Annotated in this window: 48 protein-coding genes, 2 tRNA genes and 2 pseudogenes; 29 read left to right on the forward strand and 23 right to left on the reverse strand. The window is 51.2% G+C overall.

Translation table 11 applies throughout. The features are described 5' to 3' along the window. Positions 1-46 precede the first annotated feature (46 nt). Complete coding sequence (locus DB847_RS13615; RefSeq protein WP_108651189.1) at positions 47-961, reverse strand: LysR substrate-binding domain-containing protein; 915 nt, start codon at positions 959-961, stop codon at positions 47-49. 183 nt (positions 962-1144) lie between these two features. On the opposite strand from DB847_RS13615, the gene DB847_RS13620 reads away from it, so the two are divergent. From DB847_RS13620 to DB847_RS13635, 4 genes are all read left to right on the forward strand, one after another. Beyond that, positions 1145-1714 (forward strand): isochorismatase family cysteine hydrolase, encoded by a 570-nt coding sequence (locus DB847_RS13620; protein WP_108651190.1) that lies wholly within the window; start codon positions 1145-1147, stop codon positions 1712-1714. Between the two features lie 253 nt (positions 1715-1967). Then, a complete protein-coding gene (locus tag DB847_RS13625; protein WP_159084623.1) occupies positions 1968-3005 on the forward strand; it encodes an FUSC family protein in 1038 nt (345 codons plus the stop codon). A gap of 82 nt (positions 3006-3087) precedes the next feature. After that, complete coding sequence (locus DB847_RS13630) at positions 3088-3531, forward strand: substrate-binding periplasmic protein (RefSeq protein WP_108651192.1); 444 nt, start codon at positions 3088-3090, stop codon at positions 3529-3531. A gap of 68 nt (positions 3532-3599) precedes the next feature. Then, entirely contained in the window at positions 3600-3836 is a 237-nt protein-coding gene (locus DB847_RS13635; protein ID WP_108651193.1) for a type 2 periplasmic-binding domain-containing protein, read from the forward strand. A 362-nt stretch (positions 3837-4198) separates the two neighbouring features. Here the strand turns inward: DB847_RS13635 and DB847_RS13640 are convergent, their stop codons facing one another. After that, positions 4199-4540 (reverse strand): hypothetical protein, encoded by a 342-nt coding sequence (locus DB847_RS13640; RefSeq protein ID WP_108651194.1) that lies wholly within the window; start codon positions 4538-4540, stop codon positions 4199-4201. A 447-nt stretch (positions 4541-4987) separates the two neighbouring features. On the opposite strand from DB847_RS13640, the gene DB847_RS13650 reads away from it, so the two are divergent. The 3 genes and pseudogenes from DB847_RS13650 to DB847_RS13665 all read left to right on the forward strand — a co-directional run bounded on the left by DB847_RS13650 (position 4988) and on the right by DB847_RS13665 (position 7343). After that, positions 4988-5479 (forward strand): GNAT family N-acetyltransferase, encoded by a 492-nt coding sequence (locus DB847_RS13650; RefSeq protein ID WP_108651196.1) that lies wholly within the window; start codon positions 4988-4990, stop codon positions 5477-5479. 91 nt (positions 5480-5570) lie between these two features. Beyond that, complete coding sequence (locus DB847_RS13655) at positions 5571-6815, forward strand: MFS transporter (protein WP_108651197.1); 1245 nt, start codon at positions 5571-5573, stop codon at positions 6813-6815. Between the two features lie 46 nt (positions 6816-6861). Continuing rightward, positions 6862-7343, forward strand: a pseudogene (locus DB847_RS13665) (DUF2937 family protein). A 268-nt stretch (positions 7344-7611) separates the two neighbouring features. On the opposite strand, the gene DB847_RS13670 reads toward DB847_RS13665, so the two are convergent. Both DB847_RS13670 and DB847_RS13675 read right to left on the reverse strand, forming a co-directional pair. After that, a complete protein-coding gene (locus DB847_RS13670; protein WP_159084624.1) occupies positions 7612-8232 on the reverse strand; it encodes a hypothetical protein in 621 nt (206 codons plus the stop codon). A gap of 231 nt (positions 8233-8463) precedes the next feature. Beyond that, positions 8464-9291, reverse strand: a complete 828-nt coding sequence (locus DB847_RS13675) for an SDR family oxidoreductase (protein WP_108651201.1) — start codon at positions 9289-9291, stop codon at positions 8464-8466. A 313-nt stretch (positions 9292-9604) separates the two neighbouring features. Between DB847_RS13675 and DB847_RS13680 the strand changes: the two genes are divergently transcribed. The 4 genes from DB847_RS13680 to DB847_RS13695 all read left to right on the forward strand — a co-directional run bounded on the left by DB847_RS13680 (position 9605) and on the right by DB847_RS13695 (position 16488). Further along, on the forward strand, positions 9605-11758 hold the full coding sequence (locus DB847_RS13680; protein WP_108651202.1) for a type I secretion system permease/ATPase: 2154 nt from the start codon (positions 9605-9607) through the stop codon (positions 11756-11758). After that, entirely contained in the window at positions 11755-13149 is a 1395-nt protein-coding gene (locus DB847_RS13685) for an HlyD family type I secretion periplasmic adaptor subunit (RefSeq protein ID WP_199911572.1), read from the forward strand. The genes DB847_RS13680 and DB847_RS13685 overlap by 4 nt, the downstream gene beginning before the upstream one ends. A gap of 75 nt (positions 13150-13224) precedes the next feature. After that, positions 13225-15162: a bifunctional diguanylate cyclase/phosphodiesterase gene (locus DB847_RS13690; protein WP_159084625.1), complete on the forward strand. Its 1938-nt coding sequence runs from the start codon at positions 13225-13227 to the stop codon at positions 15160-15162. A gap of 441 nt (positions 15163-15603) precedes the next feature. Then, the gene (locus DB847_RS13695) at positions 15604-16488 is read left to right on the forward strand and encodes an IS982 family transposase (protein ID WP_108649761.1); all 885 of its coding nucleotides are present in this window, start codon (positions 15604-15606) and stop codon (positions 16486-16488) included. 318 nt (positions 16489-16806) lie between these two features. On the opposite strand, the gene DB847_RS13700 is transcribed toward DB847_RS13695, so the two are convergent. After that, positions 16807-24984 (reverse strand): Calx-beta domain-containing protein, encoded by an 8178-nt coding sequence (locus tag DB847_RS13700; protein ID WP_108651204.1) that lies wholly within the window; start codon positions 24982-24984, stop codon positions 16807-16809. Beyond that, positions 24981-28085 carry a retention module-containing protein gene (locus tag DB847_RS13705; RefSeq protein WP_159084626.1) on the reverse strand — a complete coding sequence of 1035 codons (3105 nt, stop codon included), beginning with the start codon at positions 28083-28085 and terminating at the stop codon, positions 24981-24983. Before DB847_RS13705 ends, DB847_RS13700 begins: the two co-directional genes overlap by 4 nt. A 356-nt stretch (positions 28086-28441) precedes the next feature. Here DB847_RS13705 and DB847_RS13710 point away from each other — a divergent pair, with 356 nt between their 5' ends. Then, entirely contained in the window at positions 28442-29392 is a 951-nt protein-coding gene (locus DB847_RS13710; protein WP_108651206.1) for a 5'-nucleotidase, read from the forward strand. On the opposite strand, the gene modC is transcribed toward DB847_RS13710, so the two are convergent. The 3 genes from modC to modA are packed head-to-tail and all read right to left on the reverse strand — an operon-like array spanning position 29376 to position 31853. Then, complete coding sequence (gene modC / locus DB847_RS13715; protein ID WP_108651207.1) at positions 29376-30437, reverse strand: molybdenum ABC transporter ATP-binding protein; 1062 nt, start codon at positions 30435-30437, stop codon at positions 29376-29378. The two genes, DB847_RS13710 and modC, sit on opposite strands and share 17 nt — an antisense overlap. Continuing rightward, positions 30434-31114 carry a molybdate ABC transporter permease subunit gene (modB, locus tag DB847_RS13720; RefSeq protein WP_108651208.1) on the reverse strand — a complete coding sequence of 227 codons (681 nt, stop codon included), beginning with the start codon at positions 31112-31114 and terminating at the stop codon, positions 30434-30436. Before modB ends, modC begins: the two co-directional genes overlap by 4 nt. Further along, entirely contained in the window at positions 31107-31853 is a 747-nt protein-coding gene (modA, locus tag DB847_RS13725; RefSeq protein WP_108651209.1) for a molybdate ABC transporter substrate-binding protein, read from the reverse strand. Before modA ends, modB begins: the two co-directional genes overlap by 8 nt. Before the next feature lie 278 nt (positions 31854-32131). Between modA and DB847_RS13730 the strand changes: the two genes are divergently transcribed. The 3 genes from DB847_RS13730 to DB847_RS13740 all read left to right on the forward strand — a co-directional run bounded on the left by DB847_RS13730 (position 32132) and on the right by DB847_RS13740 (position 33799). Beyond that, complete coding sequence (locus DB847_RS13730) at positions 32132-32767, forward strand: response regulator (RefSeq protein ID WP_108651210.1); 636 nt, start codon at positions 32132-32134, stop codon at positions 32765-32767. A 45-nt stretch (positions 32768-32812) separates the two neighbouring features. Continuing rightward, positions 32813-32992, forward strand: coding sequence for a hypothetical protein (locus DB847_RS13735; RefSeq protein WP_108651211.1), 180 nt, complete (start codon positions 32813-32815; stop codon positions 32990-32992). Positions 32993-33196: 204 nt separating this feature from the next. Further along, the gene (locus tag DB847_RS13740) at positions 33197-33799 is read left to right on the forward strand and encodes an LON peptidase substrate-binding domain-containing protein (RefSeq protein ID WP_108651212.1); all 603 of its coding nucleotides are present in this window, start codon (positions 33197-33199) and stop codon (positions 33797-33799) included. A 39-nt stretch (positions 33800-33838) separates the two neighbouring features. On the opposite strand, the pseudogene DB847_RS13745 reads toward DB847_RS13740, so the two are convergent. From DB847_RS13745 to DB847_RS13755, 3 genes and pseudogenes are all read right to left on the reverse strand, one after another. Beyond that, positions 33839-34599 (reverse strand): annotated as a pseudogene (locus DB847_RS13745) (Nif3-like dinuclear metal center hexameric protein). 102 nt (positions 34600-34701) lie between these two features. After that, positions 34702-34775, reverse strand: a tRNA-Cys gene (locus DB847_RS13750). Positions 34776-34784: 9 nt separating this feature from the next. Next, positions 34785-34860 (reverse strand) — tRNA-Gly (locus DB847_RS13755). Between the two features lie 218 nt (positions 34861-35078). On the opposite strand from DB847_RS13755, the gene DB847_RS13760 reads away from it, so the two are divergent. From DB847_RS13760 to DB847_RS13780, 4 genes are all read left to right on the forward strand, one after another. Next, complete coding sequence (locus tag DB847_RS13760) at positions 35079-35321, forward strand: DUF2164 domain-containing protein (protein WP_108651213.1); 243 nt, start codon at positions 35079-35081, stop codon at positions 35319-35321. Between the two features lie 430 nt (positions 35322-35751). Further along, a complete protein-coding gene (locus DB847_RS13765) occupies positions 35752-37083 on the forward strand; it encodes an NCS2 family permease (RefSeq protein ID WP_108651214.1) in 1332 nt (443 codons plus the stop codon). Positions 37084-37625: 542 nt separating this feature from the next. Beyond that, positions 37626-38408, forward strand: a complete 783-nt coding sequence (locus DB847_RS13775) for a DNA/RNA non-specific endonuclease (RefSeq protein WP_108651216.1) — start codon at positions 37626-37628, stop codon at positions 38406-38408. A gap of 226 nt (positions 38409-38634) precedes the next feature. Continuing rightward, entirely contained in the window at positions 38635-39435 is an 801-nt protein-coding gene (locus tag DB847_RS13780; protein ID WP_108651217.1) for a substrate-binding periplasmic protein, read from the forward strand. Here DB847_RS13780 and DB847_RS13785 read toward each other — a convergent pair. After that, positions 39430-40196 (reverse strand): IS5 family transposase gene (locus DB847_RS13785; RefSeq protein WP_108651218.1). Its coding sequence is split into 2 segments (ribosomal slippage): positions 39430-39821 and positions 39821-40196, totalling 768 coding nucleotides; the frame shifts between segments, so codons are not numbered across the junction. The genes DB847_RS13780 and DB847_RS13785 overlap by 6 nt on opposite strands. A gap of 362 nt (positions 40197-40558) precedes the next feature. Between DB847_RS13785 and DB847_RS13790 the strand changes: the two genes are divergently transcribed. Further along, positions 40559-40870, forward strand: coding sequence for a hypothetical protein (locus DB847_RS13790; RefSeq protein WP_108651219.1), 312 nt, complete (start codon positions 40559-40561; stop codon positions 40868-40870). Between the two features lie 306 nt (positions 40871-41176). Here the strand turns inward: DB847_RS13790 and DB847_RS13795 are convergent, their stop codons facing one another. The 4 genes from DB847_RS13795 to DB847_RS13810 form a co-directional block, all read right to left on the reverse strand. Continuing rightward, positions 41177-41386 carry a hypothetical protein gene (locus DB847_RS13795; RefSeq protein WP_108651220.1) on the reverse strand — a complete coding sequence of 70 codons (210 nt, stop codon included), beginning with the start codon at positions 41384-41386 and terminating at the stop codon, positions 41177-41179. A 68-nt stretch (positions 41387-41454) separates the two neighbouring features. Beyond that, on the reverse strand, positions 41455-41793 hold the full coding sequence (locus DB847_RS13800; RefSeq protein ID WP_108651221.1) for a hypothetical protein: 339 nt from the start codon (positions 41791-41793) through the stop codon (positions 41455-41457). Positions 41794-41867: 74 nt separating this feature from the next. Further along, positions 41868-42149, reverse strand: coding sequence for a hypothetical protein (locus tag DB847_RS13805; RefSeq protein ID WP_108651222.1), 282 nt, complete (start codon positions 42147-42149; stop codon positions 41868-41870). A gap of 85 nt (positions 42150-42234) precedes the next feature. After that, complete coding sequence (locus tag DB847_RS13810) at positions 42235-42669, reverse strand: HigA family addiction module antitoxin (protein ID WP_108651223.1); 435 nt, start codon at positions 42667-42669, stop codon at positions 42235-42237. Here DB847_RS13810 and DB847_RS24425 point away from each other — a divergent pair. Together DB847_RS24425 and DB847_RS25670 are read left to right on the forward strand one after the other, a co-directional pair. Further along, entirely contained in the window at positions 42643-43074 is a 432-nt protein-coding gene (locus tag DB847_RS24425) for a hypothetical protein (protein WP_159084627.1), read from the forward strand. The genes DB847_RS13810 and DB847_RS24425 overlap by 27 nt on opposite strands. Before the next feature lie 41 nt (positions 43075-43115). Then, on the forward strand, positions 43116-43316 hold the full coding sequence (locus DB847_RS25670) for a hypothetical protein (RefSeq protein ID WP_234418405.1): 201 nt from the start codon (positions 43116-43118) through the stop codon (positions 43314-43316). Between the two features lie 207 nt (positions 43317-43523). On the opposite strand, the gene DB847_RS13820 is transcribed toward DB847_RS25670, so the two are convergent. From DB847_RS13820 to DB847_RS13845, 5 genes are all read right to left on the reverse strand, one after another. Then, positions 43524-43742 (reverse strand): hypothetical protein, encoded by a 219-nt coding sequence (locus DB847_RS13820; protein WP_108651225.1) that lies wholly within the window; start codon positions 43740-43742, stop codon positions 43524-43526. Between the two features lie 894 nt (positions 43743-44636). Then, the gene (locus tag DB847_RS13830; RefSeq protein WP_108651227.1) at positions 44637-44912 is read right to left on the reverse strand and encodes a hypothetical protein; all 276 of its coding nucleotides are present in this window, start codon (positions 44910-44912) and stop codon (positions 44637-44639) included. A 21-nt stretch (positions 44913-44933) separates the two neighbouring features. Further along, positions 44934-45449 (reverse strand): RES family NAD+ phosphorylase, encoded by a 516-nt coding sequence (locus tag DB847_RS13835; RefSeq protein WP_108651228.1) that lies wholly within the window; start codon positions 45447-45449, stop codon positions 44934-44936. Beyond that, the gene (locus tag DB847_RS13840) at positions 45446-45883 is read right to left on the reverse strand and encodes an MbcA/ParS/Xre antitoxin family protein (protein ID WP_108651229.1); all 438 of its coding nucleotides are present in this window, start codon (positions 45881-45883) and stop codon (positions 45446-45448) included. The genes DB847_RS13835 and DB847_RS13840 overlap by 4 nt, the downstream gene beginning before the upstream one ends. Before the next feature lie 96 nt (positions 45884-45979). After that, positions 45980-46579 (reverse strand): hypothetical protein, encoded by a 600-nt coding sequence (locus tag DB847_RS13845; protein WP_108651230.1) that lies wholly within the window; start codon positions 46577-46579, stop codon positions 45980-45982. A gap of 1042 nt (positions 46580-47621) precedes the next feature. Here DB847_RS13845 and DB847_RS13855 point away from each other — a divergent pair. From DB847_RS13855 to DB847_RS13875, 5 genes are all read left to right on the forward strand, one after another. Then, positions 47622-48017 (forward strand): Rha family transcriptional regulator, encoded by a 396-nt coding sequence (locus DB847_RS13855; protein WP_108651232.1) that lies wholly within the window; start codon positions 47622-47624, stop codon positions 48015-48017. A 201-nt stretch (positions 48018-48218) separates the two neighbouring features. Next, on the forward strand, positions 48219-49766 hold the full coding sequence (gene istA, locus DB847_RS13860) for an IS21 family transposase (RefSeq protein WP_108649425.1): 1548 nt from the start codon (positions 48219-48221) through the stop codon (positions 49764-49766). Between the two features lie 9 nt (positions 49767-49775). Next, positions 49776-50531, forward strand: coding sequence for an IS21-like element helper ATPase IstB (gene istB, locus DB847_RS13865; RefSeq protein ID WP_108649424.1), 756 nt, complete (start codon positions 49776-49778; stop codon positions 50529-50531). A gap of 103 nt (positions 50532-50634) precedes the next feature. Continuing rightward, positions 50635-51027: a hypothetical protein gene (locus DB847_RS13870; RefSeq protein WP_108651233.1), complete on the forward strand. Its 393-nt coding sequence runs from the start codon at positions 50635-50637 to the stop codon at positions 51025-51027. 124 nt (positions 51028-51151) lie between these two features. Then, positions 51152-54013 carry a hypothetical protein gene (locus DB847_RS13875; protein ID WP_108651234.1) on the forward strand — a complete coding sequence of 954 codons (2862 nt, stop codon included), beginning with the start codon at positions 51152-51154 and terminating at the stop codon, positions 54011-54013. Between the two features lie 875 nt (positions 54014-54888). On the opposite strand, the gene DB847_RS13880 is transcribed toward DB847_RS13875, so the two are convergent. Beyond that, positions 54889-55476 carry a Rha family transcriptional regulator gene (locus tag DB847_RS13880; RefSeq protein ID WP_108651235.1) on the reverse strand — a complete coding sequence of 196 codons (588 nt, stop codon included), beginning with the start codon at positions 55474-55476 and terminating at the stop codon, positions 54889-54891. A gap of 480 nt (positions 55477-55956) precedes the next feature. On the opposite strand from DB847_RS13880, the gene DB847_RS13885 reads away from it, so the two are divergent. Both DB847_RS13885 and DB847_RS13890 read left to right on the forward strand, forming a co-directional pair. Beyond that, a complete protein-coding gene (locus DB847_RS13885) occupies positions 55957-56586 on the forward strand; it encodes a recombinase family protein (RefSeq protein ID WP_108651236.1) in 630 nt (209 codons plus the stop codon). After that, positions 56583-56873 carry a hypothetical protein gene (locus DB847_RS13890; RefSeq protein ID WP_108651237.1) on the forward strand — a complete coding sequence of 97 codons (291 nt, stop codon included), beginning with the start codon at positions 56583-56585 and terminating at the stop codon, positions 56871-56873. The genes DB847_RS13885 and DB847_RS13890 overlap by 4 nt, the downstream gene beginning before the upstream one ends. Positions 56874-57671: the final 798 nt, after the last annotated feature.

The raw sequence follows: 57671 nt of genomic DNA on the forward strand, positions 1-57671 counted from the left end.
ATCAGCTATTCACCATAACACATGCAGGCAAGGTGTCAGCCCCTGATTAAGCGGCCGGTGGATCCGGCTCATTAATCCCGCTGGCTGTCTGCTGCAAAAGCCACTCAATCACCTGACGCACCCCGGGGTGACGAACCCGCTCTTTGCGGCATAACAGGTAATAACTTGAGCTACTCAAAAGAGTCTCTGGACAGAGTTCGACCAGCAGGCCAGCCTTCAGTTCATCCAGGACAAAAATGCGGTGGGTCACCAGCACTCCAATCCCGGCAATAGCGGCCTGGATCGCCTGGACCGAATTTTGAAAATAGTTTCGCACCTTGGTTTCAGGTAAAGCGACCCCCATGCTTTGACACCATAGCTCCCAATCTTTGGCGCGGAACGGATCTTTCACCCAGATGGTATTTTGTTGGGCTAAAGCCCCCCTCAGATCCAAGGTATCCCGGTACTTAGCCGGTTGACCCACCAGCACCAGATGATCCTCACTCCAGGGATACACCACATAGTCTGGCCAGTTATCGCGCTCCCCATAACTGATCGCAAGATCAAGGTTATCCCTTTGTAGATCGACCCCAAGGGTCGAGTGGGTCGAAAGTCGCAGATCGATATCCGGGTATAGGGCCGTCAACTCAGGAAGGCGTGGGATCAGCCATTTGAGAGCCAGAGTTGGCATCGCATTGAGAGCAACCTGCCGCTGTGATCTCAGCTCGCGTTCGGTCGCCTGCTCTATCAGCCGCATCCCCTCCTCAATGGCCTGACGATACCGCTCTCCCTCTGCCGTCAGATGCATCTGCCGGGTGGTACGCTGCAACAGGCATTTTCCGAGGTAACTCTCAAGATTTTGGATATTCTGACTCACCGCAGAGTGGGTAATACAGAGCTCCCGGGCAGCCTTAGTGAAGTTGAGGTGACGACAAACACTTAAAAAAACGGGTAGCGTCTTGAGAGGAGGCAGGTACTTCATCGGCTGATTTGTTAGTTATTCTTACATAATCGTTAATATATATTGTTTCCCCTCAGACAGCCAGATTTCTATAATAGCCCTATCTTCTTATCTTCCCTGCCCGCTAAACGCATTGAGTGTTCCTGTACTCAGGTTGCAGAGCTCAAAAGCCCGCAGGTTCTCTTCGAAAATTGAGGTTTTATCATGAAAAAAGCACTCCTGGTCATCGATTTTATCAATGATATCGTCCATCCCGATGGCAAGATCTCATCTTGTGCCGCCCACACCCGGGAGCAAAATGCCATTGCTCATGCGAACCAGGCCCTGGCTTACGCCCGTGAACAGGGCTGGCTGACGATTCTGGTCAAGGTTGGATTTGAGAGTAACTACCACGCTCAGCCCAAAGACTCGCCAATTTTTGGTAAGGCAAACCAGTTTCGCGCCGTTGAGCTGGGGAGTTTTGGCACCGATTTTTACGAAACTCTGGATGTTCAAGCCACGGACTTCATCATTGAGAAGCCCAGGGTCAACCCCTTCTACGGAACGCCTTTGGAGCCGGTGCTGCGCGCCAATAAGATTGAGCACCTCTACCTGAGCGGCGTCAGCACCACCTGGGCTATTGAGGCGACCACGCGTGATGCCCATGATCGCGATTACAAAGTCACCATCATTGAAGACGCGTGCGCGGCAGGTGATCACAAGGAGCACCAGCAGTCTATTGAGACCATGTCGCGAATTGCCGAAATCATCAAGGCCGATCAGCTGACCGACTGATCGTCTGCTTCCCGCAGCTTCGGCTGCGGGAATACCCTTCATGGTGTTGCTCATCACCATTGTGAGCTTTACTCAGGACCTGAGATAGCCGTTTCTTCCCGCGCTTGCGCCACAGAACTAAGCCGCTCCCGTTGCAACACACCAGCATCAGGCTGAGCTCAACATGGTGCCGTCAAGGTACTTTAGCTTTAGAACCGGCCGCGGATGGATAAAGCAAAACTCTACAACTGATATTAAACAGGAGCCAATGCCTATGAATCTATTCTCTGACCTTCGAAAAGAGCTCGCCGGCTGGTTTAATCTGTCTGAGCTGTTGCTGATGCTGATCACCACCCTACCCTGCCTGGCAATGTTCTGGATAAGTGGGGATCATATCTGGTTAAAGTTAGGTCTTGTCAGTATCCCGCTCTATATTGTTCAGGCAAAACTTCGCTGGGGAATATTCCCCTTGCTGGGCCACTGGCTGCTGATCCTGACGGGCTTCACCCTGCTGTATTTTACTCAGGATACCAGCTGGCGGTTTGCCCTGCTGTGCGCTTGCCTTGGGGCCTGTAGCATAGGACTTGGGGTGTTTGGCCAAAAATTACGATCCCTTGGAAGCTGGATCCTGATCCCCTCCCTCTATCTTGCATGCGATCTCTATGATGCAGCACACCCCCAGCTGATGCTAAAAAACTATATGGCGATGCTTCCAAAGCTCCCAGTCACCCTGATAGGCCCAGTGCTGGTGCTGATTTATGAGTACCTGAAATCTATGGGTCAAAAAACAGATTGCTATCCTCTGCTCTGGATGAATAAGGGAGCGTTTGGCAGCGCCGAACACAGCTTAGGCTGGACGGTTGCAGGCATCTTTATTGCCATTTTTGTCACCGCCCTGAGCGTTAAGCTCCTTGGTATAAATCATGGACAGTGGGTGATCTGGTCCTCTGTCAGTGTCAGCACAGGGGAGCTAGAAAGCATGCACCGCAAACTTCGCCATCGTAGTTTGGGTGCCATCATAGGGCTTGCCCTCGGAATCGGCTGGATGTTCTTGATCCCACAACACAGCCAAATCAACGGCCTGGCCGCGATGCTGATCCCCCTGACTCTGGTGATCCGAAGCTATCCTGTTTCCTTTACCAGCCGCTGCATGCTGATCGCCATTGCCGCCGGCACTCTCAGTCAAAGCGAAACTATTGCCACGTTGCGAATGCTAAACGTGATGGCCGGAGGGATCATCGGCGTGCTGTGCGCCTACCTGATGATGCAGCTCTCTCACTATTATCAGGCGTACCGCCCCAATGCCGGATAAACAAGCTCAAGGCATCGTCAGGCTGTGCCCACTGAACTACACTGGATCAATAACAAGGATAGATGGCTCCATAGGCCCCTAAATGCGGCTCTTTGCGTTACTGATCAGCATACTGTTTAGCCAGCTCTTGTCGGCAAAGCCATGTGAATTGATGGTCCGGGTCAGCCAGGAATCAAAGCCTTTTTACTGGCAGGTGGACGGAAAATGGCAGGGGATCTCGGTCGATCAAATCACAGCAATACTCCATGAAATCGGTTGTCAGCCCAAGTTCAGAGTCATCCCCTGGAAAAGAGCCCTCATGGAGATGGAGATGGGTCATGTCCACCTGATGACGAACCTCTCACTGACAGATGAGCGCAAGCAATATATGTACTTCATAGGCCCCCACTTGCCAGAGATTATGGCGCTGATCGTACGAAAAGATAGCGACTACCGAATCCACTCCATGCAGGATCTGAAAAAGCTCCCCGCAAAAGTTGAAATCATCCGAGGGGCTTCTATGGTCGGGAGTTTAATGAATTATTAGAAGATGACCCTCTCTTTCAGGATAAATTCCTGCAAGTGCCCTATCTCCGGCTACATATTGAACGCCTCATGAAAAAGAGGATCTCTGGCTATATTGAGGAGCTTATCTCATTTAACTTCGAGCGCAGAAGCGATCTACGCTTAAAAGAGTTTAAGGCTCACCCATTTTACATCAATCAGGACTCTGTCTATTTCGGCGCTTCAAAAAAAGCAGTTGATGACGCGCTACTTAAAAAGTTACAGGCCGCATTTACTCTCCTGAAACAGCGGGGAGAACTCCAGAGGATTGCAAAAAAATATCAATAGTAGAAATATACAGATCTAAGTTTTCATTGCAATCTTAGCGGAGCATTAAATAATCAAACTCACTATGAAAACATATTCACTGCTTGATGACTAATGTCAGCCTGTTTTATCTATATATATCACTAAAAATAACTTATATTTTAGGAAATGATCTGGTTATTAAAATAACTCCACGCGGTTATGTCTCAGATCCGTTGCTCATACAAAGGTGTACTGATTTCAAGGTCACCAACCTGCTGTCGCAGGAATGCGGCAGCAGAGGTTCCATGGACGAATACACACAGTGTTGGTGAAAAGTGAAATCAGACATCAACAACAGCTGTGAAACACGAGTCTGTATGCCACAGGTGGCTTAAGATTCATCAGGCAACCGACAGATATTCACTCAGATCGCCATTCGCCAAGCCATCAGCTATGCGGTGAGCCCGACCCGGGCATGTGGTTGACAGTGGGCTGCACATCACCATCCAGGATGCTTTTTTCCAGTGCCTGAGTTCAAGCTCTTCGAGCAGTTCCTGATGCTTGAGGATCCATGGCTTGCCCATGGCATCAACCAGATTAAGAAAAGCAACCTTGCGGGGAGAGTCAAGCTGCTCCGCTATTGCATAGATGGTATCGTTATCTGATTTAGTAATTTGATGGTGTAATTCAGGATTGAGGTGATGTTCAAAATTAAGTGCCTGGGATAAAGTGATCTGTTGCATGAATTGACCTCACAGCTTTAATTCAAAAATTGCACTCCCTACAGTTTCGCAAAGCACTCCCTGTCTATTGAAGATAATTAACAGTGAAAACGAAAAACTCTCTTTCAAATCATTTGTTCGCTTATGTGGTTATTTTACCTTTTTATCGGCCATGAGATAGTCATCCTTCAGATCAGATCCAAGGGAGTTTGTTAACCCAAGGTTAAATAGAGATCTTGCCGAAAGGCCCGGCTGCTCATCCGGAATAATGAATCCGCATGGATATCTTCTGACGGCTCCGAATACCTTCAGCTCATATCTCTGTTTTCCCATGTTTAAGCTGTCATACACAACTAGCCGGGATAACAAAGCGGTTTAGCGCCTGCTCCCGAAATGATATTGTCCTAAAAGACAGATCATCAGGGAAAATCGGGAGTTGCTCCCGGTTCTGAACATAGGGAGGCCAATATGTCCGTCACAATACGCCACATCGAAAAGGGTGATTATAAGCAGATCCATGCCATGTTTACCGAGCCGGCGATTTATGAAGGAACGCTGCAACTCCCCTACCCCTCACTGCAAAAATGGCAGCAACGCCTGGATGAACAAAGCCCAAACCAACACACCCTGGTTGCAATCCTGGATGATAGCATAGTCGGAATGTTGGGCTTGCAAACCGAGCAAAACCCACGCCGCCGCCATGTGGCAACCTTTGGTATCACTGTGAGTACTAAATTTCAGGGGCGCGGAATCGGCAGCAAACTGTTGGCCGCAGCCACAGAGCTGGCCGACAACTGGCTAAATACCAAACGGATTGAACTGACCGTCTATACCGATAATAGCGCAGCCATTGCACTCTATAAGAAACATGGCTTTGAAATTGAAGGCACTAGCTGTGCCTTTGCCTTCAGAAATGGCAGCTATGTCGATGCCTTTCATATGGCAAGAGTCCGCAACTGAGGTTAGAATGAGTCAGGACCCGCTCCCGGGCCCTGACGCTGCTCCTATGAGCGCTCTGCAACCCTGATATCGGCTCCGGATCACCCTTTCCATGAAAACCGCTTTTTCTGCCCGTTACTTCACAATCTTTGTTATCACCTCCTGTTTCGTGTTGCTGCAATTTGCCCTGCAAACCTTTCCCAGTATTGCGGTCGAGCCCTGGCGGCACACCTTTGAGATCTCACTGACCAACGTCACCTTCTTATCGGATTCTTTTTTTCTGTTCTACCTGATATGCCAGATCCCGGCGGGTGCCCTGGTGGATCGTTATGGAGCCAAAAGAGTCAGTATACTGACCCTGCTACTGGCCGCCCTGCTCTGTTTTGCGTTTGCCTCTCAGAGCTCGGTATGGCTGGCTTATGGGATCCGGATCCTGCAGGGTGGGGTCTGTGCCGGTGCGATCGTCTGCTCTTTCAGTGTCGCAAAACGCTATCTTCCCGCCCATTTTTTTCCAATCGCGGTTGGGATCACCGAATCGATCGGTATGTTGGGGGGATTTTTGTGCCAGAGCACCCTCTCCCGGGTGGTCGAAAACCACAGCTGGCAGTTGGCGATGCTCCTGATTGGGGGGCTCTTCCTGATCAGTAGCCTGTCACTCGCTCTGCTCTACCCCGGATCATCAAAGATAACAGCCCCTGCCACTCCCCGAGTTGTGTGCAGCCAAACCAGCCTCAGGGCCCTGTTACTCAACCCTACAATCTGGCTCTATGGCTGTATCGGCGGCATGTTTTTCTCGATCGTTTTATGCTTTGCATCCCTTTGGTGCCTGCCGTTTCTCCAGCAGGGACTGAACCTCAGCTACACTCAGGCCAGCCTGTGCAGCTCAATGCTGTTTTTAGGCATTATTCTCGGGAACCCGCTGCTGGGACATTGGGTCAGCAAGCGAGGCTGTTATCACCAAGCCTTCTATGGCTGTGCCCTGCTCTGCCTCCTGCTCTTAATCACCATCCTGTTTGGTAAACTCAGCTATTTTGGTCTTGGGAGTGCACTGTTTGGCATTGGGTTTCTCTCCAGTGCCTATGTGCTGCCTTTTCCCATCATCAGCAATAGTGTCCCCGACGAACTGCACGCCAAGGCGATGAGCATGGCAAACATGATCATCATCCTGGTGGGAGCCGCCCTGGTAGAACCAGCGATGAATGGGATCGCCTACTTTAGTCAAAACTACCAATTGATCCTGCTGCCCCAGCTTCTGGCTATCCTCGCCATTCCTGTTACTCTGTGGATCTACCGTTACTGTACCGGCCCCGATACACAAGCATCAGGGTCTGCGGCAAAAAATCCACTTAAGGGGTAGAAGCATGCTAAGGGAGTATCTACGACTGGCAACCTTTGCCTTGAGTATGTTGATCGGATTACAGCTACCTGGCTTCATGAACCAGTATCAACAAAGGGTTGATGCACATCTTAAAGAGGCGCAACACAACCTCGGGGGTTTCAGGCAACGGCCGACCGTTACTTTGAAGGCAGTCTTCCTCACCTGATAAGCCATTACCAAAAGAGTGCCGATCCTGTGATGCAAAGTGATGCGCCCCATATTGCACAGATCTATCAGCGCGTCCGGTTATTAGACACAGAGCTTAAGCAGCTTCAGGGGAACTGGTACTCCCGGGCATGGCACATTGCACTGGCCCACGATGGAGCCATCTACAAAGAAACCCTCACCCACTACAGCGCCGTGGTTCCTCTCAACCAGCAGGCGATCATCTGGGGAATTGGCTGTGGATTTGCCGGCGCGCTGCTGATTGAACTACTCCTGCTGATCCTGCTCAGTGGTAGCAGGCACCTTCTGATAAGGGGCTACAGGCGACTGTTGCGGTCCTGATAAGCCAAGACTCACGCTACCTCTTGACCAGAAACAAGGGGTATTTGAGTGTATTCCCTGAGGGCAGCTTTTCAGTTGCTAGGCACTCCGTCCTTCAAGGTATGGGCTTTTGCCCAAGGCGCAGAGGCCGAGCTGTAGATATTAACCATGAATGTGTAAATACAGGATGCTCATGGGTGACGTTAGCTGCCTGTAGCCTCGGTCGTTTTATTGTCACCCCATAACTTCACGCCGTCCTTGGTTGTCGACATCTGTACCCAAACTCAACTTAATTGAGTACGGGCTGTATTGAGTTAAGCAAATCCCGGTATAGTTTCTGCTGATCTTGTTGCTGTGAGCGATTTTCATAGGCCATCAGCATTGAGGCTTTCATTACGGATGCCGGATATTGTTTAGTACCCGGGTATAGAACAATAGTCTTTGTCATTGCCCTGCTATTTTTCTTATCATGCTTAAATGTCAGGGTGCACTGATAAGCCTGATGCCGGCCAACCCAAAGCTCCCAGCAAGTTGGCTTTGCATGCTTCGTATCATAATGTTTTCTAAACTCTGAAAAACTATGAGCCATGCTCTTTTGAGCAAAGGTCCGGAAATCCCCAGTGATCCGCTTAGTTATTTTCCCCTTTGGGATCGGGCTCCAGTCCAGGGAAAAAGCAGGCCCAAAATCTAATGAATAATTACTCACCTCCACATATTCCACCTGATTCTTTGCTATATCAAATTTACCCTCTGTAAGGTGGATCATCTCATGATCTTCAAGATCATAGGGAAACACGGCAGTAAAAAGATGTGATGGCGATGTATATTGGCCTTTCTCTGTGTATCTCCCCTGTAAATTCGGGGTCGCCGAACAGGCCGGTAAGATGATGGTTAACCCAACCAGAGCCAACAAATTTCTCAGTGTCATGGTCTTCTCTTAAAAGGATATTAAAGAGAAGTGATTGTATCGGGGCGATACAGCAACTAATACCAAATTTGCTAAAGTTGCCAATACTGTGCCCTAAGGTATTACTTCATAATACTTAGGACACTCAGTTATAGAGCTGTGAGGATGTTCACTCCGATCTTTTCGGTTTGAGGAGCATCAACGACTGACAGCTCATCGCGACGAGACCAGGCGCTATGCTGAGTTCGCCAGCAGGCGATCCAAGAGTGAAGTGGGTAACACCCGCCTGAAAAATCCCATTAGGTGTGTTGGTACAGTGACAGCATAGCGGGCTTTAGGGCTCCTGCTGTTTAATGCATGCAGTAGAGGTTTGACACAGGCATCTGCAGGCAGAGTAAAGCGCCCGGAGGGCCCCTCTTTATCCAGTCTTTGCAGTGTTAGCTGGTAGGCATCCTGGTGGCGGCTCTCATCCATGCAGATCTCCTGCAAAAAGGCTGCGCGGGCATTTTTCCGAAACGCCGTGTCTATGGGCCCGGGTTCAATCAGGCTGACGCAAACCCCGCTCCCCTTGAGCTCCTGGCGCAGTGTATCCGTATAGCCCTCCAGCGCAAACTTACTGGCGTTATAAGCCCCCCGGTATTTCATCGCAACCAGCCCCAGTACCGAGCTGTTTTGAATGATTCGCCCCTCTTTCGCCTCAAGCATTGAGGGCAGGAGCAACCGGGTAAGATGATGCAGGCCGAACAGATTGGTTTCAAACTGCCGGCGCAATGCCGAAGTTGGAAGATCCTCTAATGCCCCCGGTTGACCATAGGCACCATTATTAAACAGGCCATACACACGTCCCTGCCCCAGCTCCAGAGCCTGCGCGGCCGCTCGCTCCATTGAGCTCTCACAGGTTAAATCAAGTTCTATGGTAGTCAGCCCCTGCTGTCTGAGCATCTCAATGTCGGCAGGTTTGCGTGCCGAGGCGATGACCCGATATCCCTGCTCCCGCAGAGCCATGGCCGATGCGTACCCTATGCCGCTGGAGCAGCCGGTGATCAATACAGTCCGTTCCATTCAATCCCCCAATTGTAAAATCATCTCATGATAACAGGATAAATCCACCGGTGAGCTTATTAAGCAATGTTTAAACCTCTACTGAGACTACAAAATTTTACGAAATTGAGAGCTGACTCATTTGACTACATTTGATGGCTTCGGTACCCTGCGCGCGGCTGGGTTTCGGGAGACCAAACTCCCATTTTTGATAGAAGCCCACCTCATTAACGCTCGGTTTTAAAAATCAAGCGCCAGCAACTCCTTAAACAATCTATAATTTTTTCTAGACACAGCTGAAGCCGTGACTGTCACCAGGATCAGGATAACAGGAATGCATGAACATCAAGAGTCCCGAAACGTTGTCGACCCGCTACTCGAGTGCTTGTGGTGGATAAGCCGTCGCTTTGGTGCTGTTTGCAGCCGCGAATCGCTGCTCGCTGGCCTGCCTCTTCCTGAAGGAAGACTCACCGCTAGTTATTTTCCCCAGGCCGCTATTCGGGCCGGCCTCAGCTCGCGAGTCTTTGATAAAAAACTAACCGATCTTGATCCGGAGCAACTTCCCTGTATTTTACTGCTCGGCAAGCAGACCGCCTGTGTACTGATGGAGCTTGATCTTCAAAAACAACAAGCCCGGGTGATGATGCCCAGTAAGAACTCGGGAGAGATCTGGATCGAACTTAGCGAGCTGGAGAAGGATTACCAGGGAAACCTGTTTTTTCTCAAGCAGGAGTTTCGTTATGATCAACGCTCCCCTGATCTCAAGCTCTCAAAACATGGTCACTGGTTTTGGAGCGTGATTTTCCGTTCTATCCCCATCTATGCTGATGTTCTCTATGCCTCATTGCTGATCAATATTTTTGCCATCGCAGCGCCACTGTTTACCATGAACGTCTATGACAAGATAGTTCCCAACCTTGCATTTGAATCGCTGTGGGTGCTGGCGATCGGGGCGGCTGTGATCTTCCTGTTTGACTTTGTGATCCGCCAGCTTCGAAGCTACTTTATCGATGTCGCAGCCAAAAAATCCGATGTCATCCTCTCTGCCGAGATCTTTTCCAAGGTGATGCGTACCCGGCTGGAGTCTCGCCCCATCTCGACCGGGGCCTTCGTCCGCCATCTCCAGGAGTTCGAGTCGATTCGTGAGTTTTTCACCTCAGCAACCATCACCTCTCTGGTGGATTTTCCCTTTGCCCTGCTATTCCTGTTCGTGATCTGGCTGTTTGCCGGTAGCATGGTGTTGATCCCGATCACTGGAATCGCAATTCTCATCATCTACAGCTTCCTGATCCAGGCGCCTCTACAGCGCAGTGTTGAAGAGGGAAGTCGTCTCGCATCACAAAAGCATGCCAACCTGGTGGAGAGCGTCTCAGGAATTGAAACCGTTAAGCTGTTGGGCGCCGAAGGTGTCTTCCAGTTTCGCTGGGAGCAGGCCGTCAACCATATGGCTAACTGGGGCACCAAGACGCGTAAGATCACCACCTCGGTCAGTGCCACCGCCAGCTATATGCAGCAAATGATTACTGTCTCCTTGATTGTCTATGGCGTTTATCTGCTGGCCAATGGTGAGTTGAGCATGGGGGGGATCATCGCCTCTGTGATGCTGGGCTCACGGGCGATCGGCCCCATGGTTCAGCTATCGGTTCTCTCCACCCGTTATAACCAGGCCAAGTCGGCTCTGAAGATCCTCAGTCAAATCATGGAACTTCCCGAGGAGCGCGAATCCTCTGACAAGGTGACCAACCCCATCATCAAGGGCAATGTGGAGTTCACCGACGTATCCTTTGTCTACCCCGGAAGCGATGCCAAATCGGTCAACCACCTCAACCTTTCGATCCGTGCAGGTGAAAAAATTGGCATTATCGGACGGATCGGTGCAGGTAAAAGCTCACTGATGCGTCTGTTAAGTGGACTCTATCAGCCTACTGAGGGCTCCATCTATCTCGATGGGATCGATATCCAACAGTTTCCTGAGAGCTTCCTGCGGCGTAATGTTGGTTGCATGCCCCAGGATATCACCCTGTTTTTCGGCTCAATTCGTGACAATATCTGCCTGGGACAACCTTGGATCGATGATGAAACCATTCAAAGAACCGCCATTCGCTCCGGAGTTGCCGAGTTTGCCATGCGCGATCCAAACGGACTGGAGCGACAGGTTGGAGAGGGAGGACGCAACCTGTCCGGAGGCCAGAAGCAGACCATCGGCCTAGCCCGAGCGCTGCTTCATGATCCACCGGTTCTGATTTTAGACGAGCCAACTTCGGATATGGATTTTCGAAGTGAGATCCAGGTCAGAGAGTCATTGAAGAAACTCAACTCCAAACAGACCATGTTGCTGATCACCCACCGCTCCTCCATGCTGGAGCTGGTTGATCGCATTCTGGTTTTTGATAACGGGCGGTTGGTTGCAGATGGTCCCAAAGAGGAGGTCATGCAACAGCTAAGTGAGGGTAAAGTGCGAGCGCCGATGCAAGGAGACTCTCAGTGATCCCGTCAAACAAAAAAAAGATCCCTGCCCAGGAGCAGGAGTTTTTAAACGACCTCTCTGCCGTTAATCTTTCCAAGCCAATCCGTGGTGCCCGGATCATGCTGTGGTTCACCCTGATCCTGGTCGCATCTTTTATTATCTGGGCGCTGTGGGCCAAGATTGATGAGGTGGCAGTGGCTCAGGGTACCGTGATCCCATCCAAACAGCTGCAGGTGGTACAAAACCTGGAGGGAGGGATCCTCAAAGAGATCTATGTACGTGAAGGACAAAAGGTCAAGATAGGTGAAAGGCTGCTGCTGATAGATGATACCCGTTTCAAATCGGATCTCAGGGGACGCTTTCAGGAGATCATTGGCCTTGAAGCAGATATCGCACGTTTGCAGGCAGCGGTGACCAGTGTCATCGTCAACCCATCCAAGTCTCTTAGTTGGAGAGAGCAGGTCCGGGTCAACTTCAATCAGCCACGCTTTACCAAGGAGCTGTGGAAAGATCATCCGGTGGAAGTTTCTCAACAGGAATCTCTACTTCAGGAGCAGCTCAAAAACCTAAGCGCCGATCTTGAGATCATGGGCTACCAGATTGAGCAGGAGGAGCAACTGGCCAAAGAGCTGGAGGCGACCATCCGCACCCAGACCGAAAATATCAAACTGGCCCAGGAGGAACTCTCATTGTCAGCACCTCTGGTCAAAGAGGGGCTGGTGCCTCGGGTTGAATTCCTCAAGATGAAGCGAGATCTCAACAATCTGCAGGGTGAGCTGGTCAACAAGCGCCTGGAGATCCCCAAACTCAAGGCCAGCCTCGGGGAGAAGATCCTCAAACGGCGCAATGTTGCCCTGAGTTTTCGCTCTGATGCCTACGAAGAGCTCAATCAAAAGCGTGCTGAGCTGAAGAAACTCAAAGAGACCCAGGTTGGCTTAAAAGACAGGGTTGAGCGCACCATGGTGCTTTCTCCCGTCAACGGCACAATCCAAAAAGTTGAGGTCAATACCGTGGGGGGTGTCATTCAGCCTGGGATGGATCTCATCAATATCGTACCGGATGAAGACTCGCTGCTGATCGAGGCCAAGATCTCTCCCCGGGATATCGCCTTCCTTCGCCCCAAACTCAAGGCGATCGTCAAATTCTCAGCCTATGACTTTACTATCTATGGCGGTCTTCCGGGTGAGGTGGAGCACATCAGTCCCGACTCATTCCAGGATGAGAAAGGCAACCCCTATTTTCTGGTTCGGGTGCGAACCAGTGTTAACTTCCTTGGCACACCCGAACATCCTCTGCCGATCATACCTGGGATGCAGGCCACAGTGGATATCATGACCGGCAAGAAGCGAGTGATCGATTACCTGCTAAAACCGATACTCAGAGCCAAATACAATGCATTGCGTGAACGCTAGTTAGAAGAGAGGACTCTTCAGGTTTCGTGTTGCAAGACCCCAAAGGAAGATGGGAACTGGATGGATGGAGACACGATGACACTTAATAAGAAGCTACTGATCATTACCTCTGTGATCCTGCTGCTGCTGCTGGCCATCGGATTTTTTGTCCAATGCAAAATGTTGCAGTTCGAGCATCAGCAGCAACAACGAGTGTTGCTCAATAAGAGTACCCAATTTATTAAGGTCGCTCTGATCCCCTATATTGAGATTGGCGATACCCAGGGGATTGAGGGAACACTGGATGTGATCTTTGATGGCAAATACCATCAGAAGATAGAGATCACCACCTTCCCTCTGGATGAGATCTTTACCCGAACCAGCCGGCTCACCAGCTCACAGGCCCCGGCATGGTTCACCGGGCTAGGCTTGTTCCCACAGCTTACGAGTCAAGCCAGTGTCATGGTTCACTCCGAGGCCTTTGGTGATTTTGAGGTGGGCCGTGTCGAACTCACCAACAATCCTGCTTCAGCCTATAATGAGCTCTGGGGCGAGGTCTCCAAGCTGTTTATTCTGTATCTGACCACATTTATTGTCTGTGTTGTGCTGTTTTTTATCATCTATAACCTTAACTTCCGCTCCCTCATCCGCCTGAGAGACAGTGCTATCCGCTGTCAGAAAAGTAATGATGGCTCCAATATTGAGCTCCCTAAGGAGTCTGATCTCAAACCTATTGCCCAAACCATCAATGCATTAAGCACTCAGCTCAAGGTGTATCTGGATGGCAAGTCCAAGCAGATCGAAGATCTCTACAAGATGGCTTATGAAGACAGCACCTCTGGCCTTGGCAACCGCGACTACTTTATCAGTCAGGTCAAGGAGTGGATCGCCGAGGATGGTGTGGGTGGCATGATGATCATCTCCATCGATATTCTGGATGAGATCTATCAAAAAGATGGCTTCATGGCCCGGGATCAGTTCCTCAAATCAATTGGTGAGACACTTCAGCTGCAACTCAAACCCTATGATCGCCATGAGGTGGCTCGCTTCTCGGATACCGAGTTTGCCATCTTGATCCCGGGGGTGAATCAACAGGAGCTGCTCAATATAGCCGAAAATCTTAACGGGAATATCTCCAACATCTTGGTCAATCCCCTGAGTGCTCCCCGGATTATATCCACCATAGGTGCCGCGATGCGCACCGATCAGGAGTCTCTTCCTGAGCTTCTGAGCACAGCCGATCAGGCCCTGCTCAAGGCACGGATGGATCACCTGGAGATCTACATCAAGGAAGACAAGTCACAGGAGCAGCTCGGGCGCTTTGAGTGGAAGAGGATCATTGAGACGGCGATAAACCAGCAACAGATCCACTTCTATATTCAGCCGGTGTTCGCCATCGATCAGAAAACCCGGCTGCATACTGAGCTATTTAGCTACATCGATGATGGTCAGAAAACCTATAGCGCTGGTGAATTCATGCCCGCGGTGGAGCAGTTCCGCCTCGGAGATAAGCTGGATCAGCATATTCTTGAACATCTGATCCCGCTTTTAGAAAGCCACCCCGAGATGAATTTTGCACTCAACTGGTCACGGACCGCGATTACCAATGAAAAATTCTGTGCCTGGATCATCCAAACCCTGATTCAGAACAAGGGGTTAGCAAAACGCTTGTGCTTCGAGATCCAGGAGTCGGTACTACTCAAGGCATCGGATAGGATCCAAAATACTCTTGAGGAGCTCAGAGCCCATGGCTACATGTGGGGAATCGATCAATTTGGTCGCCACCTTCATGCCACCGACTACCTGAAGCGACTCCATCCGGACTATGTGAAGATAGACCATACCTTCACCAAGATGCTGGTCAAGGATATCAATGATACCACCTGCCTCTCCGCCATCTGCGATATCGCCCATGGGGCTGGAGCCAGAGCCATTGTGACTCAGATTGAGAGCCAGGCTGTGCTTGATAGCCTCAAAGGCTTGCCCATCGATGGCTACCAGGGGTATATCAACCCACCCCACCCTTTAAAATAGCGCCAACCTTTGCATCTTATCGATACTGCCCGGCTTTTAAGCCGGGCAAGTTATAAGGTTCCTCAAGGGGAAAATCATTGTTTTAAACTATGATTGTTGAGTTCTGATAAAGAATGTTTGTGCAAAGCAGATTCTGTCTGTTATGGCTTTCAAAACAAGCCCAGGCTTTGTTAAACAGACCTACTAATGCCACTTTCATGCGGTATAACTACCATAGAAAAGCACATGAACATATCTTGTATATCATCGCATGACACTCAAGGTTTGACTCTGTCTATAACAAAACTATTTCATAAAATTATCGTTAAATATCAGTTCTACTACATTCCCCTAGAGCATTTTAGACTTAATCAACCTGAGCTGCGCATAAGAGGGGAACTAAAAGCCCAAGCTGCGATCTGATCGTTTGTCCAGAACCATCAATCGCCAAGGAGCTTGGGCATGATCAATTTAGAAGCTATTTTCGTTGATGTCGATGATTTCTGTCAGGTCTTTCTACCCGCTTGGCAAAAACAGCAGATCTCCTTAGGTGTGAAGCAGCGGAACAGACCCTCTCGCCTGGCTGTCAGTGAAGTGATGACCATCGTCATCGCATTCCATCGCTTGGGATTCCGAGACTTTAAATCCTATTATCTTCAGTTCGTATGTAAGTACTGGAAAAGCGAGTTCCCCGGCCTGGTGAGTTACACCCGGATGTTGAAATTGATGCAAACGACCCTTGTCCCTTTGTGCTCCTATCTCACCCACAGACAAGCAAAACCTACTGGGATTGCATTCGTCGACTCAACAAAACTTCAGGTTTGCCATAACCTTCGCATCCCTCGACATCAAGTATTTCAAGGTGCTGCCAAGCGTGGCAAAGGAACCATGGGGTGGTTTTATGGATTTAAATTGCACCTTATCATCAATGATCAAGGTGGTGTTATCTCGGTCAAATTAACCCCAGCCAATGTTGATGACAGAACTCCTCTTCCTGAAATGTGCGAGCAGCTCTGGGGTTCACTCTATGGAGATAAAGGCTATATTTCAGGACCACTTGCAGAAGAGCTGGCAGACCAAGGGGTCACATTAATTACCAGCATCAGGAAGAATATGAAACCAAAGTTGATGCGGCTATGGGATAAGCTGATGCTCCGCAAACGCTTCATCATTGAAACCGTCTTTGATCAGCTGAAGAACATCTCTCAGATAGAACACTCACGGCATCGTAGCTGCATCAGCTTTATGGTGAATCTCCTTGCTGGCCTCATTGCATATACCTTCCAGGAAAAGAAGCCGAGCATCCGAATGTCTCGGCTTGAAAAGGAAGCGCTTATGCAGATCTGAGGTTAATCAGGGTCGCTATTCGTTCCCTCAAATTCAAGCGCTGCTTTGAGCTTTTTTAAGCTGACCTTCTGCAGCAAGGATGTGACTTGCGTATCAGCGTTCAAAGTTGAAGCGGCTCTTATGGAGAGTGAACCCATTTATCCGGAAAATGCTCTAAGTAAATCGTAATAATAGCTGATATTTTGGTGTCATACACTAGGCATTTCAGACGATTAAATAGTGCTTCAAAAATTTAGAAGGCAATGACCCTGAAGGTGCATCCTCAGGGTCACTGCCTTCTCTAGCATAAACTATAGCTTTAGGACGACAGTTATTTCATCATTCAACTGTCGGACCTTTGACTATATCTTGTAAAAGGTCCTCATAGTTTTGTTGTCCTACACTCGACCCTCCAAAGTCATCGAGAACAATCGTAACTTCCTGTTGATCCTCATTCTGAACCTTCAGCTCAATATCATTGCCCTTAGAGCTAATAGATACATCCAGACTCGTTAAATCTGAAGCTTCAGGATCTTCATCTGCTAGGAACGCATTCAGTTGTTCCTGCGCGGAGCTATCCAACACATGCGATAGATCAATCCGATCACCTTTCTCTGAGTTGAACTGTTGAATATGCACCTCAGCTGCAGGTTGATCAGGAATGATGAAGTTCTCACTCACATCATCTAGACCATAAAGAATGATCTCTTGTGAATCACCTGAAGATAGATCACTCGAGCTAATTAATATATCATCAGCCTCAATAGTCATCCCTGGACGACTTGGCTTAATATCAAAGACCACATCGGTGTAATCCTTGTCATCCGATGGGCCTAAATTATATTGATCCTCAATACCTATGGTTAAAGAACCATCTAGATTTGTTTGTCCCTCGTCTATAGTTCCATCTGGGTTTCTGGTGCCAATCTGGAAATGCTGTTTCCCATCTGCATTAAATGATGCATTCGTGAAGAATGCGTTATCCATTTCAACACCATTAATTAGCGCCCGGTAGCTCCCATCATCTTGCTTATCAAAGCTCAGATTACTCTGGGTAACAGTGGCATCAGCATATTCGTTATTGATAATGAAGAAGCCTACTTTTTCTCCCGTTTCATAACTTGCACCTAAACTCTGACCCACTTGTCCTTTGATGTCCTGTGATGAACTGATCAGAAGCTGGAAGCTATCAATCTCTCCTTGGGCATTTAGCGTATAAACACCAAATGAATTGTCATAGCCATGCTCCTGACTTACATTATTTAGCCAGACATCACAGGAACCACCATCAAGATTAAACTCAACACTATTTTTCCCCTTAGATACATCCCCATCTGAATCAATAAAGTCATAACTCATTGTAAAGTCTTGCTTGCTCTCTCCACTTGGTACGAAAGAGTAAGTACCATCACTGAAGTTGAAGTCTAAAGTTCCAACTACTTTCGAGCCTGAATCCTCATAAACTGTTATCTTAACAGGATCATCATGGCCCGGATCCTTGTACTCCACACTACCAATAGTGATAGTGTTGACTCGCATCCCATCCACAGACTTCATAACATCTCCAGTTGTCTCAGGCTGTGGTATCGTCGCTTCGAGAGCTGCATCTAAGTCACTAAAGTCATTCATTGGGATAACTTGGCTATCATCACCCCCTGCCATTGCTTGTAAGTCTGAGTTATCTACCCCCCCAACACCGATAGACCAATGATTATCAAAAGCCCCACTATCAAGGATGCTATCCATCTCTTGAGTAAGAAGTTCTCCTCCATCAATCTCAGAATGAATTAACGAGGTTCCTTCATGCCAATTACCAAATATGTCTTTGTAGAAAGGAGTATTTGCTCTAAAACCTTCTGTTGGCTGACCATCTGAAATAAAGTAAAGTTGGCCATTACCATCAGTGATTTCAGTTCTATTATCTCCTTGAGCAAGGTAGCTTTCTAAAGCCTCAGCCGCACTCTGATAGTTGGTTCCACCCTCAACGTTAAGGGCATTAAACCACTGAGATTCGAGTTTACTTTCAACCTCTTCATAGCTACTACCCTGCTTGATTCTAAAGGCTTCAACAGCTGAAGCTGAACTCGCAAAACCCATTCCATGTAAAACAACACTACCTGTCTGAGCATACTCGTACGCCATCTTCACAATAGATTCTTGTGCTTTTGAAAAATTACTGTTGGGATCTGACTTATCTCCCATGGATCCAGATGTATCAAGGAGAATAACCAGTTGATGCTCAACAGCATTCAAAGATACAGATTCCTGCGTGTGGACCTCACTAACAGGCACCAAGTTGAAATCGACTTCTGACTTACCAGATATATCCCCATCAGTATCGATCAGATCATACTTCAAGGTAAAATCATCTAGTGAATCACCGCTTGGTTTAAATTTATAATCACCCGTTTCAAAGTTGAATGTGAGTTTACCAAGTGCATTTCCTGAATCATCCTGAATCTCTTTGCTCAACACAAAATCATCACTAGCATCCGCAGTATTCTTATTTGCGTAATCTTGAGCAAAATAAGTGTGTCCCTGAACTTCAATTGAGTGAACTGTGCCCCCCTCAACCACAGGAAGCGTTCCATCAATCACATCTCCGCGAACTTCTCCTTGTGCAGCATCAACCAAAATATCACTGAGATCTGTTGCCTGATCAACCGTAATAACTTCATCAGGATCACCGCCTGTCATCGCGGTTAAATGAGCAACATCATCGCTTGAAAAGCCTATGCCGATGGACCAGTTATTTTCAAAGTAATTGTTATCACCTAATACATTGTTATTTATCCGTTCTGCTAAGCCACTCGTATCTGACGAAGACTCACCGTCAGATATAAAGTATAGATTGCCATGGCCTTCAGAGATCATGTCACCATAAGAGCCAACTGTACTTTCGATACCTGAAGCTGCTTGATCATAATCAGTGTACTGCCCTTGATTAACTTCATGGATAGCTTGTGCTTCCCAGGATCCAAGCTGACTCTTAATCTGCTCCATTGAACTTCCCTGGGAGATCGTAATTGGAGCATTCTGAGTCGTTGAGTTTGAGAACGTTGAGCCATAAAATGTTACATCGCCGCCCTGAGCATACTCAAACAACATATCCTCAATTGCTTCAAGTGCAACCTGAATGCTAGATTGGTACCCTATAAATTGACCGGTCTCATCGTAAACAGGTACTTGGGATTGCATAGAACCTGATACATCCAACATGACCACCACTTGATAATCTGCGGTATTCTCAACATTAACATCAACATCTTGTTGAATATCAGGCCCACGATCAGGAACTGAGTCTTTTATATTTACGGTCAGGGTTGCATCACTTAACCTGTGGCCATTGGTGTCTGTCACCTCGACACCAAGCTTAAGAGGTAGTTCGTTCTTATCTTGGCCCGGAGCATGATCGACCGGCTTATACAATTTAACATTAGCTGTCGTACTATCCTCTGATGAGTTTAGAGTAACCTCAAATACTTTATCAGTGGTTCCATGGATAACCGAAGTGAGAATAGTTCCATCATCTGTGATGGAATAATCCAGCTTCTGTCCTTCAGAGGTCATATTATTAAGAGCATTCTGCTGTTCGGGAGACAGGTTGAATTTGAGAACATCTACGCTATCAGCAACCCCAACCTTAAAATCTCCGCCGACTATCTCAGAATCCTGATTGAGTAAAGCAGCCTCATCGACCGTAACGGTAATATCACTTAGCGAGTCGTCATCTATAATGTTCGTTACAACTGGTGTTAGGTCTTCTACAACATTATCGTAGTGAGTACCGCCTATGGATACATTAGAAGCCCCTTGATTGAGAGATACCTTATAGGTTTCAGTAGCTTCTATCTTGTTATCTTCAAGAGCTGAAGCACTGAAGACTTCATTGAGGTTAACCGACATGGTTTGACCAGAGGTTGAATAATCATCGACTGTAGCTGTGCCATCAGTGAAGGTCACATCGACAGTGCCCTCAGCATCAGAAATCAGATTACCATCATCATCAACCAGGATAGTCTTGTAGTAAGCTGTCTCACCTTCTTTCACTAACTTACCGCCTTCAACCAGATATACACCATCATTGAAAATAAGTTTCTCTATGCTATATAAGTTATCTCCTGCCTCGTAAGTATCCAGTCCCTGATTGTCTGCATGAGCCCAACCTTTACTCGCATCGTACCTGTTATCCACAATATTCAGGGTAATATTGGTACCATCTTCAACAAAGCGAATGGTGTAGTCAGAGAAGTTACCCTTGTAGATAACTGTATCTGTACCATCAGCATCGTCAGGTAAAGATCCTTCATGACCACCATAGATGGCCTCATCTCCCTCACCACTAATAAAGACATCATTACCATCGTGCCCAACCATCTGATCCGATAAAGCATCTCCATAGAATGCATCAGCCTGATCACTACCAACCAGCTGATCCGCTAAAGGCGTACCATGGAAAGTATTATCAGCATCATCAATGAGATCCTGCACAGTTTCGTTATAACTAAACCTTGAATCATCTATGATGTTGCCATCTTTGTCACAAGCAACGAGTCTAACTGTAACTGCACTTGTATCCGTGATCGTGGTCTCCACCACACCACTTCCGGACACGCTGCCTACATCCACCGTCCCCAGATTAACCTGGTAGGTCTCATTCCCCTCATATGTGTTGTCTTCGATCGTATTCACCGTAAAGTCGAGGCGGTCTCCAATATCCAGTGGCCCCTGCACCGTCAGCTCACCACTGACCGCATCGTACACCACACTCTGGCCTGCACCCGCCACCAGAGCCTCAAAATCCACGCCCTTGAGTGCCGAGCCATCTTCGGTGGTCAGCTTCAGCGTGACACTTTCACCGTCATCGATATTCCGGCCACCCAGCGTGATGCTGTAGCTCGCCGCAGCCCCCTCGGCCACACTGCCCGTGCCAGTCAAGCTGAAGGTCAGGGCATCCGCATCCCCCTGGTCTGTAATGGTCGCCGTCGCCGAGTCATCGCTGATCTGACCCAGGGATGGGTTGCTCAGGTTCACACTGAACTGCTCGTCCCCCTCATAGGTGGTGTCATCCACCGTGGGCACGCTGAAGTTGATCTCGCCGCCATCCGCCATCGGACCATTGATGGTCAGGGTGCCGGTCGCCGCGTCATAGCTGGCGTTCTGCCCTGAACCCAGGGTGATATCCCCGAAATCCGCCGCCACCGCGGTGCCTTCCGCCGTGGTCAGCTGCATGGTCACACTCTGACCCGCCGCCAGGCTGCCCCCACTCAGGGAGACCGCGAAGCTCGCATCCTGCCCCTCGGCCACCGTCACATCATTACTCAGGCTGAACCGCAGGGCATCCGCATCCGCCTGGTCCGTAATGGTCGCCGTCGCCGAGTCATCGCTGATCTGACCCAGGGATGGGTTGCTCAGGTTCACACTGAACTGCTCGTCCCCCTCATAGGTGGTGTCATCCACCGTGGGCACGCTGAAGTTGATCTCGCCGCCATCCGCCATCGGACCATTGATGGTCAGGGTGCCGGTCGCCGCGTCATAGCTGGCGTTCTGCCCTGAACCCAGGGTGATATCCCCGAAGTCCGCCGCCACCGCGGTGCCTTCCGCCGTGGTCAGCTGCATGGTCACACTCTGACCCGCCGCCAGGCTGCCGCCACTCAGGGAGACCGCGAAGCTCGCATCCTGCCCCTCGGCCACCGTCACATCATTACTCAGGCTGAACCGCAGGGCGTCTGCATCCGCCTGGTCCGTAATGGTCGCCGTCGCCGAGTCATCGCTGATCTGACCCAGGGATGGGTTGCTCAGGTTCACACTGAACTGCTCGTCCCCCTCATAGGTGGTGTCATCCACCGTGGGCACGCTGAAGTTGATCTCGCCGCCATCCGCCATCGGACCATTGATGGTCAGGGTGCCGGTCGCCGCGTCATAGCTGGCGTTCTGCCCTGAACCCAGGGTGATATCCCCGAAGTCCGCCGCCACCGCGGTGCCTTCCGCCGTGGTCAGCTGCATGGTCACACTCTGACCCGCCGCCAGGCTGCCGCCACTCAGGGAGACCGCGAAGCTCGCATCCTGCCCCTCGGCCACCGTCACATCATTACTCAGGCTGAACCGCAGGGCGTCTGCATCCGCCTGGTCCGTAATGGTCGCCGTCGCCGAGTCATCGCTGATCTGACCCAGGGATGGGTTGCTCAGGTTCACACTGAATTGCTCGTCCCCCTCATAGGTGGTGTCATCCACCGTGGGCACGCTGAAGTTGATCTCGCCGCCATCCGCCATCGGACCATTGATGGTCAGGGTGCCGGTCGCCGCGTCATAGCTGGCGTTCTGCCCTGAACCCAGGGTGATATCCCCGAAGTCCGCCGCCACCGCGGTGCCTTCCGCCGTGGTCAGCTGCATGGTCACACTCTGACCCGCCGCCAGGCTGCCGCCACTCAGGGAGACCGCGAAGCTCGCATCCTGCCCCTCGGCCACCGTCACATCATTACTCAGGCTGAATCGCAGGGCGTCTGCATCCGCCTGGTCCGTAATGGTCGCCGTCGCCGAGTCATCGCTGATCTGACCCAGGGATGGGTTGCTCAGGTTCACACTGAACTGCTCGTCCCCCTCATAGGTGGTGTCATCCACCGTGGGCACGCTGAAGTTGATCTCGCCGCCATCCGCCATCGGACCATTGATGGTCAGGGTGCCGGTCGCCGCGTCATAGCTGGCGTTCTGCCCTGAACCCAGGGTGATATCCCCGAAGTCCGCCGCCACCGCGGTGCCTTCCGCCGTGGTCAGCTGCATGGTCACACTCTGACCCGCCGCCAGGCTGCCGCCACTCAGGGAGACCGCGAAGCTCGCATCCTGCCCCTCGGCCACCGTCACATCATTACTCAGGCTGAACCGCAGGGCGTCCGCATCCGCCTGATCCGTAATGGTCGCCGTCGCCGAGTCATCGCTGATCTGACCCAGGGATGGGTTGCTCAGGTTCACACTGAACTGCTCGTCCCCCTCATAGGTGGTGTCATCCACCGTGGGCACGCTGAAGTTGATCTCGCCGCCATCCGCCATCGGACCATTGATGGTCAGGGTGCCGGTCGCCGCGTCATAGCTGGCGTTCTGCCCTGAACCCAGGGTGATATCCCCGAAGTCCGCCGCCACCGCGGTGCCTTCCGCCGTGGTCAGCTGCATGGTCACACTCTGACCCGCCGCCAGGCTGCCGCCACTCAGGGAGACCGCGAAGCTCGCATCCTGCCCCTCGGCCACCGTCACATCATTACTCAGGCTGAACCGCAGGGCGTCTGCATCCGCCTGGTCCGTAATGGTCGCCGTCGCCGAGTCATCGCTGATCTGACCCAGGGATGGGTTGCTCAGGTTCACACTGAACTGCTCGTCCCCCTCATAGGTGGTGTCATCCACCGTGGGCACGCTGAAGTTGATCTCGCCGCCATCCGCCATCGGACCATTGATGATCAGGGTGCCGGTCGCCGCGTCATAGCTGGCGTTCTGCCCTGAACCCAGGGTGATATCCCCGAAGTCCGCCGCCACCGCGGTGCCTTCCGCCGTGGTCAGCTGCATGGTCACACTCTGACCCGCCGCCAGGCTGCCGCCACTCAGGGAGACCGCGAAGCTCGCATCCTGCCCCTCGGCCACCGTCACATCATTACTCAGGCTGAACCGCAGGGCGTCTGCATCCGCCTGGTCCGTAATGGTCGCCGTCGCCGAGTCATCGCTGATCTGACCCAGGGATGGGTTGCTCAGGTTCACACTGAACTGCTCGTCCCCCTCATAGGTGGTGTCATCCACCGTGGGCACGCTGAAGTTGATCTCGCCGCCATCCGCCATCGGACCATTGATGGTCAGGGTGCCGGTCGCCGCGTCATAGCTGGCGTTCTGCCCTGAACCCAGGGTGATATCCCCGAAGTCCGCCGCCACCGCGGTGCCTTCCGCCGTGGTCAGCTGCATGGTCACACTCTGACCCGCCGCCAGGCTGCCGCCACTCAGGGAGACCGCGAAGCTCGCATCCTGCCCCTCGGCCACCGTCACATCATTACTCAGGCTGAACCGCAGGGCGTCTGCATCCGCCTGGTCTGTAATGGTCGCCGTCGCCGAGTCATCGCTGATCTGACCCAGGGATGGGTTGCTCAGGTTCACACTGAACTGCTCGTCCCCCTCATAGGTGGTGTCATCCACCGTGGGCACGCTGAAGTTGATTTCGCCGCCATCCGCCATCGGACCATTGATGGTCAGGGTGCCGGTCGCCGCGTCATAGCTGGCGTTCTGCCCTGAACCCAGGGTAATATCCCCGAAGTCCGCCGCCACCGCGGTGCCTTCCGCCGTGGTCAGCTGCATGGTCACACTCTGACCCGCCGCCAGGCTGCCGCCACTCAGGGAGACCGCGAAGCTCGCATCCTGCCCCTCGGCCACCGTCACATCATTACTCAGGCTGAACCGCAGGGCGTCTGCATCCGCCTGGTCCGTAATGGTCGCCGTCGCCGAGTCATCGGTGATCTGACCCAGGGATGGGTTGCTCAGGTTCACACTGAACTGCTCGTCCCCTCATAGGTGGTGTCATCCACCGTGGGCACGCTGAAGTTGATCTCGCCGCCATCCGCCATCGGACCATTGATGGTTAGGGTGCCGGTCGCCGCGTCATAGCTGGCGTTCTGCCCTGAACCCAGGGTGATATCCCCGAAGTCCGCCGCCACCGCGGTGCCTTCCGCCGTGGTCAGCTGCATGGTCACACTCTGACCCGCCGCCAGGCTGCCGCCACTCAGGGAGACCGCGAAGCTCGCATCCTGCCCCTCGGCCACCGTCACATCATTACTCAGGCTGAATCGCAGGGCGTCTGCATCCGCCTGGTCCGTAATGGTCGCCGTCGCCGAGTCATCGCTGATCTGACCCAGGGATGGGTTGCTCAGGTTCACACTGAACTGCTCGTCCCCCTCATAGGTGGTGTCATCCACCGTGGGCACGCTGAAGTTGATCTCGCCGCCATCCGCCATCGGACCATTGATGGTCAGGGTGCCGGTCGCCGCGTCATAGCTGGCGTTCTGCCCTGAACCCAGGGTGATATCCCCGAAGTCCGCCGCCACCGCGGTGCCTTCCGCCGTGGTCAGCTGCATGGTCACACTCTGACCCGCCGCCAGGCTGCCGCCACTCAGGGAGACCGCGAAGCTCGCATCCTGCCCCTCGGCCACCGTCACATCATTACTCAGGCTGAACCGCAGGGCGTCTGCATCCGCCTGGTCTGTAATGGTCGCCGTCGCCGAGTCATCGCTGATCTGACCCAGGGATGGGTTGCTCAGGTTCACACTGAACTGCTCGTCCCCCTCATAGGTGGTGTCATCCACCGTGGGCACGCTGAAGTTGATTTCGCCGCCATCCGCCATCGGACCATTGATGGTCAGGGTGCCGGTCGCCGCGTCATAGCTGGCGTTCTGCCCTGAACCCAGGGTGATATCCCCGAAGTCCGCCGCCACCGCGGTGCCTTCCGCCGTGGTCAGCTGCATGGTCACACTCTGACCCGCCGCCAGGCTGCCGCCACTCAGGGAGACCGCGAAGCTCGCATCCTGCCCCTCGGCCACCGTCACATCATTACTCAGGCTGAACCGCAGGGCGTCTGCATCCGCCTGGTCCGTAATGGTCGCCGTCGCCGAGTCATCGCTGATCTGACCCAGGGATGGGTTGCTCAGGTTCACACTGAACTGCTCGTCCCCCTCATAGGTGGTGTCATCCACCGTGGGCACGCTGAAGTTGATCTCGCCGCCATCCGCCATCGGACCATTGATGGTCAGGGTGCCGGTCGCCGCGTCATAGCTGGCGTTCTGCCCTGAACCCAGGGTGATATCCCCGAAGTCCGCCGCCACCGCGGTGCCTTCCGCCGTGGTCAGCTGCATGGTCACACTCTGACCCGCCGCCAGGCTGCCGCCACTCAGGGAGACCGCGAAGCTCGCATCCTGCCCCTCGGCCACCGTCACATCATTACTCAGGCTGAACCGCAGGGCGTCTGCATCCGCCTGGTCCGTAATGGTCGCCGTCGCCGAGTCATCGCTGATCTGACCCAGGGATGGGTTGCTCAGGTTCACACTGAACTGCTCGTCCCCCTCATAGGTGGTGTCATCCACCGTGGGCACGCTGAAGTTGATCTCGCCGCCATCCGCCATCGGACCATTGATGGTCAGGGTGCCGGTCGCCGCGTCATAGCTGGCGTTCTGCCCTGAACCCAGGGTGATATCCCCGAAGTCCGCCGCCACCGCGGTGCCTTCCGCCGTGGTCAGCTGCATGGTCACACTCTGACCCGCCGCCAGGCTGCCGCCACTCAGGGAGACCGCGAAGCTCGCATCCTGCCCCTCGGCCACCGTCACATCATTACTCAGGCTGAACCGCAGGGCGTCTGCATCCGCCTGGTCTGTAATGGTCGCCGTCGCCGAGTCATCGCTGATCTGACCCAGGGATGGGTTGCTCAGGTTCACACTGAACTGCTCGTCCCCCTCATAGGTGGTGTCATCCACCGTGGGCACGCTGAAGTTGATTTCGCCGCCATCCGCCATCGGACCATTGATGGTCAGGGTGCCGGTCGCCGCGTCATAGCTGGCGTTCTGCCCTGAACCCAGGGTAATATCCCCGAAGTCCGCCGCCACCGCGGTGCCTTCCGCCGTGGTCAGCTGCATGGTCACACTCTGACCCGCCGCCAGGCTGCCGCCACTCAGGGAGACCGCGAAGCTCGCATCCTGCCCCTCGGCCACCGTCACATCATTACTCAGGCTGAACCGCAGGGCATCGGCATCCGCCTGGTCGGTTATCGTTGTTTCAATAATGGTATCTCCACCCAACTGTGAGTTACCGCCAGATGTACCAGTTATTTCGACACTGTAATTTTCATCACCTTCCGCTAAGGCATCATCAATGATCTCTACGGTGAAATTGGCTGAGGTTTGTCCGGCTGGAATAGTGACCTGAGTAAATCCTTCTTGATAGTCAACACCGCCACCGGTAGCTGTGCCCGGGGTATAGTTGATGGTGACTGTAATATCCTGATCAGAAGGCTGATCCAAACTAATGGTATACACAGCTGAACCATCGGACTCTGTCACCTGTCCCGGACCAGACAGGGAGACTATGGGTGAGACCTGGGGAGCGATCTCTTCTTGTGCTGTCTCAATAAAAGGGGTATCTGCGGCTTGCTGCTGATCCTGAGCCTCAGCTGGGGAGAACTGAGTATCAAAACCTGCTTCTGCCAAAGTTTCTGCGCCGGTACGGGAAACCGATGCACCCTCTTGAATACTATCACTAACACCGCCGCCCGCAGCTGCGGCCTCAAATAGCTCAGTCGGATCTCCGCCATCAAGCACGGCTTGCTGAAGTGCGGCCAGATCAAGATCATCACTATTCACTATATGGGGAGATTCTGTGCCAAGCTCCGCACCTTTCAGGTTCAAAATACTGTTTTCACCTAACTGCTGACTAAAGCCTTCTCCCTGAAGTAGAACAGAGCTGCCCTCACTGGTGACGATTAGTGAATTGGGATCCACCTCCTGGCCAAGTTGCAGGGGGATTTTCTCACCCTCTGAGTTAATCAGATAAGCTTCACCATTAAGACGGGTAACTACACAACTGAATATTTCATTTGAGCTAGCCATAACCATTTCCCCAGTTATTCGTTCCGCTGAATCACTCAGCTAGTCCGGTGCGATATCAATAAATAGAATGACGCATTAAATAAGGCTAGTCTGACTATACATAATCTCCAGAAAAATGGAGTTCAACTGAGACCAGTTTTTTTAAAAAATATAAGAAAAATCATAATTCTATTTATCAGTCTCCAATTGGACACCACAAATGAAACAGAAAGGCTAAAAATGTTAATCAGAAGTAACGTCAATTTGACGCTGATAGTGCTATTTTTTTTCTGATGAGGGATTGCTTATTCCTTCAGGTTATTAAAAACTTGATAAATCGCCCTTAAAGCATAATTACATGGGTTTCAGGTAGCACCATGTCATATCCTATTGAACAAAAATTAGTTATCGCAGTCTCGTCCAGCGCCCTTTTCAACCTGAATGAATCTCATCAGGTGTTTCTCGAGCAGGGCCCAATCGCGTACAAGAGATTCCAGGAGCAACATCTGAATGATGTACTTGATAAGGGCGTTGCTTTTCCCTTTATCAGGCGCTTTCTCAAGATCAATGAGCAGTTTCCAGGTGAACAGCCTGTCGAGGTGATCCTGCTGTCGCGGAACTCAGCCGCAACCGGCAAACGGGTGTTCCGCTCGATTGAACACTATGGACTGAATATCTGCCGGGCTGCTTTTTTGGAGGGAAAGTCACCCTATGAGTACCTTCCCGCCTTTAATGCGTCGCTATTTCTTTCTGCAAACCCAGTGGATGTAAAGAAGGCAATAGATGCAGGCTATCCCGCCGGAACGGTGCAACCTTCGGCTGTGAATGATGATCTCCAAGATGATGAGTTAAGAATCGCTTTTGACTTTGACGGTGTCATCGCTGATGACGAGTCTGAAACCATCTATAAACAAGGAGAACTCTCGGCCTTTCATGATTACGAGGTGCAAAACTCGCAGATCCCCCACCAGCCAGGCCCGCTCGCCCCTCTGTTCACCCAGATCTCCAACCTGCAAAAACTGGAGGATGCCTTGGTAGATCAGGATCCAGATTATCAAAGAGCTCTGCGGACCATGATAGTAACGGCTCGCAGCGCCCCGGCACATGAACGGGTGGTCACCACACTGGAGCATTGGGGGGTCAGTGCAAACGAAACATTTTTTCTGGGAGGAATGAAAAAAGAGCGCGTGCTTGCAACACTACGCCCTCATATCTTCTTTGATGATCAGCGCACCCACCTTGAATCAAAGGCGGGAGACATCCCCATGGTGCATATCCCGTTTGGGATCAGCAACCAAGAAGGGAGTTTTACTAACCCAGCAGATTAACCGCTTTAAAATAGGCAAAGACTGATTGACCCGCTTTGAGTTTTAAGCGCTGATAGGAGTGGTGAGTCAGAGTCGCTAAAAACCTCTGCTCACCGACTTTGAGCTGGACCAACACCCTTGCCCCCTCAATCGATTCACAGGAGCAAAGAGTCACGGCCAGACCATTAAACAGGCTGCTCCCCTCAAGTGATTCGGTTGCCAGGACGACATCCCGGCTGCGCAGGCGCACCTTGATCGCATCGCCACACTGGTAGTCATGCACTCCGGACAGAAACAGCTCCTGGCCTTCCAGATCAAAGCGCCCGAGCTGGCGCTGCTCACAAAAACCCAAATAGCTAAGCCTGAGTAGAGAGCTGGCCTCTCGCTGACGCGCCAGAAACAGATCCGGGCGGCTAAACAGGCTCTCCGGTGAATCCTGAGCAACCACCCTCCCATCATGGATCAGCACCATCTCATCACACACCTGGCAGATCTCATCGCTGGAGTGACTAACCAGCAACATCATCAGCTCCTGCTCGCGGGCTATCTTCTTTAGCTCTCGTAACAACTTAAAGCGGGTCGGTTGATCCAGTGCCGATATGGGTTCATCCAGCAGCAAGAGTCTGGGCTCGGCCAACAGCGCGCGCACGATGGCAACCCGTTGACACTGACCTCCCGATAGCTGTTGCACCGGTAGGCTCAGCAGCTCGGTGATCCCAAAGCGCTCGGCCAGATCGTCAATAGCAAACCTGCCACTGCCCTTACGCGCCGCAAGTTTGAGATTCCCCAGCACCCGGGTATGTGGAAACAAGCCCGATTGCTGAAACACCATGCCCACTCGCCTCTGGTGAGGAGGAGTCCAGCGCCGCCCCTGTTGCCAGATCTCACCATCAAAACAAAGCTCCCCAATATCGGGACGATTCAGTCCGGCAATAAAGCGCAGCAGGGTTGATTTGCCTGCTCCCGAAGGTCCAAAGATGCCGGTGATCCCACAAGGCTCCAGGGTGAGATGATAATCCAGGGTGAGGTTTGAGTAGGGCTGATAATAGCGAAGCTCAAGGCTCATAATAACATCCTCTGCTGACGCTTTTTCAGTACTCCATACACCAACATAAGCATCGCGACTGACGCCACCAGCAGCCCTGCAGCCAATTGGTGAGCCTGGGTGTACTCCAGGGCTTCAACATGATTAAACAGAGCGATCGATAGCACTTCGGTCTGACCCGGGATGTTGCCTCCAATCATCAGAACAACCCCAAACTCCCCCATGGTGTGGGCAAACCCGAGCGCCGCTGCAATCACAAACCCGGGCAGAGTCATGGGGAGCACAATCCAGAAGAATCGCTGAATCGGCCCGTACCCTAAGGTTGCGGCTGCCTCCAGTTCACAACGCCCCAGGCTGACGAAGGTCCCCTGCAGGGGCTGCACAACAAAGGGCAGAGAATAGATCACCGATGAGACAACCAGGCCTGAGAAGCTAAAGGCCAGGGTACTGCCCATCACTGATTGCCACAGCTGTCCCAACCAGTGGTTGGGTGAAAAGGCTATTAGCAGATAGAAACCTAAGACTGTCGGAGGCAATACCAGAGGTAGGGTCACGATCGACTCTACAAATGAGCGTGACCAATGCTTGCCGCGGGCCAGCCACCAGGCAAGAGGTGGAGCAATACAGAGTAGAAGCAGCGTGGTGTATGACGCCAATTTGAGGGTCAACACCACCGCCTGCAGATCGGTATCAAGCATGGGCTGGAAGCTGATAGCCTGCTTTTTCAATCATGGTTTTAGCGTCGTTACGCAGATACTGATAGAGCGCTTTTGCGGCGTTGTTGTTCTGAGCGTGTTTGAGGAGTACCGCTTGTTGCTCCAGGGGTGCATGCAAAGTGGCAGGAACAATCCAGGCATTGGCCTGCTGATGCTTGGTAACCAGCTCAGAGTAAGCCACAAACCCAAGTTGCACATTGCCACTTGAGACGAACTGATAGGTCTGGGTAATGTTGTTACCATATACCGCATGAGGAGCAACCGATCCCCATAGCTTCATTTTTTCCAGAGACTGTTTGGCAGCCAGTCCGTAGGGAGCTGTCTTAGGATTCGCCAGGGCAATTTTCTGCTGCCAATGATTCAGCAGTGCTCTGTCAGCCTTCTGTTTAGGGCTCCACAGAGCCAGTAGCCCGGTTGCATAGGTAAAACGACTATTGGGGACGATCTTACCCTGTTTCTCTAAAAGCTCAGGACGCCGGGCATCGGCCGCTAAAAAAAGATCAAAGGGGGCGCCATGCTGGATCTGGCTATAGAGAATACCGGTCGAGGCGGAAGAGACTGTCACCTTATCCCCCGTCTTTGCGGTAAACTGCTGGGCGATTTTCTCCATGGTGGTGCGGAAATTGGCAGCCACGGCCACATGCACAGTATCGGCGCTCGCGGCGCCACAAGTCAGTAACAAAGCGATCCCTATCCCTTTGAACAGCATCTTTGTTTTCATCTTTAATCCCCTAAATTGCACATACGAAAAACGCCGGGTAAAACCATGATGATCATACGGAAAACCTGCAGCGCGCGGGCATCTTAGCAAATGACAGGCTCTATTACAGCCGGTTCCAACCATCCCCAGCTCATCAATTGCTCAGCCCGGCCACCGAACGTAGCAGTAGCACCCGTGCGATGTTATCATCAAGCGGACCCGAGTCGCCAAGTAAACTCAATAATCAGAAGCGGCCGGGGCGATGCAATAAACTCCAACAACCCTACAAGAGAGTTGAAATGCAACAGCATACTGTTTTGGTCATTGACGACCATCCACTGATCCGAAGAGGGATCATCGGCGCCCTGAGCTCTGATACCCCTTTCGAGGTGATCGCCGAGGCTGGTGATGGGCAGCAAGGGCTCGAACTTGCCTTGGAGCTGGATCCCGACCTTATTCTTCTGGATCTCAACATGAAAGGACTCAGCGGGTTAGAAACCCTGCGCCTGCTGCGTCAGAAAAAATTCTCCAACAAGGTGGCACTGTTCACGGTTTCCGATAAGCGCCAGGATGTGATCAATGCGATCCGCTATGGCGCCGATGGCTACCTTCTTAAAGATAGTGAGCCAACCCAGCTAATCATGCAGCTCCGGCACCTGATGAGTGGCCAGCGGGTGGTCAGCCCGGCGGTCCATCACTATCTGGATCAACTGCATCAACGTGAGCACAGCCTTCAGGAGAAATTAGCCACCCTCACCCGCCGCGAATGGCAGATCCTCAGGGAGTTATCTCAGGGGCTCAGCAATAAACAGATCGCTCTCAACCTCACGATTACCGCGGAAACCGTCAAGGCCCATGTTAAAAACCTTCTGCGTAAACTCGAGGTTGGATCTCGTACCGAAGCGGCTATTCTCTATCATGAGCAGCTAAAATAAACCCCTGATGACCCCCTTTGTGTCAAAACCAACAAGGATGAAACCATGGATAAAAAGAGTAAGTTTGTCACTAAAAATGCAGCACGAATTTTTTCGGCCATGTTCGCAAACTCCCAAAAAGATCCCAGTGCTAAAAACGCAATTCTGGAAGCCGAAGATCTCTGGCTGGAGCTGGTAAAAAAAGGTTACCTTGAGGAGTCTGAAGGAGAAGCTGGTAACGAGTAACTCCCTCTCTAACCGGAGCTCCCTTGGGCTCCGGTTATTGGTTATTTCAGCGTTATTTTTTTGACACTGCCAAAAAATAACGCGTCTCTCATCATCATGACACTCTGCAAGCCCCCGCCAATAGGGGACTCATTGATATCCTTTTCTATCTGGCACACTTTTTGATTATTCCCTATATCGGCTCAGATTTAAGGGGATAAAGTTATGGAAAGATCATCACTGCCACTACTACGTATCACCTGCCATCTGCTTCCGGGCGGGATCCTGCCGTTACGCCTGAGCGATCCCGTCCAAGTCGAACTGTGCAAGGCGGCCCTTACCCAGGATGGGCTGATTGCGCTGGGTTTTATTGATGAACAACAAAAAAGATCGAATCTGACACCTGATAGCATGCACGGAATAGGAACCCGAGCCGAAATCATCGATTTTTTTCTTACCCCGGATCAAACCTTGTCGATCACAGTAAAAGGGATCGATCGCTTTAAGTTCAAGCAGGTCCGCGAGGCCCGTGATGGGCTCGAGTGGGCTGACATTGACCCTCTCCCCAATTGGCAGGATCAACTGTTAGATGGTGAAGAGCAGGTTTTAGCGTCCATGTTGGAAGACATCTACCTCAGCTACCCAGAGCTGTCTGAGCTACATCCACAAAAGGCGCTCGACGATGCGGCCTGGATCTCTCAGCGCTGGCTTGAGTTGCTGCCGATCTCCGATAGTGAGAAGCAGATGCTCCTGGAGCACTCCAGCTGTACCCCGGTGGTTGCCTACCTGCAACAGATGCTAAGCCAATCAACCATGAGTTGTCATTAAGCCAGCGCCCGCCACCTCAAATCGATGGCGGGCGATTTTTCACACCGGATTATCAATATCGATAAAGCTGACGTCCAGTCCATGTTGCTGCTGTAACCACTCCCCCAATGCTTTCACGCCATAACGCTCGGTGGCATGGTGCCCCGCAGAGAAAAAGTGGATCCCCCCTCCCGGGCAATATGCACAGTTTGCTCCGAAACCTCACCACTGATAAAGGCATCACAGCCCGCCCGGGCGGCCTGCTCTATATAGCTCTGACCACCACCGGTACACCAGGCAATCCGCTTGATGACCGCCGGCCCGGAATCACTACATACGAATGGCTCTCTTCCCAGCGCTTGTTTGATCCGCTGGGTTAACTGGGCCGCCGACGCACTCTCACGCAATTCACCCAACATGGCGATCGGCTTTTTCTCAGCCGGATCCAGTCCTCCCAAGGCCTCTAGCCCAAGAAGCTTGGCCAGCTGAGCGTTATTTCCAAGCAGGGAGTGGCCATCCAGGGGAAGGTGATAGGCAAAAAGATTGATATCGTGGGCCAACAGCGTCTTAAGGCGGCGCTGCTTGATCCCCACCAGAGGTGCAGCCTCCCCCTTCCAGAAGTAACCATGGTGAACCAGCAGGGCATCGGCTTTTTCAGCCACTGCAGCATCGATCAGAGCCTGGCTTGCGGTAACACCTGTCACCACCTTTCGAATCGAGGAGCGCCCTTCGACCTGCAACCCATTGGGGCAGTAATCGCGATAAAAATGGGGTTCAAGAAGCTCATTGAGCAGATGTTCAAGCTGAAAATTTTCGATCATGAAAGAAGTTCCTGTTACTCAGCGATGGCGCCAATTGTAACAGATTGCTGGCAATGAAGTTGCTGGAAAAAGAATCGAAAAGTCAGGAGATATAAAGAGAACTGGAGGCGCGTCCCGGAGTCGAACCGAGGTCCACGGATTTGCAATCCGCTGCATAGCCACTCTGCCAACGCGCCTTCATTTTTTGGAGCGGGAAACGAGACTCGAACTCGCGACCCCAACCTTGGCAAGGTTGTGCTCTACCAACTGAGCTATTCCCGCTTGTCTTGAAGACGAGACGAATTATAAGTACTCTGGCTCTGGGTGCAAGCTTTTTATCTAGAAAAAGGTTTGTTTGCCGTAAAATCACCCAAGATGGGTGAATTGACAACATATCCTGGTGATTCAGCCCTCTTCGGCCCTGTGCACTGAACAATTCACCACCGGATAATTAATTCCCCCTTGGGACAGATTCAATCACTGAGCAAATAGGAATAAGCATGAGCGCTATCCAGTTCTCCAACGAGGAAAAAGCCGAGATCCTTACTAAAATCCAGAAATACCTGCTCGATGAGCTGGATCTCCCCCTTGAGCAGTTTGATGCAGAGTTCCTGCTGGATTTTTTGAGCAAAGAGCTGGGGCCCTATTTCTATAACCGGGCGATTTATGATGCCCAGAGCCTCCTTGAAAAACAGATGGATAATCTTCACGAGAGCCTCTACCTTCTGGAAAAATCCTCTTAGGCCGATAGCGCCGGCATCATCCTGCGCAGCTAAAAATGTGGTCCCTTAACCTTACTCATCAAAATGAATGATAGCCGAATCGTTTACCCCTAAATCGCCAAACTGATTGCTCTGTCCGGTTAGGCCAGAAGATGCGCGTTGATTCGAAGTAAGATTCAAATCTCTTGCGGTTCAAGGAGCGTCAGGCCATCAAGCTCAACGTCATCAATCAGAGGATAACACGGTTAGTTGAGACTCTCTTCCCAACCGCCAGCCTAGTGTTTGGCTAGGATAACTGTGATTTTTTGAAACCACAGCCCAATAATGGTAGATTGGCGCGCTTTTTAACGATTGATGCTCAGTTTCCACTCAATACTTGATGCGGCTTGCATGAAATTTTGGGAGTGCTGAATATCAAGCAATCTCTTCCCCCCTTTAAATAGAGATAGATATGCAACAGGATACTCCAGGCTCACAACTTCCCCGTGCTGGCCTGCTCGACAGAATATTTCAGCTCAAGTCTCATGGCACAACACTGCGCAACGAGGTGATCGCCGGGATCACGACCTTCTTCACCATGGTGTACATCATCTTTGTGAACCCCCAGCTGCTTGCAAATGCCGGCATGGATAAGAGCGCGGTCTTCGTCACCACCTGCCTTATCGCTGCGATTGGCTCAATCCTGATGGGAGTTATTGCGAACCTGCCTATCGCCCTGGCCCCCGCCATGGGACTCAACGCCTTTTTCGCTTTTGTGGTGGTTGTGAGCATGAAGTACAGCTGGCAAACCGGGATGGGGACCATTTTCTGGGGAGCCCTTGGCTTTTTCCTGCTCAGCCTGTTTCGGGTTCGCTACTGGATCCTGGCCAATATCCCAAGCTCGCTTAGGATCGGCATCGCCAGTGGGATTGGCTTGATGATCGCTTTGATGGGCCTGCACAATGCGGGGATCATCGTCAGTAATCCGGACACCATGGTGAGCCTGGGCGATCTGAGCTCTCCCTCCTGCCTGCTGGGCGCATTAGGATTTTTTATAATCGTGATCCTCGCGGCTCGCGGGCTGCACGCCGCGGTGCTAATCGCCATGGTGGTGACCACCATCCTCGGCCTTGTGACCGGAAATGCCGAGTTTCACGGCATTATCTCCACGCCTCCCAGCATAGCTCCTGTGTTTGGACAGCTGGATCTGAAAGGTTCCTTTAATCAGGCCCTGGCCGGGGTCATTTTCTCCTTCATGCTGGTGAATCTATTCGATTCATCCGGCACCTTAATCGGCCTGACCAATAAGGCCGGACTGGCTGATGAGCGGGGGCAGTTTCCCCGAATGAAACAGGCTCTGTTCGTTGATAGCCTCTCATCCATGCTGGGCGCCTTTATGGGAACCTCATCCGTCGGAGCCTATGTTGAAAGCTCCTCAGGGATCTCGGTTGGAGGACGAACCGGGCTGGTTGCGGTTGTCGTTGGCCTGCTGTTTCTGCTGGCGATCTTCTTTGCCCCCCTGGCAGAGATGATCCCGGCTTATGCCGCTGCAGGGGCTCTGGTGTATGTGGGGGTGTTGATGATCTCCGAGCTTTCTAAAATTCAGTGGGACGATCTCAGTGAAGCAACCCCGGCTTTTATTACCGCGGTGATGATGCCATTTAGCTTTTCGATCACCGACGGCATCGCCATGGGCTTTATCAGCTATGTGGTGATCAAACTGGGGACCGGGCACTTTAAAGCGCTCAATCCTTGTGTCATCGGCGTTGCGCTGGTGTTTCTACTCAAATACATACTGGTATAGAGCAGATAAGCGTTATTATCTGTACCGCTTATCTGAGTGCTTTTGCTTGCACCACAACTGCAAACAATGTCGGGGGTGCCCGACTGCACCCTACTTTTGGATCGTCAAAAGTAGGAAAAACCTTACTCCGCGCGATGCATTTATCATCCCTGATAAACCTCTCCAGCTCGATGTCCGATCTCGCGTGAAGTTGCTCCGTGAGCAACTTCACGCCTCCATCGAGCTACGTGACTCGCCGATTACCATCCTTGATAACCTTTCCCTGCTCGGTGTCCATACCTCGCGCTACGTTATTCCACGAATAACTTCGCCCATGGCTCAAGTACTTCATTGAACAAGTGGGTGGTAAAAGTATTTAAGCGATGCAGCACTAGTAGAGCTAAGTGAAACCTCCCTGCGCAGGCATTATGGATTTAGTGCCTGCGATTTCAGATTTTGTAAACTGCCGAAAATGGGGTTTAGCAATTCCAACCCGGATCAAGTTTCCCGCCTCTGGTTTCATGCTAGCCTTTTTTTCCCTAGCTAAAATCAGAACAAATATCATGAAAAAACAGTACCTTCTGCTCAGCTCCGCCCTGCTCCTGACAACTAGCGCCTTTGCGCAGTCCATCTCGGCCCCGGTCTGCTATCAGCACAGCTGTCCGGTGGGAGCCCCCTCCGGCGATCACCTGATCGTCAGAGATCTCTATGCTCTGGATAACAATGGCAGCACAAAATTTGCCGACTGGGTGGCATATCGGGTCTCCAGTGTAACGATTCATCCAAGCGATGGGCATAAGTGCTCGCGAGTCTGGAAAGCAGATCCGGATTTAGATCCCACCCATACCCTGCAACCCTCAGACTATTCGGGAGCCCACGCACAGCTTGCAACCGACAGGGGGCATCAGGCACCGTTGGGCTCTTTGTGTGGGTTTTCAGACTGGAAGGCAACCGACTATCTTTCTAATATCACACCGCAAAAAAGTGATCTCAACCAGGGGCCCTGGGAAAAACTGGAGCAGGCGGTGCGTGATAAAGCGGATATTCCAAATGGAGAGGTCTATGTGGTGACCGGCCCCTATTACGACCCATCACAACCTATGCCGACCCTGCCGGCCAACAGCCAGGTGATGATCCCAAATGGCTACTGGAAAGTTGTAGCCGCAAAAGTCGATGGCCAACTCCAGACAGCGGCTTTTATTATGAGCCAGGATGCCGGACGTAAGGATGATTTTTGTGATTACCGGACAACGGTTAAGGCGGTTGACCTAAAAGCCGGGTTTAGTGTCATGCCGGCCCTAACCTCTGACGAGGAGAGCTCGCCTCACAACTGGCTCTGTAGCTAGCCCTTCTCTTACTCCCCCTTGATTTAAAACGATCATAAAGAAACTGAGTTTGTCAGGAGATCTGCCTGGCAAACTCCACTTCGCTCTAACGGTCTCATTCGGCTCCGCCCTTCAATTGTCTTTTTTACAAAATAGGACTTGGTTCATACACTTAAAAAGTCAAAACCACCATCCAGCTGTTTGTGGCTCGCAGGAACCCAAACCTACCCGGGTGTAAGGCTCTGTTATGAAGTTCACTACAAGATTGGCGATCGGACTGCTCTGTATCTGCCTGTTTAGCCTCAAGGTCGCAAACGGTGAAACCATCCTCAAAATTGCCACCGATGACTGGCCTCCCTACGAGTTCTACGATGAACAGCAGAATGTGACTGGTTTTAGTAGCGAGATGCTGACAGAGGTTCTTTCTCGTATGAAGCTGATCCACATGATGAAAGCCAGGTACAATCGGATCACCATCTATCCCTGGGCCAAAGCGGAGCAGATGGTGTTTAACGGTAAGTTGGATATTCTCTATAGCGCCAGCCCCAGCGAAAACCGCCACCGTTACTGCTACCTTCCGGATGAGCCTATCATCAAGTCTCCCTGGGTGTTTTTTATTCGCAAGCAGGATGAGGCGCGTCTTAATTATCAATCCTTTGATAGCCTCAAGGAGCATAGAGTTGGGGTTGTCCGGGGTTACTCCTACACCCCACAGTTGTGGGATTTTCTAAGAAAGCATAGTAACTATAAGCTGGTAAATACCGACCAGCAGGCATTCACTAAACTTGCCCTGGGACGTTTTGATTACATCATTAGCGAGTTGTACGTGGGCCTTTCAATCATGAAAGAGATGGAGATATCCCATAAGCTTATGCCGATTACAGACAAGCCCATCAAGGAAACCGGTCTCTACTACCTTTTTAGTAAAAAAACGATGAGCCCCGAGTTTGTGGCTGAGTTTTCTTCGGAGCTGAAAAAATTCAAAACAACTTCGGCCTACCAAAAACTCTATCAAAAATATTTCGGAGGCTATGGGCTGTCGTCATAAGATGGCAGCCCATAGTGCTACACAACGTATTTGAACCGCCGCTTCAAATGAAGCGGTATTTTTTGCATATCGTGTCGCGATTCCTCGCCACCTCTTCAGATGAAGAAAAGCATTTTCTACCAAATGCCTAACTCTATAGAGACCTTTATCATGCTCCCGTAGCACCTTCCGGTTTCTCCTCGATGGAATAACCACTTTCATTCCCAGAAACTCGGCTTGGGAGACCAAGGCATTGGTATCGTAGCCTCTGTCAGCCAGTAAATACTCAGCATCGACACTATCAATCAGAGCCAAGGCCTGAGAACAGTCTGCCGTTGTACCTGAGGTAACAAAGCACTTAACAGGCATGCCATGAGAGTCTACAGCCACGTGGATTTTACTGTTTAGCCCCCTTTTGTTATCCCCATATCCTGATTACCTCCCTGAGCACCGCTGGCATCTGGGTGGACTTTGATATGGCTGGCGTCGATCATCAGCCACTCAAAATCAGGCTCATGGATTAAACGTTCCTGGAGGCGAGCCCAAACTCCCTTATCACGCCAGCGACTGAAGCGTCGATGGGTATTTTTCCAGTCGCCATAATCGGGAGGAAGGTCTCTCCAAGGTGAGCCTGTCCTTAAAATCCAAAAAACAGCATTGATAAAGAGTCGGTTATCTCGACCCGCCTTTCCCCAATCACCTTTTCTTCCCAATATATGGGGTTCGATTAGGCTCCATACTCGGTCTGATATGTCATGGCGTCGGTGGGCTGGGCTCTTCATTGTGTAGTTCCAGATTAATGATGAAAGAATATATTGTACTCAAACTAGTCCGCTCATGACGACAGCCCCTAGCCTCTGATGAACTTATGCTTATTTTGTGAGCTATAGCGCTGAATCCCCCCCTTCGAGTCCTTACTATGGAAGAGTCAACGCTATTTTTTGAGCCGTAAGCGCTGTGACGCCGCGTTCCCTTGCCGATAAGGCAAGCCGATTAACTAGCAGCCGTTCGGTATCCTATTGTCCTATCCGCAGGAACAGCAATCGCCTGTTACCCTGCCTTGCTCTATGGGTAACACCTTGACTCTAAAGTGATTTAAGCCCTGCAAGGGGTGCCAGTCACCATGATCCCAAGGAGAAACACTATGGAATGGTTACATAATTCAAGGGCAAAAATTGCTGATGCGGTCACTGCCGCTATGTTGCAGCATAAAAAAACCGTAAACCTGCATCTCTCACAACAGGGAGTATTAGAGTTGCATATCCGCTCAGGTGTCCCGGATGGAAGCCGCGGTATTGAAACCCGGGTGATTGATGCCTCACCGGCCAACGACTCTGCGACACACTCGGATTGGCTGGTCACCGGAGATATTCGTATCGATGGGGAGCACATCGATCCCTTTTTGATCACCAATGAGCTGATCGAGAGGCTGGAATCTAAGCTTGCAGTCAGATAACGGCTAATCAACCGCCCCAAATTGCCAGCGCCAGGAAAGATTGCCAAGCTCTGCTCAGGCAGATCCTTTGCGCCCGGGGTGAAACGGCTTCTTAGCAATGGAACGAGAGATAAATGGGCACTGGTGATTATCGCTGAGCCGGTAACGTGTCTCATGGATGAGAGTCGGATCCACAGTAAGTCTGCGGGTTGATCTCAGCAGATGGAGCAGTATCAGGAGCAGCTATTTATTTTTCTCAGTAACTCAAGCCCGTATCTGTATATCCTGCCACAAGGTGCGGGCTCATCTTCTTTTGAAAAGACAACCTCAGTTTAGGGTGCGATCCTCTGCCAATACCTCAGCCACCAGCTCACCACTGACGATATCAGAGTCAATCTGCCAGGTGATGGGGCCATCATCATAACCCGCGGCGATCGCCAGCAGTGAATGAGCCAGGATCAGGCTGACATTTTCCACCCCTTCCTCAGCCTCAAGCTGTTGAAGGACCAGGGCGAGTTGCTGTCGTGTTGTCATCATCCTTCTCTCTCCGTGTCAGGATTCAGGCGATTCCAACATTCAATGCAGGGAGCAGGCCAACACCATTATTACTTGAGCATCTGCATCAGCTCCCTTACATAAGCACACTCACACTTAGCCTTACACCTTGCTAATTGGTGCTCATCTTTGCAATAGCGTGGGCACTCCGGCCCTCCGGTCTTCCTTTCCGAATAGACTTGCCCCTGGTAGAGATCTTTAAAATCCCCGACCTCAACGGCAAGTGTAGAGCAACAACCCTCTTTCTCATGGGTAAATAAAAATAATCCGTAATCAAGGCTCTCAAAATCAGCCTTATAGCCATTGAGAACAATCTCAGGATCTGAGATAAAATCTTCCCTGCTTTTCCACAGAGCAGAACACATCGAGCATTTTTTGAACTCCGGCATAGGCGCTCCGTTGCCTGATAGATTATTGACGATCGTGGATCTCTTGCAGAGAGTGCGCCAAAAGCCAGATATGCTCAGCCCTTGGCGGAGATTATCATCTGAGCGATCGCCAGATCATGAGCGGGTGCTGCCGGCAAGCCCATGCTCTGAGTCGAGAGCTCAGTCAGGAGCTGCGCGATTGGCTCCGGAGCATCACTCTCAATCGCCAGTTTGAATACCCTGGGGATATATGGCTGATACTCATCACGAGCCCCCTCAGCATCACTCATCCGGGAGACCCCAACCGGATCCCATTCAAAAAAAAGGATCTTATCAATGTCTCCATATAACTTAAGTTGACTTGGAGATAGCTTCATAAACCTGCTCCTTACATTTCGCCTATCCTAAATGGAACTCAGCCCCCTGCAGTTGCACTCAACTGAGCCTGCTATCGGATATTTTTCAATTCCTGGTACTCACGCACTGATAACAGATAGGCCAGAGTTTCACCATTGTGCTCAATCTCGAGGCTCCCCCCTGAGTCGCCTTGATCACTTTTTCTGTCTCACGGCTAAGCTCAGCCATACTGACCCGGCTCAGAGCTAAATCCGGCTCCTGGCTGACCCCAATCTGAGGCAACTCCTCAGAAGATTCAGCAGCCCAGGCATCATATCGTTTCTGAATATCCATCCAGTAGCCTGTGTGATGACCTAAGGCTGAAGCCAACTTGGTGGCCGTGAGGATTTTAAGCTTTTCTCTGCCATTGAGAATCGCCATCACCCGCCCCTCAGGCAGTCGCATCTTCAACGCCAGATCACTTGGGCTCATCCCCATGGGAGCCAGATAGTCCTCTTTGAGGATAGTCCCGACATGGGTGGGTTTATTGGTATTGGTCATTTAAATCCTTTACGTGCCTTGGTGCGTGAGAGTTGTTGTTGCCCTGAGTTCCGTTGCCCGCTTGGTCAACAGGCTTTACTAACTCAACAGAGTCTGCCATCCGTAGCAGAAAATATCATCCCTCTTTTTCCTGAACTTCGCCTGGCAATTAAAGAAATTGTAACAGCCTCAACCGCAACAAAGGTTGCTGATTATACTTTTAGTGGAACGCCTCGCTGCTCTGAGAAACCTTGTATGGAATACCAAAAGCAAGCACATGGTGAGTTTGAGTGTGATACTGCGCTAACGCAGGAGAGAATCTTGGTATGCCGTTTTATCGGTCCCTGGAACTTAGAAACCGCCCAGAGCTCCGTTAGTGAAGTGCTAAAACATGCCGAACAGTTTAAACCGCACTCCTGGGGGTAATGTGTGATCTGCGCCGCTGGGAAACCTGCCCACCGGAGGTGATGGAGTTTTTTGACACAACCACCAGAATACTGACCGACTGCGGCCTGCGATACCAGGCCATCCTCACAGGTATGGCTTTACAGAAAATGGTCGTTGATGAGTACGCACACTCCCCCCACCAAAAGCCTCTGCTCCTGCAGTATTTTGAGAGTGAAGAGAGTGCCTTGGGCTGGTTGAGATCCAAGCTGCGGCAAAGTTAGCCGACCCGGCTCTTACAGAGGGACACATCTCATCAGGGTCAAGATCATCCTGGCGGTTGAATCGCGATGCAATAAACAAAAAGCATAATAAACCCGCCACCCCAGGTAAGGGTTTGCAGGTTATCAAACGATTCCGGCCAATGTTGAGCCACAAGTGTAGCTACTTCTCACGGCTATCACTGGGGATCTCATCACCTATCAAGGCTGTCATCGCACCACTTCACGCGCCGCAACCTCAAGTCGAGCCTCCAGCCAGTCGATTTCAAAGATACAGCCACTCTGGTTGTCACTCAGGTATAGACTCTTTTGAACCACACTATAAACCCAGTGCCATCCAGGAGGACTCGCTGCTGCGACCTCGTTGGGGGTGCTCGGCCATTGCTCCAGATTCCCTAATAGCCACTCCATTGCCTCTTGCTTGCCCATGTTACCTTCCTTTGCTCGATGAAAACTGCCCTACCAAATAACCCTATAATGCTCTGTAATTCAAGCTCCCTGCATCAGATTGTCATTACAGGCTGCACCCAGCTCGAAGGCGAAAGCCAGGACTTTATCTGAGCAGATAAGACTCTACAGGCATAAAAAAACCCGCAATCCCTTATATGATAAGGATTTGCGGGCTTAGTCGGTCCCTGGTGGGACCTGTAGGTGGTGGAGCTGGGGGAGTCTAATAATCTACATAACCACCTGATATGTAATCAACAATTGAACAGCAATCATAGTCTATGCACCTACTAATGTACCTTTCGTGCTATTATAATCCCTGCTCAGATCCAATTTGGCTGTATTTGAGAAAAGGGAGTAAATCCTCCCTTTTGGTCTTACTATTTTCCTATTGCACGATGCCAAGCTCTAACGGCCTGCTCCTTTGTATCTGCCATGTGCCAGGGGCTGAGATGGCATCCCACATCCATGCGGTATCGGATGAATGTGGTCTGGTTGCTATGATCCACCCCCTTGTGGTCGCAAATATCCCAGCTACACGCAAACTTTCTGTATGCTCGGCCATCTGGAACCATCGCGGCCTTGCGAACCCTCTTGTTGCTGTGCCTCTTCATTCCTGGGCGGTTGAGGGCGTAGCTAATCGTTTTCTTTCTTGAACGGCTCATGCCATGTTCTCCAACTAAAAAAAGTCAGAGATGGCTGAGCTCCCAGTACCATTGAATACTCAATATTTCTCACTCTCTTTCAATGTGGATCAGCTTTGGATCACCGCTGCGCCTTGCTACGCCTGACTTTTATCACCGCATTACCTTAAGGGGATGTCAGGGTGATCCATTTTTTTGGATCACCTTTTGGATCAGTCATGAGCTGCCTCTATCAGCTCCCTTTCACCAGCGAGTTGAAGCCTCCAGCGGCAGAGGCTAGTAGCATCCAGACAGCCTCCTCATTATCTTTTGCAGCCGCTCGTGTCGTAGGCCAGGCCGCCTCTTGAAACTTCCCCAAGAGGGCTGGCATATCCCTACCATCATCAGCAGCCATAAGTGCCATTTGCAGAAGCACAGTCACGGCCTCTTGAGGACTGAGCTCCCCCAGCTCCTCAGATAGTTCAGCGGTACAGTTGATAGCCAGCTCGGTTAACTGGTTTATGTGCATGGTCAAATCAATCCTTTTTGGTTATACCTGGGCAAAGGCACGCTTTGAGTAAAGGGGCGAATGGCTATCAAGCAGCGTCATATCCTTAACAGCCTTCTTGGTTGGGTTCAAAACAACATTGGCATAAGTGGAGCGGCGAACCTCATTGTGGGGCGAGCGAACCAGGCGGTCATTCATGGTGCAAGATGGCACTATCAGGCCGTCATACTGCTTACCCTCTAATATCTCACTGCCGAACTCCTGGGTGGCCTTTAGTGCCGGGTACTGCTCCCAGCCTTTGGGCAACTCTTCCGGGCGGATCTCATAAAGCCGGAGGGATGGCGACTCAAAGACGCCCATGCAAAACATCAGGTTTGCTACCTTGGGGGATGGAGCATAGTTTGATAACTCCAGCATGGCGTTCTGAACATTCGAGCTCATGTAGAGGACGGGTGTCCCGGGCAAGTTCCAACGCGCCCCGTTCTTGTAGCTGTTCCCCTTCTCGTAGTCTTGCCAGCTATCAAGGTAACGCTTGTGTTGTGCTCTGAAAAGGATCACGCAAAGTCTCCCTGGCGCAGGGAATCAAGGATCTCCCGAAGAGCCTTTCTGCCTGGTAGAGTTTGCATGAGTTCCTTGGGGGCTCTCCCGTTCAGAGCCGGGAGCGGATCTGCCAGCCACTCGCGCAGGGTCTCCCCATCGCCCATAAACACCTCGTTCATTTCCTGCCACAGCGCGGTAAGGTCGCTAATGTCCTCGCTCTGAACTCTTGTTAGGTGCTTCCGGGAGTAGAGCTTACTCAGGTTGGTTACGTTGATATCAATGGAACGGGCAACCACCTCTCGGGGGATAGCCTTAGCAACAGCCCTTAAGGTTTTTCCTGCCAGCCTTGGCTCTTGCAGAGTTGCCTCTGCCAAATATGAGACTCGCGCCTCAGTGGATCCTGTTCCTATCCGGGACAAAACCACATCATCCAGTGTTCTCTCAGCCATCATGCTGGCCTCCTTATTCGTACCTCATACTATATAACTATAGTATCAAGTACGATTATCTGAAGGAAGTAGGGTGGCTCTCTATCAATGCGATGACTCTTAGTGTTTCTCTGTCTGTACCTGGGGGAGCCGACCCTCCAGCGCATCCTTTAGCGCTGGGACCTTTTGGAGCAGGCGCTTACGGAACTTGGCCGTGGCAATTTCGATTATAGCGTTCGCCTTCTCTCGGGCCTCATCCGCATCATCCTGGGTGTTTTCGTCCTGGTCGCAGATAATAGAGCGATAGATATCCTCAACACTCATGTAATCCTTAAACCGGGTGCCAAACACTCTCACTTGAACCTTGCCGCCAAAGTTTAAAACTTTCTTTACGAACTCAGGGGCGTATTCAATAGGGACCAGGTAGCAACAAAACACATGACTTGGACCATCAAATCCGACTTTAATTGAAACAAGGCCAACTTTTGCCAAGTCTCTTTTTGCTGTGAACGTTATTTGAGGGACGTTCGTAACCCTAGTCTCTTCTTGTAACTCCTTGGTTGTTTTACCAGGGAAGTCTATCGTCATTTTGAGGGCGGACTTGTAGTCTCCAGAAACCCTTGAAAGACCAAGCCTCTCATGGGGTATGAGCGGATCATAGTGCAGGAACCCGGACGCCTCCCTTCGCAGTTTTTCACCTCTGGCCGTTAGGTTTTTCACATCGAACTCCTAATATAATTATATATCTAAGTTGAGCCTTTATTATATCCCATGTAAAAGAACTGTTCAGCTTTTGATATAATAAATGGTCGGTTTGCCACTGGGATTTTTATTATGCGTAACTCGAATGAGAGTAAGCCTGTGAAGAAACTTGTCAGCGTTCCATCTGAATTGCTTAGGAAGTTTGAATTATATAAAAGCGAGGGATTAACGGTGCTCAGCTTTAATCAGTTTTTAATTCACACGGCACACGAGAAAATCAAATCAGACCAATCAGCCAGCCGCTGATCCTAATGCTACCAGGGCGGGGGCTGCCTCCGCCTGCCTGCCGTGAATAGTTAAGCATCCCAGGAGAGGGTGACACCAAGGCGGCCAACTGAGCAATCAGCCGAGATAGACTTGCCATGTCCCAATTATGGTGGGAAAATCTGCCATTCTTATTAGCATCGAATCACTGCGCCTAGCCGCAGTTCCTTAGTTTCCCTGGCTCTCACGCCACTAATCACCGACTGACTAAATATGCACTCCGCCCAGCCCTGGGGGGATTATTCGTGCATAAAACAGGAGATAACCATGAGCAAATCACTGTCTGAACTATCCGATAGCTTAATCATCCCAACAGCAGAGCAGCGAGTACAGCTACACAGGGAGCTAATACCGCACCTTTCTCGCAGAGCTACACGAACAAGCCTGGCCATGGATGAGCTGATGACCAGTGGCTTCATAAGTACAGGGAGGCTTGAGAGCGTTGGCACAAACGCAGCAAACCTCATTCGAACTATGGGCCGGTATCTGTCCCTGGTCGGCTGCGTTCTTGTGCATGAGCCAATCCCAAGCAAGCCAAAGTTCGGGAAGTATGCCCTTCGGATGATCCCTGACAATATGCAAGGACGGGACGCGCTTAGGATCGGCATGTGGGGCTGCTAAGCCTCACACCTTAAACCCTCTCTGCCCCGGCCACCAGCCAACATCTGACACTAAAATATCACCGTACCGGCAATAGCTGGGGCTTTACCGTGCCTGTAATTCAGGGAGCAAGACTATGAATACAACTTTATATCCAAAAGGACCAAGCCTAAACAAAGCGATTATTGACAGAATTGTGTACGTCAAGCAAGGGCAGGTTGTGACTGATAGCGCAATCATTGCAGACCACCTGAAAGTGAAGCATTGGCGAGTTTCTCGTGCTGTCGAAAGTGTCATTGATGACTACCCCCACAAAACTGTCGGATTAAGGGTCACAATTTGTGACCCTAAACTTCTAGGTTTTTCCGCCTCATGTTGGACAGTTACAAAGGAGTACCGTGGTCAGAAATACGATGTTTATGTGATGGATAAAGCGATGGTGTCCTTGGTGTCGATGCGCTTTACCACCAAGCAGGCCCGGCAATGGCAGCTTAGGTATTGCGTTTTTTGGTCCATCGCGATCACCCAATAAGATCGATAGCGATCACTGAATAATATCGATCGCGATCGCTCAATAATATCGATGGCGATCACTTTTGAGTTTTATATTATTGGGTGATCGGCATGAATATTATGCAGTCCCGACCGAAATGTTATTCATTTCAACTCCCGTTTCGCAGGTGTTTTTTTAACCGGCTATGCTCTCTGTTTGACCTCGAGCGGAGAGCCAGCCATGCCAACGGTGCATATCACCATGCGAAAACTCAAAGAGATCCTCAGACTCAAGTACCAAGGCGGCCTGAGTCACCGCCAGATCGCAAGCAGCCTGTCTGTGTCTCCGTCGACTGTGTCCAATTACTGCAAAAGGGCCCAACAGATGGGGCTATGCCAATGGCCTCTGCCTGCTGAGTGGGATGAAGAGCGGCTGCGCCGTGAGTTCCTTGAGACCCGGATCACGGTTCGTCAGACACCTCCTCTGCCGGATTGGGCCGTGGCCCATCAGGAGCTCAGACGCAAAGGGATGACGCTACAACTCCTGTGGGAGGAGTATGCTGAGCGACATCCCAAGAACCACTACAGCTATAACCATTACTGCATGCGTTATCGTGAGTGGCGTAAATGCCAGTCTCCCTCAATGCGTCAGAGCCATAAAGCCGGTGAAAAACTGTTTGTTGATTACTGCGGTCCAACCGTGCCCATCGTGGATCCGAGGACTGGGGAGGAGCGTCGGGCTCAGATCTTTGTCGCTGTGATGGGTGCATCCAGCTACACCTACGCCGATGCAACCTTGAGTCAGGGGCTGGAAGACTGGGTGATGAGCCATAAACGGGCCTTCGAATTTCTGGGGGGAGTACCAGAGATGATCGTTCCGGATAATCTCAAAAGCGGAGTCAGTAGAGCGTGTCGCTACGAGCCAGATCTCAATCCTACCTATCAGCAGCTGGCTGCACACTATGGTGTTGCAGTGCTTCCTGCCCGTCCTTACAAGCCCAAAGATAAAGCCAAGGCTGAGGTGGGCGTGCAGATCGTTGAGCGCTGGATCCTGGCAAAACTGCGCCATGAGACCTTCTTCAGTCTGGCTCAGCTAAACCAGCGGATCGGGGCTCTGCTCACCGAGTTGAACAATCGCCCGTTCAAGAAGCTGCCGGGAAGCCGTAAATCACAGTTTGAATTGCTAGACAAACCGGTGCTCAAATCGCTGCCTCAAAACCCCTATCAGTTCACCCGGGTGAAGGCGGTTCGGGTTCATATCGACTATCACATCGAGCTCGACAAGCACTACTACTCGGTTCCCTATACCCTGCTCAAACGCAAGCTTGAAGCGCATATCTGCGACAACCTGGTACGGATCTATCATGGTGGTCGCTGTGTCGCGACACATCCACGCAGCTATCAGCAGGGAGGGCAAACCACCCACCCCGATCATATGCCGGTCGCACACCAAAAGCAGATGCAATGGACCCCGGGACGCTTTCTGAACTGGGCTCAGGAGATAGGCCCCTCCACGCTTGCGGTGATCAAACAGCTGCTCTACCGAAAGTCCCACCCGGAGCTTGGATATCGGGCCAGCCTTGGGATCCTCAACCTGGAAAAGCGATATGGACGCCCCCGCTTAGAAGCGGCCTGCCAGCGAGCAGACCGAACGGGCGTTTACTATCAGAAAGGGATCCGCTCCATCCTGGAAAAGGGGCTGGATGGCCAGCCACTGCCCGAAACTCAGCCGGATCGTCTGGCGGAGCTCACTCACCTCAATATCCGTGGCTCAGGCTACTATCACTAAGGATCAAAGATGACAGAACAACTCAAACAGCAACTTCGGGAGCTGAAACTAAGTGGTATCCGGGATGCCCTGGAAAGGCAACATCAGCAACCCGGGCACTACCAGGAACTCGGGTTCGAAGAGCGACTCAGCCTGCTGCTGGAGCAGGAGCTGACGGATCGGTCTCAGCGGCGGATCGAGCGCCTTATCAAGCAGGCCCGATTCCGGCTGCAGGCAAATCTGGAGCAACTGGATTATCGAAGTGATCGCGGCTTGCATAGAGCCCAGATCCGCTCACTGGCAGAGGGATACTGGCTTAGCCTGGGGCAGACTCTGATCCTGACCGGGGCGACCGGGTGCGGGAAAACCTATCTGGCCTGCGCCCTGGGCCATCACTTCTGTCTGCAGGGACTCGGGGTTCGCTACTTCCGGTTTAAAGAGCTGCTGGAGCAACTGCAGCTGGCTCAGGCTGATGGCAGCTATCGAAAGCTGATGGTTCAGTTGAGAAACACGCCGCTTCTGATCCTCGATGACTGGGGACTGGAGTCGCTGAATGCGCTTCAGCGTAGCGATCTACTGGAGTTAATCGATGCTCGCCATGGTCACGGAGCCACACTGATCGGCAGCCAGCTTCCGCTGGAGCACTGGCACACAATGATCGGTGAATCAACCCATGCGGATGCGATCCTGGATCGTCTGGTTCATGGAGCGATCCGTGTAGAATTATGCGGAGAATCGATGAGAAAAATCACCGCAGAGTTGACGGATGCCGATCACTCAGGGTAAAAAATAACCCAGTCTGTGAGACGGGATGTTGAGGTGATCGACATCATATTATTCGGTGATCGCCATCGCGATAATACGCAGGTATGTTGCGGCACATGAAAAAATGGAGCAGTTCATTCTACAGTCAAAGCGAAACTCAGTAGATACGGCTTGGCAGCAACAGCGACACCACGAGATAGGCTTCCGCCACCAGTTGACCGACTGTATTAAGGCTTTCACCGAGTACGCAGATGAACAGGGTAGCCGCTCCGCTTCGCGATATTACAAGGCAATAACGGATCTGTGCCACAAAACTGTTGGTATCGGCTCTGGTCTGCGAGATGCCCTAACCCCTTTGCAGTTATCCCAGCTTGTCGTTGTTGAGAACGCAGCTATCAGTGCCATCTCATCCTCAATGGCCCGGGAGACCCCATATAAAGAGGTTTACCAAAATGTTAAGGCGGAGCTTGAGTGCCTGGCGATTGCTATGGGGACCTCAACCCCTGTAACAGGATAGGTTTAAAACCTACCCTAGACCCTCACTCCTGCCCCGGCCACCAGCCAACATCTGACGCTCAAATATCACCGTACCGGCAATAGCTGGGGCTTTACTGTGGGTGACATATAAGGATCTTCTTTTGATGAACAAAAAACCCGCAACAGCTGGAGACAGCAAAAATACAGTTCGTGCGATTGCCTCCCCCCGGCCAGCAAAAGTAACTGTTGTCACAAGCACGCAGCCAGCCAGGCTCACAAAGTCATTCCATATCAGCGCATCGGGCGAAATGGTGAAAGAGTCAGGCGGTCAACTGGTCACAGGGAGCTACACAACCCAAGAGTTCGATAATCTATCAGAGTTTTCAGAACTACTTACTGGCCTTGATACGAACCAGGCTCTCATCTTTGGGGTGAGTAACAAAGGCGAATCAGGGCGCATGATGAGCGAAAAAGAATGGATCCGGTCAGGGACGCCAGCTGATGTTACCTTGAGGCAGCTGCGCCATTTTGGGTGGAGCCGGGACAAGTCGGTGCTCATGCTGGACTATGATCCACAGGCAGAAGCTCCGGCGCTGTCCAGGGATGAGTTGGTATCTACAATTCGGAATGCCATCCCAGAACTTCAATCTGTGGAGATGCTTTGGTGGTGTAGTTCCAGCTCTAACATAAGCAACACCCAGACAGAAAAGGCTATAAGCGGTGTTCGCGGACAGCGGTTATATCTTCTCGTTGATAGCGGGGCTCGCATTGCCGACATAGGCAAACTAATAGACAAGCGCCTATGGGCTACTGGTTACGGGTACTTCGCAGTCAGTAGTAGCGGCTCACTTCTCAAACGCTCCCTGGTTGATACGAGCGTATGGCAACCCAACCGCCTTGATTTTGCAGCTGGCGCAGAGTGTAAGCCACCGCTACAGCAAAGCCGGGGTTTGCCTGTGGTCATTCCTGGTGACAACCCTTTCATTCTCACTGAGTCAGTGCTGGAAAGCATCTCACACGATGACCTATCTAAACTTGATGCGCAGGTTCTTGAGCAAGAGGAGCAAAAAAGAGCCGAAGCTCGCCCTCAGCAGCTTATTAAGCGCAACATCTGGCTTGAGTCACAGACCACAAAGATAGTTGATGATGCCAAACTGGATGACAGAGAAGTAACTACCGAAGAGGCAAGGGAGTTAGCAACCAGGGCGCTAGATTCAGGGATACTGACGGGATCCTGGTTGATTCAACTTACTCGCAGGGATGGCGTTCAAGAGTCTGTTCCTGTTGGCCGCATTATGGATAGGCCAGCCTTGTACCATGGCGCAAAAACCAAAGACCCAACAGAGCCAGAGTATGACGGCGGCCGATGGGTAGGGAAATTGTATCTTATGGATGGTAGGCCAACTCTCTACTCTCAGGCTCATGGCGGGAAGAGCTATAAGCTACTGCGCCAGGTTTCGGAAATTGAACTGGTGTCAGGTAAAACAGTGGACGCAACCCAAAGAACAATCGAGCTAATGAGTGTGATGCCGGATATTTTTGACCATGGGGATAAGCTGGTTCAAGTATCCGGTGGCGTGATGCGACCATTTACGCAAGGCTCTCTTAGGTTTTGGTTGGGCCAGCGCATACAATACTGGTCAAACAGGAAGTTAAAGAATGGGGAGCTCACCAAGGTGAACCGTGACGCCCCCAAAGAACTCCCGCTTATGGTGCTTGAGCTTGGGCGTGACCGGGGTTTACAGCAGATAAAGGCCGTAGTTACCGCCCCTGTACTTACGCACGACGGACGCCTACTAAACCGCCCTGGGCTTGATAGCCTGTCTGGTATTTTTTGCGCATTCAATCCTGACGACACAGCACCCGTCCCCTCCAGGCCATCTGAACAGCAAATGCTAGATGCTGTTGATATACTCATGCGCCCGTTTCAGGACTTTGCATTTTGCACTCCGCTTGACCGTTCTGTTCTCATGGCCGCGCTACTGTCGGCAGCTATCCGGCTTGCGGTCTCCACCTGCCCTGGCTTCGCATTCGACGCACCCATCCAAGGTTCAGGTAAAACTCTACTCGCCCGGTGTGTCGGTGCGCTCTGTACCGGATCAGACCCCGCAGCACTCCCACCACCGAAAGGAAATGATGAGGGAGAGGTACGAAAGAGACTTACAGCACTCCTGTCTGAGGGTTCCCGCTACTGTCTCTGGGATAACGTTCTTGGTGTTCTTGATTCAGCAGCTATTGCAGCAGCATTCACAAGCGCCAGCTCAAAGGACAGGATCCTGGGGCAAAGCTCTATGGTGGAGTCTGCAAATCACATGCTGTTCGTCATCACAGGAAACAATGTAAGCCTCGGCGGTGATATGCCCAGGCGTGTCTATACATGCCGAATAAACCCAGAAACAGACAGGCCGTATGCCAGGCGATTTAACTTCGATCCGCTACAGCACTGCTTGGCAAACCGTCAGCAAATGGTAGCGGCAGCTCTGACCATTATTCGTTACAGACAGCAAAGCCAAGAGCCATTAGCCGATGGATCCACAGCATCATTTGAACAGTGGGATGACATGGTAAGGCAGCCCATAGCCCTGGTCTCTCGATTGCGCCCCCAAGATTATGGTGACGTTATGGAAGTGATGAACAATGCTCAGCGCTCAGACCCGGAGCAAGAGGATCTGCTCAACCTTATCAGGGGCGTTCATGCGTGTTTCGGGGTTAACCGGGTGACAGCAGCAGATATAAAAAACGCTATTACTGGCGACAGGAACATTCGACCAAAGGCACAAATATCCACTAACCAAAGAGATATTGAGTCGCTAAAGGATGCCCTTGAGTCAATATGTGGGCGACCGGCGCAGCAGTTAACATCAAAGACTATATCCCGCACATTACAGAACCGGAACGAGCGTCTTGTCCAAGGGTGCTGCTTGCGCATGGCCCCGTCTCGAAAAAACGGTGCCTCTTACTGGGTGGAGATTCGACAGAACTGTAGCGTGCTCGACAGCGGTTTGATTGCCGCCGTTCAAACTTAACATTCGGGTATTTTTTATACAAAAAAGATTATAAAGGGGGTTTCGGGGGTTTCGGGGGTTTCGGGGGTTTCGGGGGTTTCAGGGTGTTTCAATATCAATACCTTTTCAATTGTTATCCCGGATAACTCCTGCGCGTCTAGTTATTTTGAATCCCCCGAAGCACCCGAATCCCCCCTAGCACTCCAGTAAGGTTATAAATTGAACAAAAACTGAGTATTTTGCAGACATCATATCAACTAGGTCAGTTTTTAAGGGCATGGGTACAATAACTACCGGGATAACCGTGACAAACTACCGGGATAACCGTGACAAACTTAGACTCCAAAATAGGCTCTCAGCCCAGCTATGGCACGGCTCTCAGCGTTTTGCTATTTTTCCGTACTAGTATTTACTAATAAATACTATAGGAGCCTCCTTTGGGAGGGGCTCCAACAACCCCCAGCCAGGCTCCCCCCAGACCGGCACAAGTCGAACCAACGAAAACCAAACGAACACCAGCAAGCTCTCAACAGAATGCGACCAAGAGGAACAAGCAGGTTGAGAACCACCCGAGAAGCGGCCGCTGTGAGTCCCTGAGATGAATGGGAGCGCGATCCAGGCTCCGACCCTGACAAACCTGTTTTAGGCTAATAGTGGAGCCTACAGGAACGCATTTAGGCATTGAGCAGCCAGAAAAGATTGTAAAAGTTACGGGCTCTGGATAACTATACCGCTCCCCTGTAAGCGCAGGTTAAGCACATTCAAATAGTGCTCATGCGTGTTTCGGGGATGACCGTGACAAACTATAGTGCTCAAGAACACAAGCTGGCTCACATTCCAGAACGGCGCACTGTTCTTTGGTTGGTTAGCTGCCCAGATTATCCCCCAGGGCAGGATCAGAGCTCAGCCTTAAGGGGATGTCGCCAAATATCGCCTTTGACCCCCTGTATATGCTTCCAAATGTTACCGGAAACCTTAGTATTCCTTAGCAAAATGTATCCAAATATAACCATCCAACAGCAGAGGGGGAGGCTGGCTGAGCGCTTGGTTTGCGCCTGGTTTGCGCTGGTTTGCGCCTGGTCTTTCTTGGTCCGCTTGTAATCAGCCAGCTCCCGGCCACACATAAATGCCAGCTCCTTACTCTTCTTAATCTGGGATGCCAGGCGTTCCAGCTTTTTAATGCTTGGCTCCTGGTTTCGGGCCTCATACTCCATTGCATTGAACGCATCTATATAGCGTTTCTTCCACATCGCGGCCTTCTTTCCAGTGAACCCCATACAAAGGAACGCAAATCCATCTTTAGTCATCAGGAAACAAGGTGCGTCCTTGTTTTGCGCGGTTTTGTAGGAGGAGGGCGAGAAATATCGCTCTCTAAATTCGTCAGAACATTCCATCTGTCGGATGCTTTTCATCACATCTTTATGTGGCTTTCCGAACTTCTCAGCCACCTTGAGGGATAACACCATCGGCACACCATCCACCATGGTTACCAACTCCTCTATGACACAATTTTCATTAGGCGCTAGGGCCTGGTTTGCGCCTGGTCCGCACTTGGTCCGCACTTGGTCCGCACTTGGTTTGCGCTTGGTTTGCGCTTGGTGCGCACTCTCTCAGGGTGCGCACTTTGCCTCGAACATTAACTACCGGCCTGGAACTACCGACCTCCATTTTAAATACCGACCTGGAACTACCGGAATAATCCCGTCCTTGGGTTTAACCGTCCATCGACCCCGGCCAGAGAGCCATGCTCAAAGAGCGACGGCATTGTACCAGAGAACCCTCTACCGATTTTTCTGAATCCATCGAGCAAGGCGGATCCCCTTCTTGCATCGTCAAAACACCCAGTCTCAGTGAGTATCCCTTTTGATACCACCCATTATTGATACCAATCAATCGTAATGAGACCATCTATATGATACCATATTGTGATACCAATGTTTTTGAGACCATGAGAAGGCAGCACCATGTTTGTACGCGCATATCTAAGAGCATCGACCAAAGAGCAGGACGCAGAACGCGCAAGGGAAAGGCTGATCCAGTTTGCAGAAGGGAACAATCAGCAGATTGCATCCTTCTATGTTGAGAATGAATCTGGCACCAAGTTAGAACGCCCCGAGCTCAACCGCCTACTGTCCGACTCACACCCAGGTGACATTATCCTGATAGAGTCAGTGGATCGCCTTACCCGTTTACAACGTGAACAGTGGGAGCTACTCAAGCAGCGCATGGGTGAAAAGCGGATCCGAGTAGTTGCCCTCGACCTACCTACCTCTCACCGAGCTCTGACCCAGACAGAGAGCGATGGGTTCACCGATGCCATGCTGGACGCTATCAATGGAATGATGCTGGATATGCTGGCCGCCATCGCACTAAAGGACTACGAACAAAGACGCCAACGACAGGCAGAAGGATTGAAGCGAGCAAAAGACCGGGGTGTTCTGACAGGACGCAAAGCAGATCCAAAGCTACACGCCCAGGTAGAGGCACTACTTGAAGCAGGAAAGAGCTGGAACCAGATAACCGAACTGGCCGATGTATCACGAGCCACAGTTTCACGAATCGCCAAGAAGATGAAAAAGGAATCTATCCAATGACCGAGACTCTCTATGTTTTTGAGGATGACTGCTCCCCTACCTTGGGTGAACAGCTCGACGCTTTAACTGCCGCCTCCAACTCCTGGGATCAGATATTGATTGAAAGGCCAACCCGGCGAGCGGTGAAGTCCAGATCCGCAAAGCGCAGGCGTGATATAGATGAAGTGGCCCCAGCGATAACCAACAGAACAGGCGTCCCCATTGATAAGGTGATCCGAGTTATCAGCCTGTACCACAAGGAGCGCGGCAAGCTGTACGCACAGCAGGCGGTGAACATCAGCTCCTGAGTTGATTTTTCGTCAGAAATTAAAGGTGTAGAATTTACACCTTTATTTTTTTGGGTGTGCTGATTACCAATCTTTTCGCGGAAAGCCTCATCCTGAGCTTGCGAAGGGTGGGGAGCAGTCACCCAGCATCTTTGCCAGTCCACCCTCATTTGATTCTGTTACGCTTTCATATTGAATTGATAGCCCGTACCATGCCCGGAACACTACCGGATAGCTCAAAATTGAGCCGCCCCCTGCCGCCAGCTTTAAAAGTTTTGGTTTAGCAGGGTTATCCCCCTGTAGATTTTACAGAGGATCGCCTTATTTTTAGCCGGTCGGTGAATAGCGCTTGAATAATTATGTTCTACACCAGAGAGCACAGGAGGCAGAGATGCGAACCCAAACGCGAGAGAGAGTTATCAACGAGTCGAAGCATATTCGGCGCGAGCTCACTGATACGATTCGGGAGTTCGTCGCTTATGCTCAGCGCCAAGGCAGCCAGAACGGGAGAATGTACTATTCCATCATCACCAGGCTATGCAATGCTGTCGCCGGTATCGGTAGGGAACGGGAGGTGTGTAGAACCCCATGAGCTGCTCAGACTTATGAGTATCGAGTGTTATATAGCCATACAGGCTACCCTATATTGGAATGATTTAACGTCGTAAGTGCCGCATACTTGTGTGGCATCAACATAAGGGGCGTAGCTGCTCCTACGGCATTCTGTCATTAAAAAACGTATAGAAGCATGATTGTTATAACTATAATCAGCAAAGTTCCTACGATAGCACCGATAATGGCACAACGACGACACCATTT

It is taken from the genome of Dongshaea marina, from assembly GCF_003072645.1.
In the GTDB taxonomy this organism is placed as follows: Bacteria; Pseudomonadota; Gammaproteobacteria; order Enterobacterales; family Aeromonadaceae; genus Dongshaea; species Dongshaea marina.

Coding starts and splice junctions, on each gene's coding strand:
- DB847_RS13840 (WP_108651229.1), bottom strand. CDS start 45,883: ATGATGGCTGAGAGAACACTGGATGATGTGGTTTTGTCCCGGATAGGA.
- DB847_RS13695 (WP_108649761.1), top strand. CDS start 15,604: ATGATCAATTTAGAAGCTATTTTCGTTGATGTCGATGATTTCTGTCAG.
- DB847_RS24425 (WP_159084627.1), top strand. CDS start 42,643: ATGGGTGGGTTTATTGGTATTGGTCATTTAAATCCTTTACGTGCCTTG.
- DB847_RS13870 (WP_108651233.1), top strand. CDS start 50,635: ATGGAGCAGTTCATTCTACAGTCAAAGCGAAACTCAGTAGATACGGCT.
- DB847_RS13765 (WP_108651214.1), top strand. CDS start 35,752: ATGCAACAGGATACTCCAGGCTCACAACTTCCCCGTGCTGGCCTGCTC.
- DB847_RS13730 (WP_108651210.1), top strand. CDS start 32,132: ATGCAACAGCATACTGTTTTGGTCATTGACGACCATCCACTGATCCGA.
- DB847_RS13635 (WP_108651193.1), top strand. CDS start 3,600: ATGAAAAAGAGGATCTCTGGCTATATTGAGGAGCTTATCTCATTTAAC.
- istA (WP_108649425.1), top strand. CDS start 48,219: ATGCCAACGGTGCATATCACCATGCGAAAACTCAAAGAGATCCTCAGA.
- DB847_RS13795 (WP_108651220.1), bottom strand. CDS start 41,386: ATGATGACAACACGACAGCAACTCGCCCTGGTCCTTCAACAGCTTGAG.
- DB847_RS13805 (WP_108651222.1), bottom strand. CDS start 42,149: ATGAAGCTATCTCCAAGTCAACTTAAGTTATATGGAGACATTGATAAG.
- DB847_RS13710 (WP_108651206.1), top strand. CDS start 28,442: ATGTCATATCCTATTGAACAAAAATTAGTTATCGCAGTCTCGTCCAGC.
- DB847_RS25670 (WP_234418405.1), top strand. CDS start 43,116: ATGGAGTTTTTTGACACAACCACCAGAATACTGACCGACTGCGGCCTG.
- DB847_RS13780 (WP_108651217.1), top strand. CDS start 38,635: ATGAAGTTCACTACAAGATTGGCGATCGGACTGCTCTGTATCTGCCTG.
- modA (WP_108651209.1), bottom strand. CDS start 31,853: ATGAAAACAAAGATGCTGTTCAAAGGGATAGGGATCGCTTTGTTACTG.
- modB (WP_108651208.1), bottom strand. CDS start 31,114: ATGCTTGATACCGATCTGCAGGCGGTGGTGTTGACCCTCAAATTGGCG.
- modC (WP_108651207.1), bottom strand. CDS start 30,437: ATGAGCCTTGAGCTTCGCTATTATCAGCCCTACTCAAACCTCACCCTG.
- DB847_RS13650 (WP_108651196.1), top strand. CDS start 4,988: ATGTCCGTCACAATACGCCACATCGAAAAGGGTGATTATAAGCAGATC.
- DB847_RS13800 (WP_108651221.1), bottom strand. CDS start 41,793: ATGCCGGAGTTCAAAAAATGCTCGATGTGTTCTGCTCTGTGGAAAAGC.
- DB847_RS13810 (WP_108651223.1), bottom strand. CDS start 42,669: ATGACCAATACCAATAAACCCACCCATGTCGGGACTATCCTCAAAGAG.
- DB847_RS13615 (WP_108651189.1), bottom strand. CDS start 961: ATGAAGTACCTGCCTCCTCTCAAGACGCTACCCGTTTTTTTAAGTGTT.
- istB (WP_108649424.1), top strand. CDS start 49,776: ATGACAGAACAACTCAAACAGCAACTTCGGGAGCTGAAACTAAGTGGT.
- DB847_RS13690 (WP_159084625.1), top strand. CDS start 13,225: ATGACACTTAATAAGAAGCTACTGATCATTACCTCTGTGATCCTGCTG.
- DB847_RS13880 (WP_108651235.1), bottom strand. CDS start 55,476: ATGGTGGATGGTGTGCCGATGGTGTTATCCCTCAAGGTGGCTGAGAAG.
- DB847_RS13655 (WP_108651197.1), top strand. CDS start 5,571: ATGAAAACCGCTTTTTCTGCCCGTTACTTCACAATCTTTGTTATCACC.
- DB847_RS13625 (WP_159084623.1), top strand. CDS start 1,968: ATGAATCTATTCTCTGACCTTCGAAAAGAGCTCGCCGGCTGGTTTAAT.
- DB847_RS13705 (WP_159084626.1), bottom strand. CDS start 28,085: ATGGCTAGCTCAAATGAAATATTCAGTTGTGTAGTTACCCGTCTTAAT.
- DB847_RS13790 (WP_108651219.1), top strand. CDS start 40,559: ATGGAATGGTTACATAATTCAAGGGCAAAAATTGCTGATGCGGTCACT.
- DB847_RS13735 (WP_108651211.1), top strand. CDS start 32,813: ATGGATAAAAAGAGTAAGTTTGTCACTAAAAATGCAGCACGAATTTTT.
- DB847_RS13875 (WP_108651234.1), top strand. CDS start 51,152: ATGAACAAAAAACCCGCAACAGCTGGAGACAGCAAAAATACAGTTCGT.
- DB847_RS13630 (WP_108651192.1), top strand. CDS start 3,088: ATGCGGCTCTTTGCGTTACTGATCAGCATACTGTTTAGCCAGCTCTTG.
- DB847_RS13740 (WP_108651212.1), top strand. CDS start 33,197: ATGGAAAGATCATCACTGCCACTACTACGTATCACCTGCCATCTGCTT.
- DB847_RS13675 (WP_108651201.1), bottom strand. CDS start 9,291: ATGGAACGGACTGTATTGATCACCGGCTGCTCCAGCGGCATAGGGTAC.
- DB847_RS13775 (WP_108651216.1), top strand. CDS start 37,626: ATGAAAAAACAGTACCTTCTGCTCAGCTCCGCCCTGCTCCTGACAACT.
- DB847_RS13760 (WP_108651213.1), top strand. CDS start 35,079: ATGAGCGCTATCCAGTTCTCCAACGAGGAAAAAGCCGAGATCCTTACT.
- DB847_RS13855 (WP_108651232.1), top strand. CDS start 47,622: ATGAATACAACTTTATATCCAAAAGGACCAAGCCTAAACAAAGCGATT.
- DB847_RS13620 (WP_108651190.1), top strand. CDS start 1,145: ATGAAAAAAGCACTCCTGGTCATCGATTTTATCAATGATATCGTCCAT.
- DB847_RS13885 (WP_108651236.1), top strand. CDS start 55,957: ATGTTTGTACGCGCATATCTAAGAGCATCGACCAAAGAGCAGGACGCA.
- DB847_RS13820 (WP_108651225.1), bottom strand. CDS start 43,742: ATGGGCAAGCAAGAGGCAATGGAGTGGCTATTAGGGAATCTGGAGCAA.
- DB847_RS13890 (WP_108651237.1), top strand. CDS start 56,583: ATGACCGAGACTCTCTATGTTTTTGAGGATGACTGCTCCCCTACCTTG.
- DB847_RS13640 (WP_108651194.1), bottom strand. CDS start 4,540: ATGCAACAGATCACTTTATCCCAGGCACTTAATTTTGAACATCACCTC.
- DB847_RS13680 (WP_108651202.1), top strand. CDS start 9,605: ATGCATGAACATCAAGAGTCCCGAAACGTTGTCGACCCGCTACTCGAG.
- DB847_RS13830 (WP_108651227.1), bottom strand. CDS start 44,912: ATGCACATAAACCAGTTAACCGAGCTGGCTATCAACTGTACCGCTGAA.